Here is a 56,335-nt window from a genome sequence, read left to right on the forward strand (position 1 = left end):
TACCCATATGGACGACTATCTTTTCGTCGTCGTCAATGCTTCTTGCAAGGAAGCAGATCTCAAGCATCTTCAAGATCATATCGGCGATACCTGCGAAGTCACTTTACTGGATCGCGCCCTGATCGCGCTGCAAGGACCACGCGCCGTTGCCGTCCTTGCCGAGCTCTGGGCCGACCTCGCCTATATGAAATTCATGGATGTGCGCCATTGCCGCCTGCACGACGTTTCCTGTCTGGTCTCGCGCTCGGGCTATAGCGGCGAAGACGGTTTTGAAATCTCCGTACCGGCTGACAAGGCCGAGGACATTGCCAAGCGGTTGCTCGAACATCCAGACGTCCAGCCGATCGGTCTCGGCGCCCGTGACTCGCTCCGTCTCGAAGCCGGACTTTGCCTCTACGGCAACGACATCGATCAGACGACGACGCCGGTCGAGGCCGCCCTGGAATGGGGCATGCAGAAGGCCCGCAAGACCGGTGGCGTCCGCGCCGGGGGCTTCCCAGGCAGCACACGCATCCTTGCAGAACTCGACAATGGCGCATCACGCCGCCGCGTCGGCCTGAAGCCGGAAGGCAAGGCACCGGTTCGCGGCCATGCCAAGCTCTATGCGGATGCCGAAGGCAAGACCGAAATTGGCGAGGCCACCTCGGGCGGCTTCGGCCCGAGCGTCGAAAGCCCCGTTGCCATGGGCTACGTGCCCGTCAGCTTCGCCGCTCCGGGTACGCCGATCTTTGCTGAAGTGCGAGGCAAATACCTGCCCGTCACCGTAGCTGCCCTGCCTTTCATCACCCCGACCTACAAACGCTAAGACGTCATAGCCCAGAGAGGATTATCCATGCTTAAATTTACCGAAGAACATGAATGGCTGAACATCGAAGGCGACGTCGCGACCGTTGGGATCACAGCGCATGCCGCCGGACAACTCGGCGATCTCGTTTTCGTGGAACTGCCTGAGGTAGGCGCCAGCTTCTCCAAGGGCGACGATGCGGCGACCGTCGAATCCGTCAAGGCGGCTTCGGAAGTCTATTGTCCGCTTGACGGCGAGATCACCGAGATCAACGAAGCTATCACCGCCGACCCGGAGCTCGTCAATTCCGACCCGATGGGCGCCGGCTGGTTCTTCAAATTGAAACTGAAGAACGTCGCCGATGCCGATGGTTTGCTTGATGAATCCGGTTACAAGGAGCTAATCGGATAATGAATACACCGACCGAATTCACCTTCACCGACTACCAGCCCTACGATTTCGCCAATCGCCGCCACATCGGCCCGTCTCCCTCGGAAATGGCCGACATGCTAAAGGTGATCGGCTACAGCAGCCTCGACAAGCTGATCGATGCGACCTTGCCGCCCTCCATCCGCCAGAAGGCGCCGCTCGTTTGGGGCGCGCCGATGACGGAACGCGAGGCGCTCGACAAGCTGCGCGAGACCGCCAACAAGAACAAGGTTCTCGTCTCGCTGATCGGCCAGGGCTATTACGGGACGATCACGCCGCCGGTCATCCAACGCACTATCCTGGAAAACCCGGCCTGGTACACCGCCTATACGCCTTACCAGCCGGAAATCAGCCAAGGCCGTCTCGAGGCGCTGCTGAACTACCAGACGATGATCTGCGACCTTACCGGCCTCGACGTGGCCAACGCCTCACTGCTCGATGAAGCAACCGCCGCTGCCGAAGGCATGGCGATGGCCGAGCGCGTGGCGAAATCCAAGGCCAAAGTCTTCTTCGTCGATGCCGATTGCCATCCGCAGACGATCGCGTTGATCAAGACCCGCGCCGAACCGCTTGGCTGGTCGGTCATCGTCGGCAATCCTTTCGCCGATCTCGATCCGGTCGATGTCTTCGGCGCTATCTTCCAGTATCCGGGTACGCATGGTCATATCCATGACTTCACCGGGCTGATTGCCAGGCTGCACCAGACCGGCGCTATCGCCGTCGTCGCGGCCGATCCGTTGGCGCTGACCCTTTTGAAGTCGCCCGGCGAGATGGGCGCGGACATCGCCATCGGCTGCTCGCAGCGCTTCGGCGTGCCGGTCGGCTATGGTGGCCCACATGCGGCCTATATGGCCGTCAAGGACGCCTATAAGCGCTCCATGCCTGGCCGTCTGGTCGGCGTCTCGGTCGATGCACGCGGCAACCGCGCCTATCGCCTGTCGCTGCAGACCCGCGAACAGCATATCCGTCGCGAAAAGGCGACGTCGAACATCTGCACCGCGCAGGTCCTGCTTGCCGTCATGGCCTCGATGTACGCCGTCTTCCATGGGCCGCAGGGTTTGAAAGCGATTGCCCAGCAGGTGCACCAGAAGGCCGTGTTGATGGCCAAGGGGCTGGAAAAGCTCGGCTACACCATCGAGCAGGAGACCTTCTTCGACACCATCACCGTCGAGGTCGGTCATATGCAGGGCCTGATCCTGCGCGCCGCCGTCGCCGAGGGTGTCAACCTGCGCAAGGTCGGCGAAACGAAAATCGGCATGAGCCTTGACGAGCGCACACGCCCGGCAACGCTGGAAGCCGTCTGGCGCGCCTTTGGCGGTAATTTCCGCCTCGCCGATTTCGAACCCGGCTATCGCTTGCCGAAGACCCTGCTGCGCACCAGCGAATATCTGACGCATCCGATCTTCCACATGAACCGCGCCGAAAGCGAGATGACCCGCTATATCCGCCGGCTTTCCGACCGCGATCTGGCGCTCGACCGCTCGATGATCCCGCTCGGCTCCTGCACGATGAAGCTTAATGCAACAGCTGAGATGTTGCCGATAAGTTGGCCTGAATTCTCGGATATTCATCCTTTCGTGCCGACCGACCAAGCGCTCGGCTATCGCGAGATGATCGACGATCTCACGGAAAAACTCTGCGCCGTGACGGGCTATGACGCCTTCTCCATGCAGCCGAATTCCGGCGCGCAAGGCGAATATGCCGGCCTGCTCACCATCCGCAACTACCATATCGCCAACGGCGAGGGTCATCGCGACATCTGCCTGATCCCGACCTCGGCACATGGCACCAATCCGGCCTCTGCCCAGATGGCCGGCATGAAGGTGGTTGTCATCAAGGTCAGCGATGACGGCGACATCGACATGGCCGACTTCCGCGCCAAGGCAGAGCAATATGCCGCCAACCTCTCCTGCTGCATGATCACCTACCCTTCGACGCACGGCGTCTTCGAGGAGACGGTGAAGGAGATCTGCGATCTCGTGCATAAGCATGGCGGCCAGGTCTATCTCGACGGCGCCAACATGAATGCTATGGTCGGTCTTTCACGTCCCGGCGACATCGGCTCCGACGTCAGCCACCTAAACCTGCACAAGACCTTCTGCATCCCGCATGGCGGCGGCGGTCCCGGCATGGGGCCGATCGGTGTCAAGGCGCATCTGGCGGAACATCTGCCCGGCCACCCGGAAACGGACGGACGCCCCGGTGCGGTCTCGGCAGCTGCCTTCGGTTCGGCGTCGATCCTGCCGATCTCCTGGAGCTATTGCCTGATGATGGGTGGCGAAGGGCTGACGCAGGCGACCAAGGTCGCGATCCTCAACGCCAACTATATCGCAGCACGGCTGAAGGGCGCTTACGACGTGCTCTACAAGTCGAAGACCGGCCGTGTGGCGCACGAATGCATCATCGATACGCGCCCGCTGGTCGACAGTGCCGGCGTCACCGTCGATGACGTCGCCAAGCGCCTGATCGATTGCGGCTTCCATGCGCCGACAATGAGCTGGCCGGTTGCCGGCACGCTGATGATCGAGCCGACTGAATCGGAAACCAAGGCTGAACTCGACCGTTTCTGCGCGGCGATGCTGGCGATCCGCGAGGAAGCCCGCGCCATCGAAGAGGGCCGGATGGACAAGACCGACAATCCGCTGAAGAACGCGCCGCACACGGTCGAAGACCTCGTCGGCGAGTGGAACCGGCCCTATTCCCGCGAACAGGCCTGCTTCCCGCCGGGCGCCTTCCGAGTCGACAAATACTGGTCGCCCGTCAACCGCGTCGACAATGTCTACGGCGATCGGAACCTGGTGTGCTCCTGCCCGCCGGTTGAATCCTATGCCGAGGCTGCGGAGTAAAGTTCTTCCGAAAAAGTGAAGCGGTTCAGCCGCTTCACTCCTGCCCGACATAAATCTATCGTGAAAAATGTCTATGACTGCGCCGCGTGTCCGATCGGATGCGCGGCGCTTTTCACGGCGCGGCGAAGAACGGCGCTGGAAGCTAGATATCATGCCGGAACTGCCAGGATTTCATTTCGTTACCGGAAGGGAAGACTTTCCTTCACCGCCGCTTCTTCTGCTGCATGGCGGCGGCGGAAGCGAGATGGATCTCATTCCCCTTGCGGACGACATTGCGCCGCAGCGGCCCTACATGTCCTTGCGCGGCGGTGTGGAATGGGAAGACGGCTTCGCCTTCTTCCGCCGCAATCCCGATCGCAGTCTCGACTATGGTGATCTCGGCGAGCAGACGCACCTGCTCTGCCGTTTCATTACGGAAGCGAGCGAACAAGGCATATTGAAACAGCTGCCGATCCTCGTTGGCTTCTCCAACGGCGCCATCATGGCCGCCTCGATCCTGCGCGCCCGACCGGATATCGTATCGGGCGCAATTCTGATGCGCCCCTTGTCTCCGGCTCCTGAAGCACGATTTTCATCGATGACCAGCCTGCCAGTCCTGATGACGGCGGGAGAAAACGACCAACGCCGCGAACCGGGCGATGCGCTGCTGGTCAACCGACAATTCGAGAACTGCCACGCCGATGTCAGCATGCATGTGCTGCCCACGGGCCATGGTTTGCATCAAAGTGAAGCCGCGCTCATTCGCGACTGGCTTATACGGAAAGGCATATAAGATGGATCAACAAGCACCCGCCGGCATGAACGCGGTCGACGGCCAAATCGCAGCCGCCTTCGAAACCGACGATCCTTCCTCCATCGCCAAGGCGCTTGGTGAACTGGCGCGGACGCGCAACATGAGCAAGCTCGCCAAGGATGTCGGCATGAACCGCTCGGCGCTCTACCGCGCCCTCAGTGGCGAAGGAAATCCGGAATTCGCGACGATCTTGAAAGTCGTCAAGGCACTCGGGCTCAAGCTGACACCGGTGCCGGCTGCCCATTAAAAATCCGCAATACCAATGAATTAGGCTTCTTGGTCGATCCACGCATCGTTAGCCGATCGACTCTTCAAGCAAGAGAAGTATCAGAAAGCCCGCGAAGAACATCGCTGTCACCCAGGGACGATCGGGTGTTTCATGGGCTTCGACCAGCAGTTCCTCGGTGACGAGATAGAGGAGCGCAATCAGACCGAACGAAAAGAAGCCGGTCAGAATGGGACCGGGCAGCAACGCCACCGGCGTCCCGAGCAAGGCACCTATCGGCAACAAGAGTGTAAGCGCCGCCGTGACTGCGACGATCCTGGTGCGGGAGCGGACGCTCTCGCCAAGCTCCGTGGCTACGGTCAAGCCAAGGAATAACACCTCGAGCGTCAGAGCGATCGTCAGCAACAAGCCGACCTTCGGGCCAGCCGCAAACCCAATGCCGAGCACCAGGCCGTCGATCAGGATATCGATGCCGATAGCCGTCAGGAGGCCGACCGGACCTTTGGCCCAATTTTCCAATTGTTTGACCAGCAGCATGACGGCTACGCCGATCGCACCGCCGATCACCGTCGCCAAGGGATTGCCTCGATGCATGAGGTCCGGCAGGATTTCGCCGGCGGCGGCCGCAAACACGACCCCAGCGGCAAAATGTTGGATCGCGCTAACAAGATTAGGTCCTGGCCGCGTGTTCACCGCCACCACAGAGCCCACGATGGCGGCCGTTGCCGGGATCAACGTGTAAACCCATGCCGAAGCCGCCATAAACTTCCTCCGTTGCTCGCCCTGTCGACTTTATCCAGCTACGCCGGTTAGCCAACGAGGCGGCGATCGAAACCGGCAATTACCAGATCACCTTGGACAATTCGGAAAGGACCGTGTTGCCATAGTCCTCGTCCTTGATGCTGAACTCTGCTTCACCGGACACCAGATTGAAATTAAAGAAAACCTCGGCTTGGTCCTGATCGAGGAAAAGCTTGGTGGCGTACCAGTCTCCCGGCCCGCCACCAAAGCCACCACCGGGAAGACGGGCCGTCGCTGCGCCGAGAAATGCTATGCTGAACGGCAGCGTTTCCAGCTTCACGTTTGAGAGGCTGGGGGCCTGTGCCGTCAAGGCTTTGGCCAGTTGTTCGAAGAATCGTGTCGGGCGAGAGCCGGGAACGTGGCGGAATGCGCCGCGCGAGATGCTTATCGGACCACTGCCCTCTTTTTCATCCGGCGCCTGAATTTCGATAACGAATTTCGTTTCGTTTTCACTCTCGCCATAGGTAGCCATCAAAGCGAGGGTTTCCGTATCCGAGCCGCCCGTCAGAGGAGCGACCTTGAAGGCGAGAGGTGCTGGGAAATCGTCATCAGCAAGAACAAGATCCTGCGCAAGGCTGCCGCCGGACAGTATCGTACCAAGCGACATGATCAAAATAGAGCGCCGTGTAATCATTCTGCACTCGTAGACAAAAAACAACGTCTCCGGAACCACTATAAGATAGCAGTAATCCAGATTTCAAATCTGTTCTTCGAATTGGCTGTTCGCGGTGTGGCGTCGAGTAGACCCTCAGGCGGCCGGAGCCGCCTGACGCCGGGCTGCCAAGGCAGCAAGATCGGCTGGCTTCAGCTCGACGGATTCGCCGCAGCCGCAGGCCGATGTCTGGTTGGGATTGGTGAAGGTAAAGCCGGAACGCAGCGTCGTGGTCTCGAAGCCCATTTGGGTGCCGAGCAGATACAGCACGGCCGACGGCTCGACCCAGACCTTGGCGCCATTATGCTCGATAAGGTCGTCCTTGGCATTCGGCTCGGTCACCAGATCGATGGTATATTCCATCCCGGCGCAGCCGCCCTTCTTGATGCCGACGCGAACGCCCTTGGCATCGGGGCCGGAATTCTCGACGATTGCCTTGACGCGCGCTGCGGCGGTCTCGGTCATGGTCATTACAGCAAAGCCCATGGGCCCATTCTCCTTCCACAACCGGGGTCAAGATCCGGTGCTTCGAGTCTTAATGTAAAGCGAGCGGCTTAAAGCTTCAATACCAGCCGATCGCCACCTGCGCTTCTTCCGACATGCGATCTGCCGACCACGGTGGGTCGAAGGTCATGCTGACTTCGACGCCCGACACGCCTTCGACGGCGCCGACGGCGTTTTCGACCCAGCCTGGCATCTCGCCGGCGACGGGGCAGCCGGGCGCGGTCAGCGTCATGACGATCTTCACCATGCGGTCGTCTTCGATGTCGATCTTGTAGATCAGGCCGAGTTCGAAGATATCGGCGGGAATTTCAGGGTCATAGACTGTTTTCAGCGCGCTGATGACGTCATCGCTGAGACGAGCCAGCTCTTCCTCAGGGATGCTCGAATGCACGAGGCCTTCGCGCACGTCGATCTTCTGTTCGCTTTCGTCGAGTGACATCGCGTGCCTCCTTAGGCAAAGAATTTGCGCGCATATTCCAGCGCATCGGCCAGGGCGTCTACCTCGGCTCGGGTATTGTACATGCCGAACGATGCTCGGCATGTGGAGGTGACGCCGAAGCGTTTCAAGAGCGGCTGGGCGCAATGCGTTCCCGCCCGCACCGCAACACCCTGACGATCGATCACCATCGACACGTCATGAGCGTGAATGCCGGCGAGTTCAAAGGAGAATATACCACCTTTGCCGGGCGCCGTGCCAATAACACGCAGCGAATTGATATCCCGCAACCGTTCGGCCGCATAAGCCGAAAGATCGGCTTCGTGGCGGGCAATCGCCTCACGGCCGACGCTCTCCATGTAATCGAGCGCATAGCCAAGCCCGATCGCCTGGACGATCGGCGGCGTACCGGCCTCGAAACGATGCGGCGGATCATTGTAGGTGACATTTTCCTCGGTGACGTCGAAGATCATCTCGCCGCCGCCCTGGAAGGGCCGCATCTCGGCAAGCCTGTCCTTTTTACCGTAGAGCACGCCGATCCCCGAGGGACCATAAAGCTTGTGGCCGGTCATCACATACCAGTCGCAATCGATATCCTGCACGTCGACAGGCATATGTACCGCCCCTTGCGAACCGTCGATCAGCACCGGGATGCCGCGCTCATGTGCGATGCGGCAGATTTCCTTGACCGGAACGATGGTGCCGAGCGCATTCGACATGTGCGTGACGGCGACAAGCTTGGTGCGTTCCGTCAGGCTCTTTTCGAAGTCCTCGATATGGAACGCGCCCTCGTCATCGACCGGCACCCAGACCAGCTTGGCGCCCTGCCGCTCGCGGATGAAATGCCAGGGCACGATATTGGAGTGATGCTCCAGGATCGAGACGACGATCTCATCGCCCTCGCCGATCTTCGGCATGCCCCAGCCGTAGGCGACCGTATTGATCGCCTCGGTCGAGTTCTTGGTGAAGACGATATTGTCCACCGACGGTGCATTCAGGAAGCGGCGCACCTTTTCGCGCGCGGCTTCATAGGCCTCGGTGGCGGCATTGGAGAGGAAGTGCAGGCCGCGATGCACATTGGCATATTCGCTCGAATAGGCATGCGATATGGCGTCAATGACCATCTGCGGCTTCTGCGCCGATGCGCCGTTGTCGAGATAGACCAGCGGCTTGCCGTGAACGGTCGTCGACAGGATCGGAAAATCCCGGCGGATCGCTTCAACGTCATAGGCGGTGGCTGGTACGATCTTGTCCACGAGCATTGCTCCAATCAATCAGGCGTGCTTTTCGAGCCAGGCAAAGATAACGCCTTCCAGCGCCTCGACCAGTGCCTCGTCTTCCAGCTCTTCGACAATTTCGGCCACGAAGGCATTGACCAGCATGGCGCGGGCCTTGTTCTTCGGGATACCGCGCGCCATCAGGTAGTAGAGATGGTTGCTGTCGATATCAGCGACGGTAGCGCCATGACCGCACTGAACGTCGTCGGCGAAGATTTCCAGCTCCGGCTTGACGGAGAACTCGGCATCGTCGGACATCAGCAGCGTGTTGCAGGCCATTTTGGCGTCGGTCTTCTGCGCATCCGGAGCGACGCGGATCATGCCCTGGAAGACGCCGCGAGCGCGGTCGAACACCACGTTGCGGACGATCTCCGTCGAACTGGTATGCGGCACGTCATGGCCGAGCACCATCGTCACATCGGTATGCGTGTCGCCGCCGAGCAGGTTGACGCCGCGCAGCGAGAGCTCAGCGCCCTCGCCCGAAACCTTGATATGCAGTTCCTGACGCACCAGCTTGCCGCCGGCATTGATCACGAACAGCTTCAGCTTGGCGTCCTGACCGAGATCGACGCGGATCTGGCCGAGATGCGTGTCCTCGGAACCCTGCTCCTGCAGGATGATCCAGGTCACCTCAGCGCCCTTGCCGACCGTGATGTCACTGATCGAGGACACCAGTGCCGCAGCGCCCGGAACACCCTCATGACGCTCGATCACGGTTGCCTTGGCACTAGCACCGAACGTAACAGGCAGACGGCTGTGAATCTGTCCGCCAGCATGGATGAACTGGATCTCCAGCGGCGCGTCGAGCTCGGTGCCGTCGGGAAATTCGATGACGTAGCCATCACGCACGAAGCTGGCATTGATGCGACCGATAGCGTCGTCCTTGCCGAGCGCCTCCAGGCCGGCGGCGGCCGTGCCGTCCGTCAGGCTGTCGATATAACGGCTGACAATCAGGCCATCGACCGAGGCCTTGCCGACCGCGCGACCCTGCAGAACCGAAAGAACGGCCGAACCCTCAGCCGTCGGCGACAGCGGCTCGACGCTGCCGGTGCCGAGATCGGTCGGAACCGTACGCAGCAGGTTCTTGAAATCGGTATAGTGCCAAGCCTCGAAGCGCCGCGTTGGCAGGCCGGCGGTCTTCAGATCATCCAGCAGGCGGTCGCGGATGGCGAAAACTTCTCCGTCACCCGGCAGGTCGCCCAGCTGGTTGTTGTAAGCCTCGATCAGCGCGGTTTCCGCGGCAGTCAGGCGGGTCGTCGTCTGAACGTTCATCGACGTATCCTTTCCGCCCCGATCAGGCCGCAGCCCCAATGATGTCGGCATAGCCGTTGGCTTCGAGTTCATGCGCCAGCGTCTTGTCGCCGGACTTGATCACCTGGCCCTTGTAGAGGACGTGGACGGTGTCCGGCACGATGTAGTCGAGCAGGCGCTGATAGTGGGTGATGACGATCACGGCACGGTCGGGCGAGCGCAGGGCGTTGACGCCGTCGGCGACGATCTTCAGCGCGTCGATGTCGAGACCGGAGTCGGTCTCGTCGAGGACGCAAAGCTGCGGCTCCAGCAACGCCATCTGCAGGATCTCGGCGCGCTTCTTCTCGCCGCCGGAGAAACCGACGTTGAGCGGACGCTTCAGCATCTCGGTGTTGATCTGCAGCTTGGCGGCGGCTTCCTTGACGCGACGCATGAAGTCCGGCGTCGTCAGTTCAGCCTCGCCGCGCGCCTTGCGCTGTTCGTTCATCGCCACCTTCAGGAACTGCATGGTGGCAACGCCGGGAATTTCGACCGGATACTGGAAGGCGAGGAAAATGCCCTTGGCGGCGCGCTCGGCAGCGTCCAGCTCGAGAATGCTCTCGCCATTGTAAAGGATCTCGCCCTCGGTCACTTCGTAGTCGTCGCGGCCGGCAAGGATATAGGAGAGCGTTGACTTGCCGGAGCCATTCGGGCCCATGATAGCGGCAACTTCGCCAGCCTTTACCGTCAGGTTCAGACCACGGATGATCTCGGTGCCGTCTTCGGCGATGCGGGCATGCAGGTTCTTGATTTCAAGCATAGTAGAATCCAATCGAACGAATGTGGGTGCGGCGCGCCTGGCGCGCCAAAACTAATTCTTTATGCGGATGTCAGCCGACGCTGCCTTCCAGCGAGATGCCGATCAGCTTCTGCGCTTCGACGGCAAATTCCATCGGCAGCTCCTGCAGCACTTCCTTGACGAAGCCGTTGACGATCAATGCGATCGCCGCTTCGGTCGGGATGCCGCGCTGCAGGCAGTAGAACAGCTGATCTTCGGAGATCTTCGACGTCGTGGCTTCATGCTCGAACTGCGCCGTCGAGTTCTTCGCCTCGATGTAAGGCACCGTATGCGCGCCGCACTTGTCGCCGATCAGCAGCGAATCGCATTGCGTGAAGTTACGTGCGTTCGACGCCTTGCGGTGAGCCGAGACCTGGCCACGATAGGTGTTCTGCGACACGCCGGCAGCGATGCCCTTCGATACGATACGGCTCGACGTATTCTTGCCGAGATGGATCATCTTGGTGCCGCTGTCGACCTGCTGATGACCGTTGGAGACGGCGATCGAATAGAACTCGCCACGGCTGTCGTCGCCGCGCAGGATGCAGGACGGATATTTCCAAGTGATCGCCGAACCGGTCTCGACCTGCGTCCAGGAGATCTTGGAGCGATGGCCGCGGCAATCACCACGCTTGGTGACGAAGTTGTAGATGCCGCCCTTGCCGTTCTTGTCGCCCGGATACCAGTTCTGAACCGTCGAGTATTTGATCTCGGCGTCGTCCAGGGCAACCAGCTCGACCACAGCGGCATGCAGCTGGTTTTCGTCGCGCTGCGGCGCCGTGCAGCCTTCGAGATAGGAGACGTAGGCTCCCTCTTCGGCGATGATCAACGTGCGCTCGAACTGGCCGGTGTTCTTCTCGTTGATGCGGAAATAGGTCGACAATTCCATCGGGCACCGCACGCCCTTCGGCACGAAGACGAAGGAACCGTCCGTGAAGACGGCCGAGTTCAGCGTCGCATAATAATTGTCGCTCGTCGGAACGACCGTTCCGAGATATTTGCGTACGAGATCGGGATGCTCGCGGACGGCTTCCGAGATCGACATGAAGATCACGCCGGCCTTCTTCAGCTCTTCCTTGAAGGTGGTGACCACAGAGACCGAATCGAACACCGCATCGACGGCGATCTTCGGCCGCTCTACACCGGCGAGAATTTCCTGCTCGCGCAAGGGAATGCCGAGCTTCTCATAGACCTTCAAGAGTTCCGGATCGACTTCGTCGAGCGATGTCGGACCGGGCGTCGTCTTCGGCGCGGCGTAATAATAGATGTCGTTGAAGTCGATCTTCGGATAGTCGACTCGCGCCCAGGTGGGCTCTTCCAGCGTCAGCCAGCGGCGGTAAGCCTCCAGGCGCCATTCCAGCATCCACTCCGGTTCCTGCTTCTTGGCGGAAATAAAGCGAACAATATCCTCGGACAGGCCTTTCGGAGCCTTGTCCATTTCGATGATGGTCTCAAAACCATACTTGTACTGGTCCACGTCGATCAGACGAACCTGATCGATTGTTTCTTGGACGGCAGCCATGTCGTTCTCCAATCTCGCCGGATCCAAGGTCCGGCAGCTTGTCAACGTTTCAGTAGACTTTCGCCTACCCTCTATGTAGTCGGCCAAAAGGGACTTTTCAGCCCGCTTGGCAAGCGGAAATTTATGTTTCCGCAAAATTGTAAGCCGTCAGGCCGCAGCGCCCGCAGGTTTGCGTCGTCCGGCAATTCTGGCGAAGGCGGCAATCGCGCGTTCGACATCCTCGTCGGTCGTCGTAAATCCGAGCGAAATGCGCAGCGCCCCGAGCTTCGGATCGCAACCCATTGCCGACAGCACATGGCTTTCACCAACCTTGCCGGAGGAGCAAGCCGAGCCTGCCGAGATCGCCACCCCTTCGAGATCGAAAGCGATCTGCCCGGTTTCCGACTTCAGCCCCGGCAGGGTGAAGAAGCTGGTATTCGGCACGCGCGCGCCGCCTTCGCCATGAATGATGACATCGGGCGCGGCGAGCTTCATGCCCTGTTCCAGTCGGTCGCGGAGCTTTGCGACACCCATGTTCCGGCTATCGAGCTCGGCGATCGCCGCAGTGGCGGCAGCACCAAAGCCGATGACACCAAGCGCATTTTCCGTGCCAGAACGATGGCCTTTTTCTTGGCCCCCGCCATGGATCAACGGCTTCGGCATCAGCACTTCGCCGCGAGAGATCAATGCGCCCACCCCCTTCGGGCCGCCGATCTTATGCGACGAGACGATGAGGAAATCCGCACCAATCGCATTGATATCCAGCGGAACCCGGCCCGCTGCCTGTACGGCATCGACGATAAACACGCCTCCGGACGCCTGCACGATCTTTGCCGCTTCGGACACAGGCTGAAGAATGCCGGTCTCGTTATTGGCAAGCATGATCGCCACCATCGGCAGGCCGTCGGCCTTGTCATGCGCGACAAGCATCGTCTCCAGCGCGGCCAGATCGACGGTTCCTTCCGGCGTCACCGGAATCTCGCTGATATTCTCTTTCGCAAACCGTCCGCCTTCACGCACGGCCGGATGTTCGATCGCCGATATGTAGAGATGGCCGATCGCAAGCGGCGTGCGGCCCATGCGAAATTCCGGCGTCAGCACCATATTGGCGGCTTCGGTCGCGCCGCTGGTGAAAACGACGTGTGCCGGCTCGGCACCCGTCAAGCTTGCAACCTGCCGACGCGCGGCCTCGATCGCCGCCCGCGTTGCCCTGCCTTCGCCATGCACGGAATTAGGGTTTCCATAAAGATCCAAGGCATGCAACATTGCATCGCGCGCCGCCGGGTGGAGCGGTGCGGTGGCATTCCAGTCGAGATAAAGGCGCGTTGCAGCCATAATCTTCTTCCTGCCTGACGAAGCCTTGTTGCGCCGCCCGGTTCATTTTCCTTGAAATTTCGACCGGGCATGCCTTATGACACGTTCCACAAACCGTTGAACAAGCAACGCGTGGAAGACCGTACCAAGTTTCGAATTGTTCTAAACTGCGTTCTAGAAAAGATGAGCGCATTCGTCAAGTCAACTTGCTGCGTCCCACCTGGTTTGAACGCAGAAAAAGAAGAGCCGGAGTATCGATGCCCGAAGTTATTTTCAACGGCCCCGCAGGCCGCCTTGAAGGCCGCTATCAGCCCTCCAAGGAAAAGAGCGCCCCGATCGCGATCATCCTGCACCCCCATCCGCAGTTCGGCGGCACGATGAACAATCAGGTCGTCTACCAGCTTTTCTACATGTTCCAGAAGCGCGGCTTCACCACGCTTCGCTTCAACTTCCGCAGCATCGGCCGCAGCCAGGGTGAATTCGACCATGGCGCCGGTGAATTGTCGGATGCCGCCTCTGCGCTCGACTGGGTGCAGAGCCTGCATCCCGATTCGAAGAGCTGTTGGGTTGCCGGCTATTCCTTTGGCGCCTGGATCGGCATGCAGCTTCTGATGCGCCGCCCCGAGATCGAAGGTTTCATGTCGATCGCGCCGCAGCCGAACATCTACGACTTCTCGTTCCTGGCACCCTGCCCGTCCTCCGGCCTGATCATCAACGGCGATGCCGACAAGGTTGCCCCGGAAAAGGACGTCAACGGCCTCGTCGAAAAGCTGAAGACGCAAAAGGGCATTCTCATCACCCATAAGCTCGTCTCCGGCGCCAACCATTTCTTCAATGGCCAGGTCGATACGCTCATGGGCGAATGCGAGGACTACCTCGATCGTCGCCTAAATGGCGAACTGGTGCCGGAACCGGCAGCCAAGCGGATCAGGTAAGAGGCTCGCCCCTTACCGCGACATCCCAAAACTTGGGCACGAGAGCCCGTCGATCACAATTGACGGGCTTTCTTGCATCCCGATTTTGCGCAGAACCCGCTGCGAGGCTACGTTCTCCGGATGAGTGAAGGCGATGAACCGCTTGGCAATTCCGCGCGTGAAAAACCAGTCCGCCAAGGCGCCCGCAATTTCGGTCGCATAGCCATTGCCCCAGACCTCCCGGCTGAGCGAATAACCAAGCTCGAATTCACCGCGCCCGCGCTCTTCCTGAAACCGGGAGAAGCCTGCCCGGCCGACAAAGCGGCCGTCGTCGCGCCTGAGTATCTTGTATTTGGTCACGCCATCGCGCGCCTGCTCGCCGAACCAGCTCTTCAGCCGCTCCTCGGCCTTCTCCAGCGTCCACGGCGCGGCGCCCGAGAGATAGCGGGTCGTATCGATGGTCGAATGCAACTGCTGAATCAGCGCTGCATCGCCCTTGTGCCACATCGTCAGAACGAGACGAGGTGTTTCCAATATGATTGTGTCGCTCATCAGACGATGTTTTCCCGATCCCGCTGAAATGTCCGGCTCGTACCTGACAGGACGAGCCGCCAGATCAGTGTTAAACGCGCGGCGACGGCTCAACAATAGCGATCGCGGATATCATCGTCGCAGCGGAACGGAAGCCGCCAATGAGTAATCTCCCTGGCGGCCATCCGTCCCGATGTCACTTATGCGGTGACGTCCCTCAATGACATGCAGGCAGACCGGGCGCTCCACATTTCTTCACGGGAGGCTTCTGTGGCGGATGCGCCTGTGGTGGCCTTTTCGCCTGCTGTACGGCTCTCGACTGCGGTTGAGGTCTTGGCTGAGCCTGAGGTTTGGCAGCCTGTGCTCTGACGGGCGCGGCCACCTGACGTGCCATCTGGGGCGCAGGTTTGGCCTGGGGAGCGGGCCTGGGAGCCGCATGACGCGGCGGCGCGGCGGCAACGACCTTCGGCTTTGCGGGTGCTCCTGTAACAGCTGCAGGCGATGCCGCTTTTGCTGCCTGAGCATGGGCGGCTGGCTTTGCCGCCGACACCGGATTCTGCACGCTATTGGCAAGAGGCTGTGAAGGCAGAGGCTTCTTAGCCTGAACCTGTTTGGGCGTCACCTGCGTGTTGCCGACTGGTGGCAATGGCTGGCCCTTCGTGCCGGGGAGCGCATGTGCGTTGGCATTTTGGCCCTGAGCGGCTGGTGCCGCCGCTGCGACACCAGGCTTCTGCGCAGTATTGGGAACCGATTGCGGTGACTGGACTTTCTTCGCCTGCGATTGCCCCTGCGTCACCGGTGTATTGCCGACAGGCGGCAAGGGCTGACCCTTGGTGCCGGGAAGAGCATGCGTGTTCTGCGGCTGCCCTGCGGGTACCGGACTAATCGCCGGAACCTTCGTCGCGGCGGCCAGACTTTGCTTTTGAATGATTGCGGCGTGCTTCTGCACCGAGGGCGGCAGAGCGACATGCAGCGCTGCGGCACCCGCGCCGGCGACAACTGCGGCGCCGGTCAGTTTTTGCGCCGTCGTCAGGCTCGGCGCTGCGGGGGCAGCCGTGCTCTGATTGACGGTCGTGTTGTTGTTGATGACCGTGTTGTTGACCACCGTATTGTGGATATTATTGAAGATCACATTGTTTTCAGGCGGCGCTATATCACGCGGCGGGCGCACCCATTCGGGGACTGGAACGAAGACCGGCGCTGGCAGGACATAGAGATCGACCGACGGCTGCGGCGGCGCCAGCACGACGAAATCCGGAGGCGGCGGCGCTAGGAAGACGACCGGCGGCGGTGGGGCATAACCGAAATCCGTATCATCGAAATAGAGGATGGGCCGATCGACATAGACGATCTCCGGCGGCGGCGGCGGTGGCACGTCATATTCGATCACCGTAAATGACGGCGGTGGTTCGAGTGCCGCCTCGAAATGCTCCAGGCGACGACGAGCGTCCCACACATGCGGGCCGCGTGGATAGCGCCTCAGATAGGACCAATAGGCTTCCGGCGTATCCGCGACCCAGGTCTCGCGCCATGTGATCGCCTCACGACGGGCGGCAATGATGGCGCGCACGCGCCTTGCCATCGGATCATCCGGATAGGCGGCGAGGAAGTCTTCATAACCCACCAAGGTGTCGCGGTCGAGTGCGGCGAAATAAGCGTCTCTTTCGTCGAAATCGCGGATCGCCTTCGTACGCATCGTGGCGCTATTGTAGCTGGAAACCTGGACCGCGGGCGCATCGGGGCCACGGTCGAGGAACGTGAATGCTCCGCCAAACTTCGAGGCATCCCATGATATCTGCGCACCCTTGCTGAGGTCGCTGACACGCAGCCGCGTGCGGTCGAACACGTCGCTGAGCGGAAGACCGCCGACGCGCATCATCTCCGCCAAGGCATGCGCGTAAGCGCCATAGGGTCCCGCCTCCGGCGGCGCCACTGTGCCGGGCGCGGCATTGAACGCGATCAGCTGATTGGCATCGGCCTCGACAAGCGCCAGGCCGCCCGCAAGCGGCTGATTGGATTGGGCGAACGGATTGGCGCGCGCAGCATCAAGGACAACAATGCTGCCTCTGTTCCTGATCGCCGCCAGCGACCTGGTGAAATCGCTAACCCTGATGGCTTCGACCGGAACGTCGGTGGCGTTGGCGATCTGCGCGTCGACCGGCACGAAATAGTTGTCGCCTTGATATTGAAGCCCATAGCCAGCCAGGTAGACAAAGGCGATCGTGTCGGGGCCGGAAGCGTTTGCCTTGGCGAGAAAGTCGCGCAGCGCATCGCGCAGCCCGTCCTGGTTCAGGTCGCGCGCGCCGATCACATCAAAGCCTGCGGCCTGCAGCGTCTGCGCAATCAGACCCGCATCATTGGCCGGCGTCGGCAATGCGCCGGCTTTATAGGCCGAGTTGCCGATGACAAGCGCTATTCGCTTTTCCATGGCGTTTTGAGCTTCGGCCGGACCCGCAACAGCAAGACCAGTCAATACCAGGACCATGGCAAGCAATGCCCAGATCGTCCTTATGGACGACAGTCCCATTACCGAAAACAAAGGTGACATACCGGTTTCTTTCGTGAAACATGTGGTGCACGCAGGATCAATGGTATGCCCAGCATGGGATCGGATTTCGGCGAATGCTGGGCGCATTTTCGGCCCCTTCGCGGCGATCTGGCGACCTCTTTCAACCGAAATACTGCGGCAGGCAAAGCCGTTCGATCGTCTTTCCGGTTTTGCTGAAACTTCCGAGGCGCCGTTCAAGCAAAGTGGTGACGCCACGCGAAATCAGTGCTAAACGCGCCGCGATAGTTCAACAACAGCGACTTCGCCGCACGGCATAGAGATGCGGCGCCCGAGAGACCAAGATCATGGCTGAGTTCAAATCCGATTTCCTGCGCACCCTGCAAGAGCGCGGCTTCATCCACCAGATTTCCGATGAAGCCGGCCTCGACGACCTTTTCGCCAAGGAAACCGTGACCGCCTATATCGGCTTCGATCCCACGGCACCGAGCTTACATGTTGGCTCGCTGATGCAGATAATGATGCTGCACTGGCTGCAGGCGACCGGCCATCGCGCCGTCTCGCTGATGGGCGGCGGCACCGGCATGGTCGGCGACCCCTCCTTCAAGGATGAAGCTCGCCAGCTGATGACGGTGGACACGATCGAAAGCAACATCGCCTCGATCAAGCGCGTCTTCTCCAGCTACCTCACCTATGGCGATGGCCCGAAGGACGCGTTGATGATCAACAACGCCGAATGGCTGCGCTCACTCAACTACCTCGAATTCCTGCGCGACGTCGGCCGGCATTTCTCGGTCAACCGCATGCTGTCCTTCGACAGCGTCAAGACGCGCCTGGATCGCGAGCAGTCGCTGTCCTTCCTCGAATTCAACTACATGATCCTGCAGGCCTACGATTTCGTCGAGCTGGCCAAGCGTTACGATTGCCGTCTGCAGATCGGCGGTTCGGACCAGTGGGGTAACATCGTCAACGGCATAGACCTGGGTCACCGTATGGGGACAAAGCAGCTCTACGCGCTGACCTCGCCGCTGTTGACCACCTCCTCGGGTGCCAAGATGGGCAAGTCTGCCTCCGGCGCGGTCTGGCTGAATTCCGATCTGCTCTCGGCCTATGACTTCTGGCAGTACTGGCGTAACACCGAGGATGCGGACGTTTCCCGCTTCCTCAAGCTCTACACCACGCTGCCGATGGACGAGATCGCTCGCCTCTCCGCGCTTGCCGGCTCGGAACTTAACGAGGTCAAGAAGATCCTGGCGACGGAAGTCACCGCCATCCTGCGCGGCCGCGAGGCGGCAGAACTTGCCGCCGAAACCGCGCGCAAGACCTTCGAGGAAGGTGGCCTTTCCGAAAACCTGCCGTCGGTCGAGGTTCCCGCTTCCGAACTCGATGCCGGCATCGGCCTGCTGTCTCTGATCGTCCGCGCCGGCCTGGCCGCATCGAACGGCGAAGCCCGCCGTCATGTCCAAGGCGGCGCCGTGCGTATCAACGACCAAGCCGTCAGCGACGAACGCAAGCTGATCGGCAGCGGCGAAATCACCGCCGATGGCGTCATCAAGCTGTCGCTCGGCAAGAAAAAGCACATCCTGGTTCGCCCGGCGGCTTAAGTAGGCAAACATCAAACGCATGAAAAAGCCGGCGCATCGCGCCGGCTTTTCTCGTTCTATTTCCAAAGAAATCGGAGCTTACGACCGTCCATCGGTGAACTGCACCAGATCCCACAGATTGCCGTAAAGATCCTTGAAAACAGCGACAATCCCGTAGTCCGCCTGCTTCGGCTCGCGCGTGAATTCGATCCCTTTCTCGAGATAGACAGCATAGTCACGCCAGAAATCATCGGTCTGTAGAAACAGGAATACCCGTCCCCCGGCCTGGTCGCCGATATAATTCTCCTGATGGGATGAGGAGGCGCGCGCAAGCAGCAGCGAGGCCGCACCATCGCCCCTTGGCTTCACGACAACCCAACGCTTGTCCTGTGCCGGCTGATAGCTGTCCTCAACCAGGACGAACCCGAGCTTGTTCACATAGAAGTCGATCGCGTCGTCATAGTCTCGAACGACGATGGCAATATGGGCAATGTTCTGATTCATCCCACTCCGGCTCCCGGCTCGTCGCTTATTTCCTCAAAACTCAAATATCTGCCGGAAAACACCCGGCGCGATGATCGACAGCGGGTTGATCTGCATGCTCGACTTTTCGATCGTGCCGGTCACTCGAAAGGTAATGCCGATCAGGCCGCGGTCGCTGCCGTTGCCGAGGATGAAGCCAACGATCGGAACTTCCGCGAACAGCCGGTTGAGGCCATAGGCAGGCATGAAGGTGCCCGTCAGGTCCATGTTGCCCTTGGCGTCCTTGACCGTTCCCTGGAAGGTCGCGCCCACCTGCGAGCCGCGCACGACGCCGTTTTCCACCGAAAGCGCGCCGCTGCGAAACACCAGCCGCGCGAAACCGCGGTCAAAACTCTGCGACCGCGTGTCGATATTCTGTTTGACGGCGGAATTCAGGCTCTTGCCGTTCTTGCCGCTGGGGGTCGAAACAATGGTCGAGAGCTTCTTTTCGTCGATGATCGCGAAGTTGCGGATATCCAGCGAACCATCCCATGCATCCGGTCCCGTGGAACGCAAAGACAGATTGAGAAGGCCGCCCTTCAGGTGTTTATAGAGGTCGGCAAAGCGTGCCACAGCGCCGGCATCGCCACTGGTGATGCGAATGGTGCCGCTGCCGCCGCCCTTGCTCATCTGGCTGACCACGGCTTCGCCGCTATCGGTGAGCCCGGAAAAATCCGCCGCTACAATGTGCCCGCCGGAGACGGAATAGACACCCTTGAGATTGCGGATCGATTCGTCATTGAAGCCGATGACCTTGTCGATATTGGCGCGGACTGTCGCGCTGGATGAATCGTCTGCGCTGCCGCCATTTCCTCCGCTCGACGATGCTTTCAGCCGCGCGAGAACCGGCCGCAGGTCTGCCGAATTGCCGGAAACCGATATGTCATAGGCACCGCTCTTGCCGTGCTTGACCGACAGTGCGAAATCGTCGAGCGCTGACAGTTTGACGCTGCTGAAATTGGCTGATGTCAGGCCGCCCTTGCTGACGACGAGATCGCCGCTGACACCAAAGCCGTCGCCCTTGAGAACGAAATTCTTCAGCGCCGTCTGACTGTCCGGTCCGGAGGCCTCGAACTGGGCGGTGGCCGGAATGCCGCTGCCCTTCGACCAGCCGATCCACGGCACGGTCAGGGCCGCCTTGCCGAGGTCGATCTTGACGGCCTGGCGATCCTCATCGATACGCGTGAGCTCCAGCTTGACCGGGCCGTCTATGATGTCGTTGAGGCCCGGTATGACGGAGTTGCGTTGGGCATCCGTAAGCGTAGCGGTGATCACGCGGCTGCGTTTGGCTGGCGATTTGCTGTCCGTGGGCTCAACCATATCGATCTGTGCGGGAATGCCATCGATCTGGGCCTGAGCATTCAGATGCACGGCCTGAGGATCGGCGTCGATGCTCCCCGTAAGATTGGTGACCTTACGATTGTTCATCGGTTTCAGCACGTCGACACTGCTAAGCTGCAGGTTCGCCTTCCAGACGGGCGGAGGCGGCTTCTGGTCGCTGAGCAGGCCGATGGTCGCATCGACATTGGCAACGATCTTGCCGTTGAAGTTCTCCGGCTTGAATTCGGTTCTTTGCAGCACTTCCAGCGGCTTATAGCTCAGCAGTTCGCCGATCGCATCGCCGGTGCCGGATATTGCGAGATTGAGCTCCGCCATCAGCGGCTTGTCATAGGCTGACGGGATCGAGAAATTGCTATCGTTCAGCGTCACCGAGCGACCGCTGGAAAAATAGGAGGTTGCGCTCGCAATATCGACGCTCATCGTCGGACCCGTCAGGTCGAAATGCGCCTTGGTATCGCGCAGCGGCGGAATTTCACCGGGCACATCGAGACGGGTGTTGTCGATATCGAAGGCGATGTGCAGCTCATCCTTTCCGAGCTGCAACTTGCCGGTTTGTGCCGCTTCCCTCAGCCGTCCGGCGGGGATGAAGACCGAGATGACCGCATTGGTCACCGTACCGCCGAAGAGATTGCTCTCCACCCAGACGCGCGGCTTCGAGGCCATCCAGAAAGGCCAGAGCTGCTTGATCGCGGTGGTATCCAGCTTATCGGCGCGGCCGCCGAAGCTAATTTCCGGCGAGCTATCGCCGAGTTTCATATGCAGCGAGCCGAACAACGCGCCGAGCGGTGTCGAAATGCCGATATTCTCGAATTGAAACTCCTTGGTCGCCGCCAGGAAGCGCCCCGTCGCCTGCCCGTCGAAGCTGACCGGCTGTTCGCTCGAGATCGAGGAAGCCGCCGTACCGCCACGGATCAGGAAATCGATGCCGAAGCCCTTGCCGGCATTGGCATCGATGCGGTCGAGATCGATGAGAGCGCCGGAGAAGGGTACGATGGTTCCGACGAACTGGGCCTTCGACTGTACGATCTCAAGCTTCTGGCGCGGGAAGTCATAGGCAAGGTTGATATTGGCCTGCGTCAGGTCCTGCATGTCGCGGTCCATGTACAGCGTACCGGGCTGGACATCGATGGAAGCGTTGAGCTTTGGATCGACGCCCTCGCCGCCGCGCACTGCGGTGACCGTCATGCCTGCGAGGCTCATGATACCCTGGCGCGGCGTGCCGTTCTGGTCATAGACCATGGTCAACGGCTTCAGGTCGACATTGGCAAGTTTCGCCGTCAGCGAAGAGCTATGGCCGGTCTCCTGCTGATCGGCGATCACATCCAGCGTCGCCAGGGAGCCGTTGACGGCAACCTCTCCGTAGAGATGTAACGCCGTCGGCCCATTGCGTTCGAAGGTGAGATTATCCACCACGAGCGAGATCGGCTCGCCCTCGTGACGCGCAAGCTTGACGGCAAAGCCGGAAATACGCACCGAGTTCGTACCGCCGCGCTGAACGAAGCGCTCCAGGAAATCCAGATTATCGAAGGCTGAATTTAGCGCTTGTGGCAAAGCATCGACACGTAGAGTCGTCAGATCGACGGGATCGCCTTGCGGCAACAACGAGGTATCGAGCGCGATGCCTTCGGCCGAAACATTGGCGACCTCGACGCGGCCTTCGACAAGTGCCAGGGGATCCAGTTCCATGCTGACCGACGACATGGTCGACAGGTGCTTACCGCTTTCCTGGTCGACCACATTGACGTCGTGGGCTTCGAGCGCCAGCCGCAGGCTCGGCGTGAACCGGACGACAGTCGAGCCAACTTCCGCCTTATAGCGCGGCCCGATCGCCTCATCGAGTGCCGACTGCGCCTTCTGAGACAGAGGCTGGTCGAAGATGCCGCTCTCGATGGTGGCGACGAGCGCACCACCGATCAGGACAAGGAAGGTGATGAAGACAAGAGTGATTCGGCAGACGTGCCAGACATGCGACCGGCTACGGCGGGCAGGCTCCGGCACATGCACGATCATGGGATCGTCGACCTGGGCGGAAGGCAAGTGGTCGAGTGAGACGAGATCCTTCTTGCGGAATATAATCTTTTCGCCTCGGATCACTCCCGTGCGTCCCTTTCGTTTTTCGCAATTTTGTTGGTGACGCTGCGTCCGATGTGGACGGCATACCGGTACAGTATATATGGCTGATGCCCAGTGTCATCTAAAATACCGGCAAAAGAAAGGTTTTCCCGTGACCAAAATCCCAGCGGTTGAATTAGCAATCGGAGACAAAGCACCGGATTTCGATCTTCCGCGCGACGGCAGTGGCCGCATAAGCCTTGCAGACTTTGCCGGCAAGCCGCTGGTGATCTTCTTTTATCCCAAGGACAATACGTCCGCCTGCACCGCCGAATCGATCGCTTTCACCGCGCTTGCAGCGGACTTCAAAAAGGCCGGCGCATCGATCGCCGGCATGTCGCCGGATTCGGTCAAGAGCCATGACAAGTTCGTGAAAAAATACGACCTGTCCGTTCCCCTTGCCGCCGATGAAGAGAAAACGGCAGCCGAGGCCTATGGCGTCTGGCGGGAAAAGAGCATGTACGGCCGGACCTATATGGGTGTCGTCCGTTCGACCTTCCTGATCGCCGCGGACGGCCGAATCGCGCGCATCTGGGATAAAGTCAAAGTGGCCGGCCACGCTGAGGAAGTCCTGGCTGCCGTGAAGGAACTTTGATGACGATGTCGGAACCGGCGGACATCGAGACGATCACGTCACTGCGCGGTGGCGCCATCGCCGCTATCCGCTCAGCCGATCTCGACCGCAAGACCACCCTTGCCCAGGAGACGGCCACCCGCTGGTTCGCGCGCACCCTGTCGCTGCGCTCACCACTCGATCCGCCGCTGGCCGATCGCCCCGGCCGGCCGCAGAAGCCGGAATTGGTGCCGCCAAAGCACATGAAAAAGCGGTCGCTGCACACGCTGCAGGGCCGTATCGCGCTGCTGCACGCCATCGCCCATATCGAATTGAATGCGGTCGATCTGGCGCTCGATATCGTCGCGCGCTTTGCGACCGGACCGGTGCCCAACTCCTTTTTCGACGGCTGGATGCAGGTTGCCTTCGAGGAAGCCAAGCATTTCAAGATGGTGCGCGCCCGTCTGCGTGATCTCGGCGCCGACTACGGCGACCTGCCGGCCCATGACGGCCTGTGGCAGGCAGCGCACGCAACCCGTACCGATCTCACCGCCCGCCTGGCCGTCGTGCCGCTCATTCTTGAGGCGCGCGGCCTCGACGTGACGCCGGCGCTGCAGGCAAAGATGCGCGAAACCGGCGATATGGAAAGTGCCGCCGTGCTCGATGTCATCTACAATGATGAGAAAGGCCATGTGGCCGTCGGCGCCAAATGGTTTCGCTTCCTCTGTGCCCGCGAAAAGCGCGATCCCGCCCGTACATTTCAGGAGCTGGTACGCTCCAATTTCCGTGGTTCGCTGAAAGCGCCATTCAATGATATCGCCCGCGCCGAGGCCGGCTTGACGCCGTCATTCTATCGCTCACTTACTTCCACAAGCAATACATAACATACTAAAATACAAGAGCTTTTCAATTTTCTAGTAGCGCAGCGTAAAGCAATCATTAACCATAAATCCGTCTACTTCCACAATGGATGCGAGAATGCGTCGATTGGGAGATTCTCGGTGACAACCAAGCCTCAGAACCGGGTTTTCGGCAAGCAGAAGCGGTGTCACACCATCATCGTGGCAAGCGGCGATAGCGTGCGTCACATGACCGTCCGCCCGTGGATGGCAGCGTTCTGCGTCTGTCTCGTCGGCATCTTTTCGATCGGCTACCTCCTGGCGACCTCCTATCTCGTGCTGCGCGACGACCTGATCGGCGCCACCATGGCCCGGCAGGCGCGCATGCAATATGATTATGAAGACCGGATCGCCGCGCTGCGCGCCCAGGTCGACAGGGTCACCTCGCGTCAGCTTCTCGACCAGCAGGTCGTCGAGAAAAAAGTCGACAAGCTGATGGAGCAGCAGCAGGCGCTGTCCTCGCGCCACGGCAAGCTCGATGCACTGCTCGACCGAGCCGAGAATTCCGGCCTGATGGATAATAAGGGTGCCAATGCCGCGACCACCGGCAATCGCGCCGACAAGGGCGACCATGCGGAATTGACCGGCGGCCTGAAAGCAATCGAGACGCTTCTGTCGAGCGGCAAGCCCGCCGATGCCACACCCGACAACTCCACCCTCGCCTACGTTCCCGCTCCCGAGACAGTCGCCGACCGTGCCGACCGCGTCTTCTCCAGGGTGACGCTGTCGCTGAAGCATATCGAGCAGGATCAATTGACTCGCGTGCAGCGCCTGACAACCGGCGCCGCCGATACCGCCGACAGCATCCAGTCGATCATGCAGAATGTCGGCATCAAGGTTCCCACCGTGACGGCGAGCGTTGCGAGCAAGGACGCGGATCCCGCCAATGACGACGAAGGCGTCGGCGGCCCCTATGTCGCGCCTGAGAACGTCGATCAGTTCGAACAGTCCATGGCCGATCTCGATACGGCCCTGACGCGTCTGGAGACGATGCGTGGCGCCGCCGAGAGCCTGCCATTCCGCAATCCCGCACCGGGCAAACTGATCACCAGTCCTTTCGGCAATCGCAAGGATCCGTTCCTCGGCAAGCTGGCACTGCACACCGGTACCGACTTTCATTTCAGCCCGGGCGAGAGGGTCAGGGCGACGGCGCCAGGCAAGGTCGTTTCCGCCGGCTGGACGGGCGGCTACGGCAACATGGTCGAGATCGACCACGGCGATGGGATCTCCACGCGCTACGGCCACATGGAAGAGCTGCTGGTCAAGGCTGGCGATACGGTAAAGACGGGCGACGCTGTCGGCCTAGCCGGCAGCACGGGGCGCTCGACCGGCACGCATCTGCATTACGAAGTCCGCGAGAACGGCCATCCGATAGACCCGATGTATTTCATCAATGCCGGCATGAAGCTGGCAAGTTATATCAATGGGATCGGGGCAATTTCGGCGCGAGAATTGTGACAAACGAGCAACAAAGATGGCGCTAATCTAAAAATTGCGTTGTGAATGAGCCTCAGGCTTTCTGAAGCGCCCGCTTTCCTTGACTTCGCGGGTATTTGGTTCTATGTCGCGCAGCATTGCGGCACGCTAGAACGTGTCGACTCATGAGTGTTCGACCGAACCGGAACGGAAATAGTTTTCCCTTTGACAACATTTGCTGACCTTGGCTTGAGCCAAAAAGTCCTATCCGCTGTAACAGACGCGGGCTACACCACGCCGACTCCGATCCAGGCTGGCGCCATTCCCTTTGCGCTGCAGCGCCGCGACATCTGCGGCATCGCCCAGACGGGCACCGGCAAGACCGCTTCCTTCGTTCTGCCGATGCTGACCCTGCTTGAAAAGGGCCGCGCCCGCGCTCGTATGCCGCGCACGCTGATCCTCGAACCGACGCGCGAACTCGCTGCGCAGGTCGCCGAGAATTTCGAAAAGTACGGCAAGAATCACCGCCTGAACATCGCGCTGCTGATCGGCGGCGTGTCCTTCGAAGAACAAGACCGCAAGCTTGAGCGCGGCGCCGATGTGCTGATCTGCACGCCCGGCCGCCTGCTCGACCATTTCGAACGTGGCAAGCTGCTGATGAGTGCCGTCGAGATCTTTGTTATCGACGAAGCCGACCGTATGCTCGACATGGGCTTCATCCCGGATATTGAGCGCATCGCCAAGCTCATTCCCTTTACCCGCCAGACCCTGTTCTTCTCGGCCACCATGCCGGCGGAAATCCAGAAGCTGGCCGACCGCTTCCTGCAGAACCCGGAACGTGTCGAAGTCTCGGCGCCGGCATCGACGGCCAAGACCGTGACGCAGCGTTTCGTTGCTTCGCATGGCAAGGATTATGAGAAGCGCGCCGCTCTGCGCGATCTCATCCGCGCCCAGACCGACCTGAAGAACGCCATCATCTTCTGCAATCGCAAGGTAGATGTGGCCGACCTCTTCCGTTCGCTCCAGCGCCATGGTTTCTCTGTCGGCGCACTGCATGGCGACATGGACCAGCGCTCGCGCACGACGATGTTGCAGAACTTCCGTGACGGCCAGATCCAGCTTCTCGTGGCTTCCGACGTCGCGGCACGCGGTCTCGACCTTCCCGATGTCGGCCATGTGTTCAATTTCGATGTTCCGATCCATTCGGAAGATTATGTCCACCGCATCGGCCGCACCGGCCGTGCCGGTCGCTCGGGCGCAGCTTTTACTCTCGTGACCAAGCGCGACACCAAGCATATCGACGCGATCGAAAAGCTGATCGGCGAAGATGTCCAGTGGCTGAACGGCGACCTGTCGGCGCTGCCGCCGGCTGAAGAAGGCGGGGACGACAATCGTTCTTCTCGCCGCCGCGAGCCGAAAGGCAAAGGCCGCGAGCGTGATCGCAGCCCCAGAGGCCGGAGTGCCTCGAGTCATAAATCTGATATCGACGTCGAAGATACTGTCGTCGTTGAAGTGATCGAAGCAGCACCAGCAAAGGCCGAGAGCGTGAGAAACGAGCGCAAGTCTGAGAACAACAACAAATCCCACAATGGTTCTCGTAACAACAATCGGCCCTTCCCTGCTGCCAATGACGACAATCGCGAACGCCGCAATCGTTACCGCGACCACGATGACGGCCCGACCCCGGTCGGCTTCGGCGACGATATCCCCGCATTCATGCTGATCGTAGCCAACGCCAAGGGCTAACAGGGTCGCGCGGCATGGGGAAACCCGGCATCGATTTCCCAGGATTAGGGACCGGTCTCGCGATTTTGCGGGATCGGAAATTGCTGCTCTATAAGCGCCTCAAGGCGCCGGAAGCCGGCTTCTGGAGCATCGTCGGTGGCAAGGTCGATCATATGGAGCCGGCCGCCAAAGCCGCCATCCGTGAGGCCGAAGAGGAAAGCGGCCTCTCCATCGGCCAAATAGATTATCTCTGCGCCATTGAAGTCCTCGTGGAAGCCGACCGGCAGCACTGGATCTCGCTGATTTATGTCACCAAGGATTTTTCCGGCGAAGCAAGTCTGGTTGAGCCGGATAAACTCTCCGATTTCGGCTGGTTTGGCCGCAACGAGCTACCGCAGCCGCTTTCGGCTTTTGCAGAAGCGACGATCGCTCATCTGAGCAAAGACGATTTCTAGCTAGAACTATTTATCCGCCCGCACGGCTGCTTCGTAGGCGAGCCTCACCCAGCGCGCCATGATATCCGGATCGTCGAAAGCATCGTCCGGGATCGACCAGTAGGGCATGTTGACCGGCTTGCCCTTCTTGCCCTCATAGGCCCAGCGCCTGGCGCCTGCCTCCTCAAATTCCGGTGCGCTGATCTCGTCGGCCTTCAACAGCATCTCGCTATCCAGTTCGATGGCAAGGATGCGGCCCATATGATAGATGCCCTTGCCGCCGAACATGCGCTTGATCGTTACCGGGCCAAGCGCCTGGAACATCTCTTCAATCTCGATATCGTCCATTCCCTACCCCTTCAAAATACCGCCGGCGGCGAGCACGGCTTCGGGCGTATCGACATCGAGATGGGCGGCATCGCCGATATCCACATCGACGACGGCGAGCCCTGATGTCTCGATGATATGCCGGGCGCCAACATCACCCTCCAGACGCATCACGGCATCGTAGACTGCCCGCGGCAGAATGACCGGATTGCCGCGCTTGCCGTGCGACACGGCCCTCACTATTGCTTGACCGTTCGCCTGGCGGAAAGCCGCAATCAACACCTTCAGGTCGTCGCTCGTGATACCCGGCATGTCGGCCAGCATGACCAGCACGCCATCGCTCCGTTGCGCCGCCGGCGCGCCGATGCCTACGACCAGCGAGCTCGCCATGCCAGAGGCATAGTCGGGATTGTAGACTTGCTCAACCGCCAGCCCGGTAAGCGCCTCTTCGATCTCCTCGCGGCGATGACCGGTGACCGCCGCCACGGAGGCGGCTCCGCTTGAAAGGGCCGTCAAGGCAGAGCGTCGCACCAGCGGCATGCCATCGAACTCGGCCAGAAGCTTGTGTGGTCCACCCTCGCCCATGCGGCTCGCCTTGCCGGCAGCAAGCAGAACGACGGCAACGGAAATCGGTACTTCCGGCTTTACCGGGATATCGCGCGGCCGTGGCCGCGATTGTATTTCCATTAGAAGACCTCCGACACCCATGCCGCTGATTTCCTGCGGCGTCGGCTGCTCGCCAGCAAGAATGCGGTCCAGCACCCAGTCGAAACCATTTTCCTTCGGACTGCGGGCGCAGCCAGGGGCACCGATGACATAGACGTCACCGACCTTGCCAAGCACCAGCAAATTGCCGGGATCGACCGGCATGCCAACCTGGATGACCTCGCCACCCGCCAGCCGGATCGCTTCCGGAATGACATCGCCGGCGTCGATGACGGCGGATGCGCCGAAGACAATCATCAGCTTCGGCGATCGATCCGCGGTCCGCAGCGCGCCATCAATCGCTTCCGCCACCGCAGGCGCGCGATGCGCCACACGCTCTTCCCGCACCAGCGTACTGCCGGCAAGCTGCAGCCGTTGCGACAGGATGCGCGCCGTCTTGTCCATCACGGATATCTTCAGCGACGTCAGTTCGGTGGCGATCAGCGATATCGCATGCGGCAGGAACGGCTTGACCTCGAACGCCGTCATCCGCCGCAGGATATCGACACCGGCTGCAATCTTCGTACCGGAGACAGCAAGCGGTATGATCTTGAAGGTCGCCACCATATCACCACGGCGCACCGGGACGTGATCGGCAAGACAGGCAAGCGTGATCGCCGGATCGACGCTGTTCAGCCGGTCAACGGCGGCGCGGTTTGCAACGAACAGGCCGTCGACTGCGCTATGAACATTGACGCGCCCTGTGGCCGCCTCAGAAAAGGTCAGATGATCCGGCGTGATCGCCCGCGCCAGCCGCTCCGCAGCCTCGTCCTCCATCAGATCGCCCGGTTCGATCCGCGCGGCAATGACCCGATCGATTCCGGCCACAGCAAGGCGATCAATATCTGCCGGCTCAAGAACATGCCCCTTGGCAAAGCTGCCATCCGGCAAGCGAACGGAATGCGCCAGGATCGCGCCAACCGCCTCTCTCGTCGGAAAATCGCCGAAGATCATGTCTTGTCACCTTTTGGCGACAAGACATTGCGGCCGCGCAGCGCTCCGATAATCTCGGCCAAAATAGAAACAGCGATTTCCGCCGGGCTCGACGCGCCAATGGGAAGGCCGATGGGGGCGTGAATCCGCGCGAGATCGCCTTCCGTCAGCCCTTCCCGCGTCAATCGCTCCAGGCGGCTCGCATGCGTCTTGCGGCTGCCGAGCGCACCGACGTAGAAACAGCCCACCTTCAACGCTTCGGCGATCGGGAAATCGTCGATTTTCGGATCATGGGTGACCGCGACCAGCGCCGTATAGGCATCGAGCGGCCGCTCCTTCAGCGCATCCACGGGCCAGTCGGCAACGAGATCGACGCCCTCGAAGCGCTCCGACGTTGCAAAGGCCGTACGCGGGTCGATGATCCGAATATCGAAGCCGGCAAGCACGGCCATCTGCGCCAAGACCTGGCTGATATGCACGGCGCCGATGACCACGATATGCGGTGGCGGCAGGTGAACATTGAGAAAGAGGTTGCGTCCGTCGATGTCGACCGCCGATGACTTTCCCGAGCGGAAGGCGGAAGTCGTGGCGTCGGCAAGAAGCCCATCAACAGCATCCCCCTCGACAATCAGCCGGTCCGGACCTCCGGACAGATCGGTGACCAGGATCACCGCCTGCCGCGCGCGTCGCAGTGCATTCAGCTTCGTCAGTATCTGACGGTCCATCAATGAAGCCTTTCGACATAAACTCGAATGCGGCCGCCGCAGGACAGGCCAACGCGCCAGGCGGTTTCATCCGCCACGCCAAAATCCAGCATGCGAGCCTTGCCGCTTTCGATCACGTCCAGTGCCTCGGTGATGACAGCGCCTTCGACGCAGCCGCCGGAAACCGAGCCATGAAAATTGCCCTCACCGTCTATAACGAGATGGCTGCCGGTTGGGCGCGGTGCTGAACCCCAGGTGTCGACGACGGTCGCCAGCGCCACGCTGCGGCCGGCGGACGCCCATTCCTCCGCGATTACAAGCGGATCCAGGCTTTCGGATATGTTTGTCATGTTTGCCTCACAGCTTGGCGAGAAAACGGCGTGGATCATAGGCGCCGGCACGGCCGGCGCTGAGGGCCGAAACGAGATCGGCCAGAGATAATAGATTGTGAACCGGACGGAATTCGTCAACATGCGGCAGCATGGTTCGCACACCACGGGCACGAGGTTCGAATCCTTCGAAGCGCAATAGCGGATTGAGCCAGATCAGCCGCCGGCAGGAACGATGCAGCCGGTCCATCTCGGTTTCCAAAGGCTCGACGCCGTCCCGCTCCAACCCATCAGTGATGAGGAGCACGATGGCACCCTGCCCGAGCACGCGGCGCGCCCAGAGCCGATTGAACTCCTTCAGCGTTTCGCCGATGCGTGTGCCGCCCGACCAGTCACGGACAGCAGCGGCGCATTCGTCCAGCGCCTCATCCGGATCCTTGTGCCGCATCGCCCGCGTGACATTGGTAAGCCGCGTGCCGAAGAGGAAAGTATGTACACGCCGCCGCCTTTCGGTGAGCACATGCAGGAAATGCAGGAAGATGCGGGTATATTGGCTCATCGAGCCGGAGATGTCCGCGAGAACCACCAGCGGTGGCTGCATCTCTCTGTGCCTGCGATAACGCGGGAGGATCAGAGAGCCGCCGGTGCGCAGCGCCGAGCGCATCGTTGCGCGGGGATCGATCCGAACCGGCGCATGTGCCGACACGAAACGGCGGGTCCGTACCCTATCGAGCGGCAGTTCCAGCCTCGCCAGCTCCTTCTTCGCGACGGCAATCTCCGCGGCCGACATCTGTGCGAAATCCATGCGGCGCAACACTTCGCTGCCGGATGTGGTGAAGCGGGCATCGATCTCGATATCCGGCATCTCGCGCTGCGGCCGGCGGTCGTTGCGATCGCCGAGCAAGGCATCACCGGCGCGGGTCTCGCCCGGCTTCGGCTTTTCCTTCTCGCGATTGTCGAGCGCGATCGGCGACATCATCGCGATCATCTTCTGCACGAGATCGCGTGAGCGCCAGAACAGCCGGAAAGCCTCGTCGAAAACCGCGAGGTCCTCATGCCGCTTGACGAAGGTGGAACAGAGCGCTGCATGAAATTCTTCGCGCGAACCGATGCCGATCGCCTCCACGGCCTCGATGGCATCGGCAATGGCCGCCGGCCCGATCTTCAGTCCTGCCTTGCGAAGTGCCCGCGCGAAGAAGACGATATTATCGGCAAGGCGCCCGTCACCAGACGATGATAACGGAGCGGCGATGCTATCCTGTGCTTGCGGATTCATCGGCCTATCCCGTCGCGAGCAGTTCGGATTTCACCTCATCCAGCACCCGCTTGCCCTCGCCACCCTGAATACGGGCGATATCATCCTGGTATTTCAGCAGGGTGCCGAGCGTGTCGGAGATCGTCTCCGGATCGAGCGCCAGCCTGTCGAGTTCGGTGAGAGCCGTCGCCCAATCGATAGTTTCGGCGACACCGGGATTCTTGAAGAGGTCGAGCGCACGCAGCTTCTGCACATAGGCGACGATCTGGCCCGACAGCGCCTCGTTGCAGCCGGGCACTTTGCGGCGGATGATCTCCAGTTCCTGCGCGGCCTCCGGATAATCGACCCAATGATAGAGACAGCGCCGCTTCAGTGCGTCATGCACCTCGCGCGTGCGGTTAGTGGTGATGATAACGATCGGCGGCTCAGCGGCCTTGATTGTACCAAGCTCCGGCACGGTCACCTGGAAATCGGATAGCACTTCCAGCAGGAAGGCTTCGAACGCCTCGTCGGTACGATCAAGCTCATCGATCAGGAAGACCGGCGCACGACCGTCGACGCTCGACAGGGCCTGCAACACGGGCCGGCGGATCAGATATCGCTCGGAGAAGATATCAGCCTCGATACGGTCGCGATCGGTGAGGCCCGATGCTTCGGCAAGACGGATTTCCAGCATCTGCGCCGGGTAGTTCCATTCATAGACGGCGGAGGAAACGTCGAGACCTTCATAGCACTGCAAGCGGATCAGCGGCCGGTCGAGCGCCTTCGACAGAACCTTGGCGATCTCGGTCTTGCCGACGCCGGCCTCGCCTTCGAGAAACAGCGGCCGCTTCATCTTCAGCGCCAGAAACAGCACCGTGCCGAGCGCGCGCCCAGCGAGATAGTCGTGAGCGCCGAGCAAGGCGATCGTCTCGTCTATCGAGCCAGGCAATGAAAATGAAGGTGCAGCTTTATCGGACATGGTTTCTCCCTTCAGGGAGTTTATAGCGTGTGATAGTCGCGGTTCATATAGAGCAGCGCCGGCTTGATTTCACTGAAACGCACCGCCATGACCTCGCCGAAAATAATGTTGTGCGTCGACGCTTCCTTGATCTCGGTGACGCGGCAGTCGAAGGCCGCCAGCGCGTCGGCAAGCACCGGTGCGCCGGTCACCAGCGTCTCGAATGTGCCGGCGGCGAAACGCTCGTCGTTGGTCAAGCCAGTCTTGCCGGAAAACGCATCCGCAAGCCCCTGATGATGCGCGCCGAGCGCATTCAGCGCGAAGACGCCGCTCTTGAAGAAGATCTCGTTCTTCACATTGCTGTTGTTGAGGCAAATCAGGACCGTGGCCGGATTATCCGACACCGAGCAGGCAGCCGTGATCGTCACCCCGCGCCGCTCGCTGCCGAGTGCCGTGGTCACCAGTTGCACATGCCCCGCATAGCGGCTCATGGCATCGCGATAGAGCGCTGGCCCCATACTCTGCCTGTCTAGCACGATCGTTTCCCTCATTTCTGTCATTTCACACGTTCCGTTCAATATGGCGGGCGAATGCTAGCTTTTCTACAATAGGATTATTGAAAACCGAGTGATTTTGTTGCTTTTTCTTTGACGACCACTGTCATGTGGATAAAAGGGCAGAAGATTTGCCTGGGATAACCATTCGATGAATGTTCTGCGTCGCACACCGCTTCTGATGCTGCTGCTCCTGACAGCCGGCAGCAGCCATGCCGCGGGCATCAATATCGGTATCGTCGCACCGCAGGAAGGCAACTTCGCAACCCTCGGCGCCGAAATCACCGCCGGCGCCAATTTCCAAGTGCAGGCGCAGCAGAATTCCGCCACCGTCGTCGATGAACCCTGCACGGAGGATGGTGGCCAGGCCGTCGCCGAAGCGCTGATCACCGCCAAGGTACAGGTTGCCATCGGCTTCCTGTGCAGCGAAACCCTGGAAAGCGCGCTGCCACGGCTGAAGGATGCCGGCATTCCCGTCATCACCGTCTCGGCGCGCTCCCATATCCTGATGGAAGATGCGCTGAAGAACGGCTGGCCGCTGTTTCGCCTTGCACCGGTGGACACTGCCGAGGCAGCAATGGCTACAGACACCATCCTGAAAAACTGGGCGGCAGAGCCGTTAGCCCTGATCGACGATGGCACGATTCACGGTCGCGAACTGGTGGGCGCAATACGCACCGCACTTGAGGGAAAGGGCTTAAAGCCTGTCTTCACCGATACCTTTCGCCCTGGCCAGGACCAGCAGATCGCCCTTGTCCGCCGGCTGAAAAAAGCCGGCGCCACGCGGGTCTTCATCGGCGGCGACCGCAGCGACGTGGCAATCATCGCCCGCGATGCCCAAAGCGAGAACGTCCCACTGAAATTGATGGGTGGTGACGCGATGCGTGCCGCCAACCAGCCGGTGCCTTTGGCCGACGGCGTTCAGGCCATCGCCTTGCCCGATTATGCCAGCCTGCCCGCTGCTCAGGCGGCGATGCAGACGATGCGCGCCGGCGGCATTGAACCGGACGGCTATATCCTGCCGGCAGCCGCAGCAGCGTTGATTGCAAATCAGGCGGCCGAAAGTGCCAAGGCGGAAAACAAGCCGGTTGCTGACAAGCTCATCGGCACAGCCTTCCAGACCCCGATCGGTCCGATCACCTTCGGCAGCAACCACGAATTGACGGACAATCCTTACCGTTTGCTGGAATGGCGCAGCAACGCCTTTGTGCCTCTGACGGCGGCGTCGAACTGATAGGGTCCGTGCAAGTCTGGCGGACTAGGTTGTCCGCCAGCCGAACCGGTGATAAGCCAAGCGCGAAAAAATTAGACGGAGTTCAGCTATCCCATGACCCTGCCGATCCGCATTGCCCCCTCCATCCTCGCAGCCGATTTTGCCAAGCTCGGGCAGGAAGTCAAAGATGTGACCGAAGCCGGGGCGGACTGGATCCATCTCGATGTCATGGACGGGCATTTCGTGCCAAACATCTCCTTCGGCGCCGATGTCATCAAGTCGTTGCGCTCCTATACCACTGCCACATTCGACTGCCACCTGATGATCTCGCCGGCCGATCCCTATCTCGAAGCCTTCGCCAAGGCGGGCTGCGACCGGATTACGGTTCATGCCGAAGCGGGCGTGCATCTGCATCGCTCGCTGCAGACGATCCGTAATCTCGGCAAGAAGGTCGGCGTCACCCTCAATCCGGCAACGCCGCTGTCGATCCTGGAAAACGTGCTCGACGATATCGACCTGATCCTGATCATGTCGGTCAATCCGGGATTCGGCGGTCAGAAATTCATTCCGGCCATGGCCGATAAGATCCGCAACGCCAAGTCACTCATCGGTAACCGCCCGATCGAACTTGAAGTCGATGGCGGCGTCACCGTCGAGACCGCGCCGCTCATCACTGCTGCCGGCGCCAATGTTCTCGTCGCCGGCTCGGCCATCTTCAAGGGCGAATCCGTCGAGGCTTACAAGCAGACGGTCTCCGACCTCAGGGCTGCGGCAGAACGGGGCCGCGTTGGATCAAATTAATCCGGCCAGCGCTGTCGTTGCGAGCGGGCGGCTCAAGGCAGCCGTCCCTTCCTATCGACAGCTGCTGATCGGAGCGCCCTGTTGGGGCGCAGCAATGGCGGGTTCTGTGCTGGCGGCGCTTTATCTGCGCAATGGCCTTCTGACGAGCCATCTGCCCGCGCTGACAGCCGTCTATTTCCTCGGTGGCACACTAGCCTGGCCCTTCATGCTGCCGCTGGCGCGGCTTCTTGCCCGTGGTCGAACGCTTGAAGCGCGTTTCGCAGCCTTCTTCCTGATGCTGTCGCTCGGCACCGTCGCCATGACCGCCTTTCTCTTCGCCATGGATTACCGCTGGTTCTATGCTCGCTGGCACGCGCCGTTCGGCACGCTCGTCTGGGCATTTCAGTTCGCCTTCACCAGCGCCAGCGCCGTCTATCAGTTTGCCGTTCTCGGCCTTGGCCTGTTTCTGCCGTTCGGTCTCCTCTGTTTGCTGGCCGCGAGCCTCTATCTCGCCAGGCATATGCGTTGAACCGAACGAAAGATTGCGCCAAGAAACATTGAGATTGCCGCCCGTCTTTGTTATGGGGGCGCCAAGCATTCGTTTCCCGCACCCCAAGAAAGTTGTGAGCCCATGATCCCGCGCTACTCCCGACCGGAAATGGTCGCCATCTGGTCGCCCGAAACCAAGTTCCGTATCTGGTTCGAGATCGAGGCCCATGCTTGCGACGCTTTGGCCCAACTCGGCGTCATTCCGAAGTCTGCTGCTGAAACCATCTGGGAAAAAGGCGGCAAGGCGACCTTCGACGTCGCGCGCATCGATGAGATCGAAGCCGTCACCAAGCATGACGTCATCGCCTTCCTGACGCATCTGGCCGAAATCGTCGGTCCCGACGCCCGCTTCGTGCACCAGGGCATGACCTCCTCCGACGTGCTCGATACCTGCTTCAACATCCAGCTCGTGCGCGCCACCGACATCCTGCTCGCCGATATTGACAAGCTGCTGGAAGCGCTGAAGCGCCGTGCTTTCGAGCATAAGGACACCGTCACCATCGGCCGCTCGCACGGCATCCATGCCGAACCGATCACCTTCGGCGTCAAGATGGCGCTCGCCTATGCCGAATTCGAGCGCTGCAAGCAGCGCCTGATCGCCGCGCGTGAGGAAGTCGCCACCTGCGCCATTTCCGGCGCCGTCGGCACCTTCGCCAATATCGATCCGCGCGTCGAAGAGCATGTCGCCGCCGCCCTCGGCCTGAAGCCGGAGCCGGTATCGACGCAGGTTATCCCGCGTGATCGCCACGCGATGTATTTCGCGACACTCGGCGTCGTTGCCTCCTCGATCGAGCGCCTGTCCGTCGAAATCCGCCATCTGCAGCGCACTGAAGTGCTGGAAGCCGAGGAATATTTCTCACCCGGCCAGAAGGGCTCGTCGGCCATGCCGCACAAGCGCAATCCAGTGCTGACCGAAAACCTGACCGGCCTTGCCCGCATGGTTCGTTCCTATGCCCTCCCGGCAATGGAAAACGTCGCCCTGTGGCATGAGCGCGATATTTCGCACTCCTCCGTCGAGCGCATGATCGGCCCGGATGCGACCGTCACCCTCGATTTCGCACTGTCGCGGCTCACCACCGTCATCGACAAGCTTCTGGTCTATCCGGAAAATATGATGAACAATCTGAACAAGTTCCGCGGACTTGTTCATTCGCAGCGCGTGCTGCTGGCGCTGACCCAGGCCGGCGTTTCCCGCGAAGATTCCTATCGCCTCGTGCAGCGCAACGCCATGAAGGTCTGGGAACAGGGTAAGGACTTCCTCGAGGAGCTGCTCGCCGATCAGGAAGTGCGCGCGGCGCTCTCGGAAGAGGACATTCGCGAAAAGTTCGATCTCGGCTACCACACCAAGCACGTCGACACGATCTTCAAGCGCGTCTTCGGCTGAGGTCGAACCGACCTATTGATCCGATTTTGAAGGGGCGGCGCTGACGATGCGCCGCCTTTTCTGTTTCAGGCGCGTCTTCCCGCCAACGTCGTCCTTGCGCTGCCCGCTGGCCGGTCTGTCTCCATCAAGCTTGGCAGCTTTTTCCACCAGCCGGTCCAGATGCTTCAGATCCTCCTCGTCGAGGTTCTCGATCCCGACAAAGCGGTTTTCCGCGGCGCTGGTCAGAATGAGTTCATTGAGCTTGGCTTGAATAGCGCGCGTATCGCGCGTCTGGGCGTTCTGCAGCAGGAAGACCATCAGGAAGGTGATGATGGTCGTGCCCGTGTTGATGACGAGCTGCCACGTCTCGGAGAAATCGAAGATCGGTCCCGTCAGGCCCCAGACGATGACCGATAGCAGCGCCAGGATGAAAATAACCGGTTTCCCCGCCCATTCCGAAACCGTGGCGGCGAAATGCGCGAAAATATGCTTGAGCTCTGCCATGCATCGAGTCCCCGGCCTCTCCCTGCGTATCTCCCGAATTCGGGAGATACGCAGGGATGACGCGGATCAACGCCGCAAAGTCACTGTGGTTCCACTCGCCCCAGCTACCTAGTGCGTGTCGGCCGGCACGACCAGCTTGCGATAGAGATGCCAGGTGGCATGACCGAGGATAGGCATGACAACGGCAAGGCCCGCAAAGATCGGAATGGTGCCGATCACCAGAAGTGCGGCCACAATCAGGCCCCAGATCGCGATCGGCACCGGATTGAGCAATGTTGCGCGCAGGCTCGCATCGACCGCCGCCACCGCACCGACATCGCGGTCGAGCAGCAGCGGGAAGGTAACGATGGTGGTTGCCAATACCACGAGGGCGAAGACGAATCCGGTAAGATTGCCCCAGAACATCATCGCCATACCTTGCGGCGTCGACAGCACATTGGACAGGAACGACGATAGCGTCACCGGCACCGAGTCACCGAAAAAGGCCATGTAGATATTCTGCGCCACCACCAGCCAGACGATGAAGAAGGCGAACAGCATGAGGCCGACCACGATGATCGACGGCAAGGCTGGCGAAAAGCGCACGTCGAAAGCATGCCGCCAGGAGGTATCCATCCCTCTTTCCCGTCGCATGCTGATTTCGTAAAGGCCGATGGCCGCCAGCGGTCCGACCAGCGCGAAGCCGGACATCAACGGAAAGAGCAATGGCAACAGGTTGGCACCGGAACTCCATAGCGTCAGCGCAATGCCCGCGATCGGATACATCAGACACAGAAAGACATAGTGCGATGGTTTTTCCCTGAAGTCGTCCAGCCCCATTTTCAGAGCGTCGACGAGGTCGGCAATGCCGATCTTGCGGATGGCCGGGCGCGTAAAGGTGTGGTCTGCGCCAGCCATGACGTGAAATGCCGCCATAATATTCCTCCTCCTCATCAGCCTATGTGTTCAGCTGGCGGCACGAAAATATCGGGGCAAAAGAGACGCCGACATCATCAATCGCTACCGGCAAGCGTCATTCTAACAAATTTTGCCGCAATTGTCGCCTTTTCCCTTGACAGTCAGGTCTTCCTTTTCCACATCGGCGCATCATGAAAGTCTCCGACGTAGATATTCTCATCGTTCCCGGTTACACCAATTCCGGCCCGGACCACTGGCAGACACGCTGGGAGCAAAAGCTCTCGACGGCTCGGCGCGTGGAACAGGCGGAATGGTCAAAGCCCGTGCGCGACGACTGGGTTGCCCGTATCGCCGAAGAGGTGAATGCCGCGACCAAGCCGGTGGTGCTGGTGGCGCATTCGCTTGGCGTCCCCTCGGTGATCCACGCAATCCCCTATTTTCGCAACAAGGTGGCCGGCGCCTTCTTCGTCACGCCGCCCGATGTCGCCAATCCGAAGATCAAGCCGAAGCATCTGATGACCTTCGGTCCCTACCCGCGCGATCCCTTGCCTTTTCCCTCGCTCATCATCGCTAGCCGCAACGATCCCTTTAGCAGCTACGAACAGACCGAAGAGCTGGCTCATAGCTGGGGTTCCCTACTGATCGACGCCGGCGAGGCGGGCCATATCAATGCCGATTCCGGCCATGGGCCTTGGCCGGAAGGCACGATGGTCTTCGCCAAGTTTCTGAGCAACCTTAAGCCGTAATCGCGGCCAAGTGTGATACAATGGTTTGCTTGGGGTGGATCACTAGCCTGTGCAGTACTTGCGGGCTTCATTCCATCGTCAAATAAAAGCCTGTAGAACATGAGAAGACAGGATCCCGATTCTCGCATTGGTACCCACCAAAGCCGGAATTCCGAGGAAGGAGGCGCTGGCGGATTGTGAATTTGCTTCTTATCCGTTATGGGGACGCCAACAGACAGATCCAATTGCGCTTCCTCCAGAGCGCCAACGACAGAGAACAACACCAATGAACCGTCGCCGCCGTATTTACGAGGGCAAGGCCAAGATCCTTTACGAGGGACCTGAGCCGGGCACGCTGATCCAATTCTTCAAGGACGATGCCACCGCCTTCAACAAGAAAAAACACGAAGTCATCGATGGCAAGGGTGTTCTGAACAATCGCATCTGCGAATATATTTTCAGCCATCTGAACAAGATCGGTATTCCCACGCACTTCATCCGCCGCCTCAACATGCGCGAGCAGCTGATCAAGGAAGTGGAGATGATCCCGCTCGAGATCGTCGTGCGCAATGTCGCCGCCGGCTCGCTCGCCAAGCGCCTCGGCATCGAGGAAGGCGTGGTGCTGCCGCGCTCGATCATCGAGTTCTATTACAAGTCCGACGCGCTCGAAGACCCGATGGTCTCCGAAGAGCACATCACCGCTTTCGGCTGGGCGAACCCCGCCGAACTCGATGACATCATGGCGCTTGCCATTCGCGTCAACGACTTCATGACCGGCCTCTTCCTCGGCGTCGGCATCCAGCTCGTCGATTTCAAGATCGAATGCGGACGCCTGTTCGAGGGCGACATGATGCGTATCATCCTCGCCGACGAAATCTCGCCCGACTCCTGCCGTCTCTGGGACATCGAAACCCATGAGAAGATGGACAAGGACCGTTTCCGTCGCGACATGGGCGGCCTGGTGGAAGCCTATTCCGAAGTTGCCCGCCGTCTCGGCATCATTAATGAAAACGAACCCGTGCGCGGCACGGGGCCGGTTCTCGTCAAGTAAAGCGCAGGAAGGACAATCGTGATCAAGGCTCGTGTAACCGTCACGCTGAAGAACGGCGTTCTCGACCCACAGGGCAAGGCCATTGAAGGCGCACTCGGCGCGCTCGGCTTCGAAGGCGTCGGCCAGGTCCGCCAGGGCAAGGTCTTCGACCTGGAGCTCAACGGTGCCGACAAGGCAAAGGCAGAAGCTGAGCTGAAAGCCATGTGCGAAAAGCTCCTCGCCAACACGGTGATCGAGAACTTCAGCATTTCGATCGACTGATTGCCGTTTTCCGGGAGCCATTCTTTCTTTGTCACGGACAATAGAGTATGGCTCGCCGAACACCTCCAAGCCAATATCTTTCGCCTATCTCGGGAGCAGAATCATGAAATCAGCAGTCGTTCAACTTCCCGGTCTCAATCGCGACCGTGACATGATCGCGGCGCTGACCAAGATTTCCGGCCAGGCGCCCGTCACGATCTGGCAGACGGAAACCGAGATTCCGGATGTCGACCTGATCGTCATTCCCGGCGGCTTCTCCTATGGCGATTACCTGCGTTGCGGCGCGATTGCAGCCCGCATGCCGGTCATGCAGGCAATCAAGGACAAGGCAGACAAGGGCGTCAAGGTTCTCGGCGTCTGCAACGGCTTCCAGATTTTGGTCGAAGCCGGCATGCTGCCGGGCGCGCTGATGCGCAATGCCTCGCTGAAGTTCGTCTGCCGCGAGGTCAAGCTCGAGGTCACTAACGCCGAAACGGACTTTACCCGCGCCTATGCCAAGGGCCAGGTGATCCGCAGCCCGGTTGCCCATCATGACGGCAACTATTTTGCCGACAGCGAAACGCTGGCTGCTATCGAAGGCAATGGCCAGGTGGTCTTCCGCTATGCTGAAGGCACCAACCCGAACGGCTCGATCAACGACATCGCCGGCGTCATCAACGCCAAGGGCAATGTGCTTGGCATGATGCCGCATCCGGAAAACCTGATCGAGGCGGCCCATGGCGGCTCCGACGGTCGCGGCCTCTTCGCCTCCGCCCTCGACGTGATCGCCGCCTAAGGCGATCATCCACACCAAGAGTGAATCTTGTGGACCGACCGGCGCTTTGTCCCATAGGGGCGTCGGAACGTTCCTTTCACATCATCGGCTAGAGCAGCCCAAACCCATCCATTGGAAGAGAGATTGATGCGCCCTCGCCTCGCTACCGGATTTTATTCCGCCACCGCTCTTGTGGCTCTCGGCCTGCTCGTCACGTCCTGCGGCACGCGCGCACCGACCGCTATCACGGTTGATCGCACCGCCCTGACGACGATGGAACGCGTCATGCTGAGCGCCAATGCCTGCTGGTTCAAATCGGCCGATCCGGCCTTCGCCGGCTATCAGCTCGCGCCTGAACTCAACTCCTTCACCGGCCGCCCGCGCATTCTCGTGGTCGACAAGAAACACCCGACCGGCCGCCCGTCCCTCGTCGTCCAGGCGGAAGGCAATCCAGCGCAGCTGCAGGCTTTCGGCCCAATGATGGGTGGCGCCTCCGGCGGCCGCATCACCGGCGACGTCAACCGTTGGGCCGCGGGCTCGAAGGGCTGCCAGTAAGGGTTTCGCCGCCGCAGCTCCATCGCCGGCAAGTAGGCCATCTCGGGAAAGCATGACATGGCCTTGTTCTCGGAGCTCATTGCCATGGATCGTTTCGTCGTCATTTCAGGCTGCTCTGGCGGCGGCAAGTCGACCTTGCTCGAGGTGCTGAAGCATCGCGGATATCAGGTGGTCGAAGAGCCGGGGCGGCGTATCGTTGTCGAGGAACTGGGCCGCGGCGGCTCCACCCTGCCTTGGGTGGATGCTCCCGCCTTCGCCCGGCGGGCTATCGAAATGTCGATCGCTGATCGTTCCAATGCAGCGGCCGCCCAAGGTGTCGTCTTCTTTGACAGGGGCCTTATCGACGCCGCTTCCGCTCTCCAACATTTGACGGGCGAACCGGTTCTGGACGCGCTGCGGCAGTCACACCGCTACAACAGTCATGTCTTCCTGACGCCGCCCTGGCCGGAGATATATGTCGGGGATAGCGAGCGAAGGCATGACCTTTCCGCTGCTATCGCGGAATACGATAGGCTGAGCAGCGTCTATCCCTCACTCGGCTATCAGATCCACCTTCTGCCGAAGGTAAGCGTCGAAGAACGTGCGGATTTCGTACTGTCCGTATTGGATCATGGCTAGCACCTGCCACTGTTCGACTTAGCCTGACACGCGGCCCAACTCGCTCAATCCCAGAAAAACGACTTGTTGACCTCAGTCCTCGCTTCGCTGCGGGTCAGCCCGATATCGCGCAATTGATCATCCGTCAGATCTCGCAATGTCCACCGGCTTTCGCGCTTCTGTAGCCAAAGTGCAAAGGCCGCCCAAAAACGGTGTGTCAGCCGCGACATGAGCTGCGCCGGCTTGAAAGCATCAAGCGGCATCTTGACGGGTTCGGTAACCTTGGAAAGGCAGATTGTATCTATTGTATCCATTTTGTGCTCGCAGAATAGTGACAATGGGGAATGTATCGAGCCAAACGACACAATTGACTCATAGTATTGACTCTATTTCCGAGGCAATCTAAGAAATTGTCATCATGACAAATTGGCTACCTGACATTTCCAGCGGGAACGGACCTGTCTACATCCGCGTCGCCGACAGCATTGAAAACGCGATCACCCATGGCGTATTGCCGCCGGGGACGAAGCTGCCGCCGCAACGCAATCTCGCTTATGATATCGGCGTGACGATCGGCACCGTCAGCCGGGCCTATGCGCTCGTGCACGAACGTGGCCTTGTCGCCGGCGAGGTCGGCCGCGGCACCTATGTGCTCGACCGCATCAACAGCAAGCAGATCGAGCCGGTGGATCCGATCACGCAGGCGCTGGCCGGCACCCGTGGCCTGGAAACCCCTGACGGCAAGATCCGCTTCGATACAACGGCGGCACCCGATATCGGCCAGGGCGAGGTTATCGGCCGGCTTTTCGCCGACATCAGCCGCGATCATCAGGCGGAGATTTCCTCCTATTCGCGCAGCTTCCCAACGAACTGGTTCCGTGCCGGCCAGGTCTGGCTCGCCCGCAATGGCTGGCAGCCGGCAATCGAAACGGTGGTGCCGACGCTTGGCGCCCATGCCGCTGCCATCGCCGTCATTTCGGCCGTCACCTCCCCCGGCGACAAGATCGTCTTCGAGAACCTGACCTACACGCAGGTCAGCCGCGCCACCCGTCTTCTCGGCCGCCGTTCCATATTGGTGGATTCCGACGAGCACGGCATCATTCCCGACGATTTCGAGCGGCTTTGCCAGCAGCAGCATCCTCGCCTGGCGTTCCTGATGCCCACGGCCCACAATCCGACATTGACGACCATGCCGGAGGCGCGCCGCCGTGCGATCGCCGCCATCGCCCGGCGTCACAGCGTCTGGCTGATCGAGGACGATCTCTACGGCGGCATGACCGAGGATCCGAACCCGCTGATGGCAAGCATCGCGCCGGAGCGCACCTTTCTCGTCAGCGGCCTGTCGAAATCGGTCACCGCGGGCGTGCGTGGCGGCTGGGTCGCCTGCCCGCCGCATTTCGCCCAGCGCATCAAGGTCACCCACAAGATGACGACCGGCGGCCTGCCCTTCATCCTGGCGGAAACCTGCGCCCGGCTCGTCCTCGAAGGCCACGCGCTGGCACTGCGCCGCAAGGCGGTCGATGAAATCCGCGCCCGCGAACAATTGGCGCGCGAGGCGCTATCCGGCTTCGAATTCGCCTCACATCCGCATGTACCGTTTCTGTGGCTGAAATTGCCGGAGCCCTGGCTTTCCGGCACATTCAAGAACGCCGCTCTTGCCGAAGGCGTGCTTGTCGACGACGAGGACGAATTCAAGGCGGGCCGCTCGGATAAGGTCTATCACCGCGTTCGCGTCGCCTTTTCCTCTCCGCAACATCGCGACGATGTCGCCGCCGGGTTCATGACGTTACGCCGTCTTCTGGAAAACGGCTCGGCCGGCTACGACAGTCACATATGACGGCATTGTTGCGGTTTTGCTTCGGCCTCGCAAAATAAGCTCTACTTAGCAACATGCGCTTTACCTCGATTTCGAGGGTGCTACGATCCCCCGATACGACGCGATTCGCTCGCCATATTTGGGGGGAGTGCATGGTTACGGCTTCTATTTCCGGTCGCCTCTTCACCAAGAGCGGCCTCGCAGCAATTTTTATTATGAATGCCTCGATTTTCGCTGCTACTGAAACCGCGGCTGCCGCGGACAACAAGATATTTGATGAACTGCGCTTCGGAGCGAGCGGGTCTATTCAAAGCGGATACGACCATGAAAAGGGCGTCTTCCCGGATGTCCAGGTGCTGTTCAATCCGTTCGGGTACAATCCGACCGCGGATTGGAAGGATCAACTGACCCATCCGCGTATCCATCTCGGAACCTCCGTCGGCACAGCCGGTTCGGCGACGCAAGTTTATGGCGGTCTGTCCTGGACGCTCACGCATAGCAACGGCATCTTCACCGAAGTCGGTCTCGGCGGCACGATCCATACCGGCAACCTCGATGACTGGACCGAGCACGGCCCGATGCTCGGCTGCCGCCTGCTCTTTCATGAATATGCAGGCCTTGGATATAACTTCGACAGCCATTGGAACATGATGGCGCAAATTGCCCATTCCTCGCATGCCGATCTCTGCGATGGTCCGAATGGCGGGATGACGCGGGTGGGCGTCTTGGTCGGCTACAAGTTCTGATCGCCGCCAAGCGGCCACAAATGATCACGCCCGCGATTTACCTATTGTGAATCGCGGTCATTTTCCTGTCGCGCGACAGGTTCACATGCGCTAAAGAGACCCCGATCCCCTGACCGGCCTTCAAACCCTTTACAGGCAAGGACCTTCGAGCGCCCATGACCCTTTCGAATACGATCCAGATCACCCCGGAACTGATTGCCGCCCACGGCCTGAAGCCGGACGAATATCAGCGCATTCTGGATCTGATCGGCCGCGAGCCCTCCTTTACGGAGCTCGGCATCTTCTCGGCCATGTGGAACGAGCACTGCTCTTATAAATCCTCGAAGAAGTGGCTGCGCACTTTGCCGACCAAGGGACCGCGCGTCATTCAGGGACCGGGCGAAAATGCAGGCGTGGTCGACATCGATGACGGTGATTGCGTTGTCTTTAAGATGGAGAGCCACAACCATCCGTCTTATATCGAGCCCTATCAGGGTGCGGCGACCGGCGTCGGCGGCATCCTGCGCGACGTCTTCACCATGGGCGCCCGCCCGATCGCGGCGATGAACGCCCTGCGCTTCGGCGAGCCGGATCATCCTAAGACCCGCCACCTCGTTTCCGGCGTCGTCGCCGGCGTTGGCGGTTACGGCAATTCCTTCGGCGTACCGACAGTCGGTGGCGAAGTCGAGTTCGACGCGCGCTATAACGGCAATATCCTCGTCAACGCCTTTGCGGCCGGCCTTGCGAAATCAAACGCCATCTTCCTGTCGGAAGCCAAGGGCGTCGGCCTGCCGGTCGTCTATCTCGGTGCCAAGACCGGCCGTGACGGTGTCGGCGGCGCGACCATGGCATCGGCGGAATTCGACGAATCGATCGAAGAAAAGCGCCCTACCGTTCAGGTCGGCGACCCCTTCACCGAAAAGTGCCTGCTGGAAGCCTGCCTTGAGCTGATGCAGACCGGCGCCGTCATTGCCATCCAGGACATGGGTGCGGCCGGCCTCACCTGCTCTGCCGTCGAAATGGGCGCCAAGGGCGACCTCGGCATCGAGCTCGATCTCGACAAGGTGCCGGTGCGCGAAGAGCAGATGACGGCCTATGAAATGATGCTGTCGGAAAGCCAGGAGCGCATGCTCATGGTGCTGCAGCCGGAAAAGGAAGCCGTGGCCAAGGCGATCTTCGTCAAGTGGGGCCTGGATTTCGCCATCGTCGGCAAGACCACCGACGACCTGCGCTTCCGCGTCATCCATCAGGGCGAGGAAGTCGCCAATCTGCCGATCAAGGATCTTGGCGACCAGGCTCCGGAATATGACCGTCCCTGGCGCGAAGCCGACAAGCGCGCCGCCCTGTCCGCCAATCTCGTCGCAGCCCCCGAAGATTACGGCCAGACACTGCTGTCGCTGGTCGGCTCGGCCAACCAGTCCAGCCGTCGTTGGGTTTACGAACAATATGATACGCTGATCCAGGGCAACTCCCTGCAGCTTCCGGGCGGCGACGCCGGCGTTGTCCGCGTCGAAGGTCATCCGACCAAGGCGCTTGCCTTCTCCTCCGACGTCACGCCGCGCTATGTCGAGGCCGATCCGTTCGAAGGCGGCAAGCAGGCCGTCGCCGAATGCTGGCGCAACATCACCGCGACAGGTGCTGAGCCGCTGGCCGCGACTGACAATCTGAATTTCGGCAACCCGGAAAAGCCCGAGATCATGGGTCAACTCGTCGGCGCCATCAAAGGCATCGGCGAAGCCTGCCGCGCGCTCGACTTCCCGATCGTCTCGGGCAATGTCTCGCTCTATAACGAGACCAACGGCGTCGGGATCCTGCCAACCCCGACGATCGCCGGTGTTGGCCTCTTGCCGGATTGGCAGGCGATGGCACGTATTGGTTCTGCCTCCGAAGGCGATCGCATTATTATGATCGGCGTCGATGGCAGCCATCTCGGCTCTTCCATCTATTTGCGCGATATCCTCGGCTCGACGGACGGTCCGGCCCCGGAGGTCGATCTCTTCGCCGAACGCCGCAACGGCGATTTCGTCCGCTCCGCCATCCGCAATGGCCAGGTCACCGCCTGCCACGACATTTCGTCGGGCGGTCTCGGGCTGGCACTCGCCGAAATGGCCATGGCCTCGGGCAAGGGCCTGAACATCGATCTTGGAGAGTGCAAGGGCCTATCGCATGCCCTGCTTTTCGGTGAGGATCAGGCGCGCTATGTCATTGCCGTGCCCGCCGATGTCGCCGATTTCGTCTGCATCAACGCCGAAAGCGCCGGTGTGCCTTTCCGTCGTCTCGGCACAGTCGAGGGTGACGCGCTTGCCATTGACGGCCTGCTTTCCGTTTCCGTTCAGCAGTTGCGTCAGGCGCATGAATCGTGGTTTCCTGCCTTCATGGATGGCAGCGCGCTCGCTGCTGCCGAATAGAATGAGGTAAATCACTGATGCCAATGAATCCCGGCGATATCGAAGACATGATCAAGGCCGGCATTCCCGGTGCCAAGGTGACGATTCGCGACCTGGCCGGGGATGGCGATCATTATGCCGCCGAAGTCGTGGCCGAAGCCTTCCGTGGCAAGAGCCGCGTGCAGCAGCACCAGATGGTCTATGACGCATTGAAGGGCAATATGGGCGGCGTGCTGCACGCCCTCGCGCTGCAGACCTCAGCGCCCGACTGAGGAAATCCGGACGCTGTCACTGCCGGGGCCGAAAGCCAGCTCCGGCATATCTGTCTGCGTGAACGCAGCAAAACTGGATGCCGGCAACGGCCCGGCCGTCAGAAGCGTGAAATCGAAGGGAGCTCGGACATCCGGTCCGAGCACATATTGCCGGTGTACGCGCAGGAAATCGCGCTTGATCTTGGCATAGTGCTTCGACGACAGCATCTTCTTGAAGCGAATGAACTGGATCGTGGCCTGCGGCGCATCAGCATGTCCGCAGACCGCGGCGACTTTGGCTTTGTAGAAATGGATCGCATCCGTCAGACAGTGAACGTCGAGCCAGAAGATCTCCTGACAACGGGCCAATAGGCCTACTCGCGAACGCAGCGTCACGGCCGGCCGCATCAATGCACATTGCAGGATGGCGCTGCCAAGTGTCGTGAACACGATGCGTTTGCCCTGAAACAGCGCCGGCTCCCGTTCGAGCAACAGCCCGATCACATGCGCGGCAACACTCGATCCCATGCTGTGCGAGGAAATGACATACTCATCCACCGGCTCATCAAGCGCCTGACGCGCGCTGATAGCACAGGCTTCGATCCATTGCTCGGCGCCAATGCCATTCAGCCCCGCCATGGCGACAGCCATCTCCCAGTCGGCGAAGAGATGCAGCGTGTGCAGCCGCTCGGCCTGGGGCAGGAAGACGTAGATGAAGAAGGCCACCGCCAGCGCGATGCTGCCGATATGGCTCCAGGACGGAAGCCCGAGGAGAGAGGGCAGAACGGCGATGGACAGGCTGAAGAGCAGCCCGACCAGCATCAACAGGAACGGGAAGATAAAAAAGAGACCGAAGCGCCAAGCGTGCCGGAAATAGCCCGTCATGCCACCGGAGGCCACAACCCTCCCGGCTGCGAGATAGCCTTGCCGCAGTCGCGTGAAAAACGGCCTGCCATTGAGCTTTGCGACCAGATCATTGTGATCGAGGATATGGACGCGGCTATGGGTCTGCCAATCCGCGCCCTTGGAATTCACATCGAAATACGGCGCCCTGCCGAAGTTTTGCAACGAATCGACGGCCACCGAAAAATCCCATGCGGCGGCACTTTGCTTCGCCGAACGCTCATAACGCGCCCTATGCAAGGACGCATCCAAAGGCTCAAAGCCAGGGAAGTGAAGGACCACCCTCTTTTCAACGTTACGCATAATGTACTTGGTTCCCCGGCGCACGGACGGCATCGCATCGATATCAGAGACCGCCAACATCATGGCCAGCCGGCTTTTTCATGGCAGACCGCGATGAAAACTGGCGAAGAAGTTCTCACGGCATGATTAAGGAAGCCTCTACGTCAGCTACGTCAGCACTCCCGGCCTGAATAGGGCGAGTAATCGGCGCAGGGATCGGCCGGCGGCGCGGTCATGATCCTATGGATCGCCTGGGGCTGCGGCTGAACCTGCGGCGCCGCTGTCGTGGTCGTCGCACGGTAACCAAAGGCAATACTGAGCATAAGAACGATGGCGCTGACCGTGACAGCGCTATTCAGTATCGATGCCTTGGGGGTTCGGACATGCTCATAATATTCCCGCTCGCCGTCGCTCGTCTCGCTGGAACCGTAAAAATCGCGTTCCTCGCCGACCTGGCCGTCAGAATAGTGATGATGGCTCATGATACCCACTCCCTAAAATGCAATGCTCGCAAGGGGACAGGTACCCGTCATGCACGCCCCTACAGACGCGCCTCAAAAACTCTCTCGCCACCGAATCTAAAAAACCCAGCAGCGTAATATTAAGCGTCCCTTGCTTCTTTCTATATGTGTTGTTCGGTTTCCGAGTTGAAGAAGCGATTTCAAAACGCACTGTTCAAAAAAAGGTGATAATTCCAACGTGGCGCCATTATTCGGGACCAATGTTGCGCGAAAGCCCATTCATGCGATGAAAAACATTCGGGCACATTATTGCGGCTGGAAATCGAACCTTCTCCTTGCTATTTAAGGAAAAGATTTGGAGCTGCGGACCTTGACCCCGCATGTGAAAGGACTGGAATATGAGCGGCATCAACGAATTCATCGAAAATGAAGTGAAGACCAACGATGTCGTTCTCTTCATGAAGGGCACCCCACAGTTCCCGCAATGTGGTTTCTCGGGCCAGGTGGTCCAGATCCTCGACTACATCGGCGTGGACTATAAGAGTGTCAACGTTCTGGCTGACGCGGAAATTCGCCAGGGCATCAAGGACTATTCCAATTGGCCCACGATTCCTCAGCTCTACGTGAAGGGCGAGTTCATCGGCGGCTGTGACATCGTGCGCGAAATGTTCCAGGCGGGCGAGTTGCAGCAGCATCTTCAGGAACACGGCATCAGCGTTCGCGGCGCCGCCTGACCGGTCACCGGGCACTCTCGTCCGGTTTCCATAGTCCAATTCGATTGATAAGGCGCTGCCGCCGGGTAGCGCCTTGATATGTTTATGGGAATAAAACCGTGACGAACCCATCCCCAGCCATGTCCCATTGGCAATTGCCCATGGGCAAACGCGAGTTCATAGCGCTTGCGGCTTTTCTGATGGCGATCAACTCGCTGGCGATCGACATCATGCTTCCCGCCCTTCAGCAGATCGGCTCCTCCCTGGGCGTCGAAAACGAGAACCACCGTCAATATGTGGTGACCGCCTATCTGATCGGTTTCGGTTCGGCGCAGCTTTTCTATGGCCCCTTGTCGGACCGATTCGGCCGCCGCCTGCCGCTGCTGATCGGCCTTATCGTCTTCATCGTCTCCGCTTTCGGCATCGCACTCATCCCGTCCTTTGCGGGCCTGCTTGCCCTCCGCTTCATCCAGGGCCTAGGCTCGGCGGCAACGCGCGTCATCACCATTTCCATCGTCCGCGACATCTTCGGCGGCCGCCAGATGGCCGAGGTCATGTCGCTGATCATGATGGTCTTCATGATCGTTCCAGTCATTGCGCCGGGAAGCGGCCAGATCATCATGCTGGTGAGCACCTGGCACATGATCTTCGTCTTCATCGCCACCATGGCGACCCTCGTTGGCATCTGGATGTATTTCCGCCTGCCGGAAACACTGAAGCCAGAGAATGTCCGGCCCCTGACCGTAAAGTCCGTCGCTGCTGGCTTCCGCATGGTTCTCACGAACCGTGTCGCGCTGTGCTATACGCTCGCCAGCACCTTCCTGTTCGGCGCGCTGTTCGGCTTCATCAATTCGGCACAGCAGATCTATAGCGGCATTTATGGACTGGGCGTCTACACACCCGTCGCCTTTGGCGGCGTGGCGGTGTTCATGGCCCTGTCGTCCTTCATCAATTCGCAGCTCGTCGGCCGCTTCGGCATGCGGCGGCTGTCGCATGGGGCACTCTTCGGCTTCTGCCTCGTCACCTTCATCTGGTTGATAGTGCAGCTTTACGGCCCCGCGCCGATGCCCTTCCCGCTGTTCATGGTCTTTTTCGCGCTGGCGATGTTCCAATTCGGCCTGATCGGCTCGAATTTCAATTCGCTGGCGATGGAGCCGCTCGGCCATGTCGCAGGCACCGCCTCCTCCGTACTCGGTTTCATGAGCACGGTCGGCGGCGCATCGATTGGTGCCGGCATTGGCCAGTATTTCAACGGCACGGCAACGCCAATGGTCGTCGGCTACTTCACCGTCTCACTGATCGGCATCGTCTTCGTGCTGATTGCCGAGAAGGGACGCCTCTTCCAGCCACACAATGCGCCACCGCCGGCCGATCAATCCCTCGCCCTTCATTGACAGGCATTTTTACATGATCCCGCCCCAAGCAAAATCAGCGGAGCCCACCGGCTCCGCGCGTATCGGCCTCGGCATCGTCGAATTCGTCATCATCATCGCACTGATGACGGCGAGCATTTCACTCGGCATCGACAGCATGCTGCCGGCCTTGCCGAATATCGGCCATTCGCTGGCAGTCGCCAATCCCAACGACACGCAGATGGTCATTGCCGTCTACTTTCTCGGCTTCGGCATCTGCCAGCTATTTTTCGGCAGCCTGGCCGACGCCTATGGCCGGCGGAATATCCTGCTGGGCGGTCTTGCCTTCTATACGGTGGCGCTGTTTGCCGCCGCCTGGAGCGGTAGCCTGACCATGCTACTGGTGCTGCGCTTCACCCAGGGCGTTGGCGCCGCAGCCGTGCGGATCACCACGCTGGCAATCGTGCGCGATTGCTTCGGCGGCCGCGAAATGGCGCAGGTCATGTCCTACGTCACCATCGTTTTCATGATCATGCCGATGGTCGCGCCTGCCGTCGGTCAGCTGATCGTCGCCTATTCGAACTGGCAATGGATCTTTATCGCGCTCGGCATCACCAGCGCTATTCTCCTTCTTATCGCATTCTTTCGGATGAAGGAGACACTGCCGGACGATGAGCGACTGCCGCTCTCCGTCAGTTCGGTCATATCCGGCTTCAAGACGGTGCTGACCAACCGCATCACCTGCGGCTACATGATCGGCCTGACGCTCTATACCGCCGTTATCTGCGCCTACATCGTCTCGGTTCAGCAGGTGTTCGGCGAGGTCTATGGCCTCGGCGAGTGGTTTCCGATCGCCTTCGCCGCGACAGCGGCGGGCACAGCGGTTGCGCAGTTCGCCAACGGCTATTTCGTTCGCAGCTTCGGCATGCGGCGCATCTCCCATGCCGCCATGATCATCTTCACATTGCTTGGAGCCTTCGGCTATGTCGTCGGAATGGCCGGCATGCCGAGTTTCGTGTTCACCTATGTTCTGATCTCGGTGATGCTGATGATGTTTGCGGTCATCACCACCAATATCATGGCCATCAGCCTCGAGCCGATGGGACATCTGGCGGGAACTGCCGCCTCCATAACCAGCTCGGTTTCCACCACCGGCGGCGTGATTCTTGGCGGCATTGTCGGCCAGATGTTCAACGGTACGCCCCAGCCGTTAATCGCCGGCTTCACCATTTTCGGTGCGCTATCGATCCTTGCGACGCTTTGGGCGGAAAGAGGCAAGCTGTTCACCCATCCCGGCGACAGCCCGAAGCTGGAGCCCGGCATTGGTCACGTCTGATCAGGGATCTCCGGTGCGGCGGCTAATCAAATGTCGCCGCGCGGACGCCTGACCCAGCGCATAGCGGCAACGATGGCCAAGCCCAGCAGTGGCCATATTGCCCACGGCGTTCCACGCCAGGACAGAAGGTTGATGCCGATGAGACCGACACCGATCACGGCGAAAGTGGCAAGCTGAGAATCTATCTGCCTGTTCGTTCGTGCCCATCGTAGGCCTGCGGCGAAGGCAAGACCGAGCAAGGGCCATCTTGCCCAAAAATCGCCATGCCAGGTGAATGCGTTGACCGCCAGCACGGCAATCGCAGCCACCGCCAGCGTACCGTAAACCTGGGCGAATCCCGCAGCAGGTCCGGCGTTCGCCGCCGCTGGAGCTCGAACCTCTTCACGAATGCTGCGAGGCTCCGGCGAGGCACTGGCCGCCTGCGGCGCGCCGATCCGCACAGCATAGCTCGCCACGCCGCCGTCGATATTCTTGACCTCCAGCTGGCCAAGAAAATCGAAGCCGACAGCAACCTTGTTGCGAACCTGGTCATAAACCGTGTTGGAAATCACGATGCCGCCAGCCGCCGCGCAGGCCTGAAGGCGCGCGGCGATGTTGACGCCATCGCCATAAAGATCGTTGCCTTCGGCAATCACGTCGCCGAGATTGAGCCCGATGCGAAACAGCATCTGCGTATCCGGATCGCTTTTTGCATTGTAGCCAGCGAGTTCATTCTGGACATCAACCGCCGCGCGCAATGCCTCAACAACACTGGGGAATTCGGCGAATACCCCATCCCCCCAAGTGTTGACGACACGACCACCATGCGCTTCGATGAGGCGCGCCATGGCATCGCGATATCGTTTGAGCGTTGCGAGCGTGCCTTCCTCGTCGTTTCGCATCATGCGGGAATAATCCTGCACGTCGGCACAGAAGATAGTGGTCAGCTTGCGGCTCGTCTCGGACATCGGCCTCATCCCAGCGGCAAACTCCGCCAGAAGACGGTTGCCTGTCGCGGGTGAAGATAACGCTGCGCCCACGACTTTCCAAGAGGCACCATCTCAGACGGTGAAGACCTCTTGCCGCAGCAGGTCCCATGACGGCTTGTCCACAGCAACCAACAACCCGCCATCAAGATGATGCGGGAGATAGGACGAACCGTCGAAGCACCTGACATAGGCGCCGGCTTCCTCGGAGATCAGCGCGCCAGCGAGGTGATCCCAGGGCATGAGCTTATTGTACATGAGATAGTGGACATGCCCGCCGGCAAAGGTGCGGTATTCATGGGCCGCACAGCGATAGTTGGTGATAAACCGCACCTTGGCGAGGTTGCCCAGGATTTCGGCACGTTTGCCCGGCGGCAGATAACCGGTGGAGGCCATGCCGACCATCTCCTCCAGGGCAACTGGCTTTGCTACGGAGAGGCGCTGCGCCTCGCCATTCGGCCGGCGCAGCCACGCGCCACCGCCCTTTTCGGCCAGCACCCAATCATCGCCCATCGGGTCGAAGATGATGCCCGCCACGGTCTCGCCCTTAGAAACCACCGACGCCATGACGCCGAATGCTGGAATGCCGGCGGCGAAATTGAACGTGCCGTCGACAGGATCGACGATGATGGCCAGATCCGCGCCCTGCAGCTTGTGGAGCAGCGCCGGATCGGCGGCAACCGATTCCTCGCCGATAAACAGCGCCTCGGGCCACAACCGCGCCACCTCGGCCTTGATCATCCGCTCGGCCTGTTCATCCGCTTCCGTCACCAGATCGGTCGCCTCGCTCTTGGCGCGGACGTCATTGCTGCCAAGTCTACGGAAGCGCGGCAGGATCTCCGCCTTTGCCGCCTGGCGCAGCAGATCGGCAAGGGTCGTCACGTCAACATGTGATGTCATGGTGCAGTCCTTTCCTGTCAGGCGCCGACGATCTCGCGGCGGATGATCCGCCAGCTTTCCTCATCCGGAGCCGAAATAATGCCACCCGTCGTCTCGCCGGGCCGGTAGGGTGTGCCGTCAAATTTCGCCGTGAAGCCACCGGCTTCCTGGTGCGCGAGCACGCCGGCCAGATGATCCCAGGGCATCAGTTTCGAATGGCCGATGAAATGGATCCTGCCGGAGGCAACCATCCAATATTCATAGGCCGAGCAGTTCAACGCAAACCCCATGCGTATCTTCGCCATATTGGCGCTGATGCGGGACCGGTCCGGCTCGTCCATATGGCTCCAGGAGATCAGGCCGGTCATATCGCTCAATGGAACGACCGGGGCGACTGCAAGCCGGCTTGCCTGCCCGTTACGCCGCCGCAAATAGGTGCCGGCACCTTTCACAGTGGTAACGGTATCGCCGAGCACAGAATCATGGATGATCCCGGCGATCGTCTCGCCCTTGGCGACGACGGCGAGGATCGTTCCGAAGACCGGCAGGCCGGACGCGAAATTGAAGGTGCCGTCGACAGGATCGATGACAAAGGCAAGGTCCGCATGCGCCAGCGCCGGCACGACGGATCTATCCGCCTCGTAGGTTTCCTCGCCGACCACGAGCGCGCCGGGAAAGCGTGCTTTCAGCGCCGCCGTGATGCGCTTCTCCGTCAACAGATCGGCTTCCGTTACCAGATCGACGGCGGAGGTTTTTTCGGAAATATCGCCTGCTTCGAGATTGCGGAAGCGCGGCATGATTTCAAGCGCCGCAGCCTCGGCCACGGTCGCCATCAGATAGTCGAAGTCTGGATCGGAGAGGGTCATCGATGATCTCTGCAGAAAGAGGATGGCTCCCCTTATGCCCGATTCGATGACAGCCTTGTGGCAAAACCAATTAAATCGAGTGCAGGCGACGACTTAGGGCTTTTGCGCCATCAACGCCGCAAAATCGAAAAGCTTGGGATCGAGCAAATGCGACGGGTTCACATGCGCCAGAGCCCGCAGCATCGTATCCTTGCGGCCCGGCATGCGACGCTCGATATCACCAAGCATCTCTTTCA

At 60.2% G+C, this 56,335-nt stretch carries 58 protein-coding genes (2 of these 58 running past the window's edge); 29 read left to right on the plus strand and 29 right to left on the minus strand.

Annotation, left to right across the window (positions count from 1 at the left end; all coding sequences use genetic code 11):
• The 5 genes from gcvT to PMI03_RS18675 form a co-directional block, all read left to right on the plus strand.
• Positions 1-805: the 3' portion of a glycine cleavage system aminomethyltransferase GcvT gene (gcvT, locus tag PMI03_RS18655; RefSeq protein ID WP_007696226.1), read on the plus strand. It extends 332 nt beyond the left edge of the window; 805 of the gene's 1,137 nt are visible here — the last part of the coding sequence; its start codon lies beyond the left edge, outside the window; the stop codon is at positions 803-805.
• Positions 806-832: 27 nt separating this feature from the next.
• Positions 833-1,195, plus strand: a complete 363-nt coding sequence (gene gcvH / locus PMI03_RS18660) for a glycine cleavage system protein GcvH (protein WP_007696229.1) — start codon at positions 833-835, stop codon at positions 1,193-1,195.
• Positions 1,195-4,059 carry an aminomethyl-transferring glycine dehydrogenase gene (gene gcvP, locus PMI03_RS18665; RefSeq protein ID WP_007696231.1) on the plus strand — a complete coding sequence of 955 codons (2,865 nt, stop codon included), beginning with the start codon at positions 1,195-1,197 and terminating at the stop codon, positions 4,057-4,059. Before gcvH ends, gcvP begins: the two co-directional genes overlap by 1 nt.
• A gap of 151 nt (positions 4,060-4,210) precedes the next feature.
• Positions 4,211-4,831 (plus strand): alpha/beta hydrolase, encoded by a 621-nt coding sequence (locus PMI03_RS18670; RefSeq protein WP_039974392.1) that lies wholly within the window; start codon positions 4,211-4,213, stop codon positions 4,829-4,831.
• 1 nt (position 4,832) lies between these two features.
• Positions 4,833-5,099: an addiction module antidote protein gene (locus tag PMI03_RS18675; protein WP_007696234.1), complete on the plus strand. Its 267-nt coding sequence runs from the start codon at positions 4,833-4,835 to the stop codon at positions 5,097-5,099.
• Positions 5,100-5,147: 48 nt separating this feature from the next.
• Here PMI03_RS18675 and PMI03_RS18680 read toward each other — a convergent pair whose 3' ends face one another.
• The 9 genes from PMI03_RS18680 to PMI03_RS18720 all read right to left on the minus strand — a co-directional run bounded on the left by PMI03_RS18680 (position 5,148) and on the right by PMI03_RS18720 (position 13,652).
• Positions 5,148-5,840: a ZIP family metal transporter gene (locus PMI03_RS18680; protein WP_007696236.1), complete on the minus strand. Its 693-nt coding sequence runs from the start codon at positions 5,838-5,840 to the stop codon at positions 5,148-5,150.
• Between the two features lie 79 nt (positions 5,841-5,919).
• Positions 5,920-6,537, minus strand: a complete 618-nt coding sequence (locus PMI03_RS18685; protein ID WP_234711639.1) for a hypothetical protein — start codon at positions 6,535-6,537, stop codon at positions 5,920-5,922.
• 90 nt (positions 6,538-6,627) lie between these two features.
• Positions 6,628-7,017, minus strand: a complete 390-nt coding sequence (sufA, locus tag PMI03_RS18690) for a Fe-S cluster assembly scaffold SufA (protein WP_007696240.1) — start codon at positions 7,015-7,017, stop codon at positions 6,628-6,630.
• 76 nt (positions 7,018-7,093) lie between these two features.
• Positions 7,094-7,474 carry an SUF system Fe-S cluster assembly protein gene (locus PMI03_RS18695; protein ID WP_007696242.1) on the minus strand — a complete coding sequence of 127 codons (381 nt, stop codon included), beginning with the start codon at positions 7,472-7,474 and terminating at the stop codon, positions 7,094-7,096.
• Positions 7,475-7,485: 11 nt separating this feature from the next.
• The gene (locus PMI03_RS18700; RefSeq protein WP_007696245.1) at positions 7,486-8,727 is read right to left on the minus strand and encodes a cysteine desulfurase; all 1,242 of its coding nucleotides are present in this window, start codon (positions 8,725-8,727) and stop codon (positions 7,486-7,488) included.
• A gap of 18 nt (positions 8,728-8,745) precedes the next feature.
• The gene (gene sufD / locus PMI03_RS18705) at positions 8,746-10,020 is read right to left on the minus strand and encodes a Fe-S cluster assembly protein SufD (protein ID WP_007696248.1); all 1,275 of its coding nucleotides are present in this window, start codon (positions 10,018-10,020) and stop codon (positions 8,746-8,748) included.
• A gap of 22 nt (positions 10,021-10,042) precedes the next feature.
• Positions 10,043-10,798 carry a Fe-S cluster assembly ATPase SufC gene (gene sufC / locus PMI03_RS18710; protein ID WP_007696251.1) on the minus strand — a complete coding sequence of 252 codons (756 nt, stop codon included), beginning with the start codon at positions 10,796-10,798 and terminating at the stop codon, positions 10,043-10,045.
• 70 nt (positions 10,799-10,868) lie between these two features.
• Positions 10,869-12,338: a Fe-S cluster assembly protein SufB gene (gene sufB / locus PMI03_RS18715; protein WP_007696252.1), complete on the minus strand. Its 1,470-nt coding sequence runs from the start codon at positions 12,336-12,338 to the stop codon at positions 10,869-10,871.
• A 147-nt stretch (positions 12,339-12,485) separates the two neighbouring features.
• Positions 12,486-13,652, minus strand: coding sequence for a cysteine desulfurase family protein (locus tag PMI03_RS18720; protein WP_007696253.1), 1,167 nt, complete (start codon positions 13,650-13,652; stop codon positions 12,486-12,488).
• Between the two features lie 236 nt (positions 13,653-13,888).
• Between PMI03_RS18720 and PMI03_RS18725 the strand changes: the two genes are divergently transcribed.
• A complete protein-coding gene (locus tag PMI03_RS18725; protein WP_007696254.1) occupies positions 13,889-14,566 on the plus strand; it encodes an alpha/beta hydrolase in 678 nt (225 codons plus the stop codon).
• Between the two features lie 12 nt (positions 14,567-14,578).
• On the opposite strand, the gene PMI03_RS18730 is transcribed toward PMI03_RS18725, so the two are convergent.
• Entirely contained in the window at positions 14,579-15,097 is a 519-nt protein-coding gene (locus PMI03_RS18730) for a GNAT family N-acetyltransferase (protein WP_007696255.1), read from the minus strand.
• A 196-nt stretch (positions 15,098-15,293) separates the two neighbouring features.
• Positions 15,294-17,624 (minus strand): caspase family protein, encoded by a 2,331-nt coding sequence (locus tag PMI03_RS18735; RefSeq protein WP_309574416.1) that lies wholly within the window; start codon positions 17,622-17,624, stop codon positions 15,294-15,296.
• A gap of 305 nt (positions 17,625-17,929) precedes the next feature.
• Between PMI03_RS18735 and tyrS the strand changes: the two genes are divergently transcribed.
• Positions 17,930-19,186, plus strand: coding sequence for a tyrosine--tRNA ligase (gene tyrS / locus PMI03_RS18740; RefSeq protein WP_007696257.1), 1,257 nt, complete (start codon positions 17,930-17,932; stop codon positions 19,184-19,186).
• A gap of 78 nt (positions 19,187-19,264) precedes the next feature.
• Here the strand turns inward: tyrS and PMI03_RS18745 are convergent, their stop codons facing one another.
• Both PMI03_RS18745 and PMI03_RS18750 read right to left on the minus strand, forming a co-directional pair.
• Positions 19,265-19,669, minus strand: a complete 405-nt coding sequence (locus tag PMI03_RS18745; protein WP_007696258.1) for a VOC family protein — start codon at positions 19,667-19,669, stop codon at positions 19,265-19,267.
• Between the two features lie 33 nt (positions 19,670-19,702).
• Positions 19,703-23,122 carry a DUF3971 domain-containing protein gene (locus PMI03_RS18750; RefSeq protein ID WP_007696259.1) on the minus strand — a complete coding sequence of 1,140 codons (3,420 nt, stop codon included), beginning with the start codon at positions 23,120-23,122 and terminating at the stop codon, positions 19,703-19,705.
• Between the two features lie 130 nt (positions 23,123-23,252).
• On the opposite strand from PMI03_RS18750, the gene PMI03_RS18755 reads away from it, so the two are divergent.
• The 5 genes from PMI03_RS18755 to PMI03_RS18775 all read left to right on the plus strand — a co-directional run bounded on the left by PMI03_RS18755 (position 23,253) and on the right by PMI03_RS18775 (position 28,188).
• Positions 23,253-23,735, plus strand: a complete 483-nt coding sequence (locus tag PMI03_RS18755) for a peroxiredoxin (protein ID WP_007696260.1) — start codon at positions 23,253-23,255, stop codon at positions 23,733-23,735.
• Positions 23,735-24,577 (plus strand): ferritin-like domain-containing protein, encoded by an 843-nt coding sequence (locus PMI03_RS18760; RefSeq protein ID WP_007696262.1) that lies wholly within the window; start codon positions 23,735-23,737, stop codon positions 24,575-24,577. Before PMI03_RS18755 ends, PMI03_RS18760 begins: the two co-directional genes overlap by 1 nt.
• 117 nt (positions 24,578-24,694) lie before the next feature.
• Entirely contained in the window at positions 24,695-26,050 is a 1,356-nt protein-coding gene (locus tag PMI03_RS18765) for a M23 family metallopeptidase (protein WP_007696263.1), read from the plus strand.
• Positions 26,051-26,233: 183 nt separating this feature from the next.
• Entirely contained in the window at positions 26,234-27,754 is a 1,521-nt protein-coding gene (locus PMI03_RS18770) for a DEAD/DEAH box helicase (RefSeq protein ID WP_039974329.1), read from the plus strand.
• A 14-nt stretch (positions 27,755-27,768) separates the two neighbouring features.
• On the plus strand, positions 27,769-28,188 hold the full coding sequence (locus PMI03_RS18775; RefSeq protein ID WP_007696268.1) for an NUDIX domain-containing protein: 420 nt from the start codon (positions 27,769-27,771) through the stop codon (positions 28,186-28,188).
• Between the two features lie 6 nt (positions 28,189-28,194).
• On the opposite strand, the gene PMI03_RS18780 is transcribed toward PMI03_RS18775, so the two are convergent.
• Genes PMI03_RS18780 through PMI03_RS18810 form a run of 7 tightly spaced genes read right to left on the minus strand, consistent with a single transcriptional unit; the run spans position 28,195 to position 33,896 of the window.
• Positions 28,195-28,515 (minus strand): TfoX/Sxy family protein, encoded by a 321-nt coding sequence (locus tag PMI03_RS18780; protein WP_007696269.1) that lies wholly within the window; start codon positions 28,513-28,515, stop codon positions 28,195-28,197.
• A gap of 3 nt (positions 28,516-28,518) precedes the next feature.
• Entirely contained in the window at positions 28,519-30,153 is a 1,635-nt protein-coding gene (locus tag PMI03_RS18785; RefSeq protein ID WP_007696271.1) for an NTP transferase domain-containing protein, read from the minus strand.
• The gene (locus PMI03_RS18790) at positions 30,150-30,857 is read right to left on the minus strand and encodes an XdhC family protein (protein WP_007696273.1); all 708 of its coding nucleotides are present in this window, start codon (positions 30,855-30,857) and stop codon (positions 30,150-30,152) included. Before PMI03_RS18790 ends, PMI03_RS18785 begins: the two co-directional genes overlap by 4 nt.
• Positions 30,857-31,186 (minus strand): XdhC family protein, encoded by a 330-nt coding sequence (locus PMI03_RS18795; RefSeq protein WP_007696275.1) that lies wholly within the window; start codon positions 31,184-31,186, stop codon positions 30,857-30,859. Before PMI03_RS18795 ends, PMI03_RS18790 begins: the two co-directional genes overlap by 1 nt.
• Before the next feature lie 7 nt (positions 31,187-31,193).
• Entirely contained in the window at positions 31,194-32,441 is a 1,248-nt protein-coding gene (locus tag PMI03_RS18800; protein ID WP_007696277.1) for a VWA domain-containing protein, read from the minus strand.
• 4 nt (positions 32,442-32,445) lie between these two features.
• Positions 32,446-33,381 carry a MoxR family ATPase gene (locus PMI03_RS18805; RefSeq protein ID WP_007696279.1) on the minus strand — a complete coding sequence of 312 codons (936 nt, stop codon included), beginning with the start codon at positions 33,379-33,381 and terminating at the stop codon, positions 32,446-32,448.
• A 20-nt stretch (positions 33,382-33,401) separates the two neighbouring features.
• Positions 33,402-33,896 (minus strand): flavin reductase, encoded by a 495-nt coding sequence (locus PMI03_RS18810; RefSeq protein WP_034519348.1) that lies wholly within the window; start codon positions 33,894-33,896, stop codon positions 33,402-33,404.
• A 169-nt stretch (positions 33,897-34,065) separates the two neighbouring features.
• Between PMI03_RS18810 and PMI03_RS18815 the strand changes: the two genes are divergently transcribed.
• The 4 genes from PMI03_RS18815 to purB all read left to right on the plus strand — a co-directional run bounded on the left by PMI03_RS18815 (position 34,066) and on the right by purB (position 37,840).
• On the plus strand, positions 34,066-35,148 hold the full coding sequence (locus PMI03_RS18815) for a branched-chain amino acid ABC transporter substrate-binding protein (protein WP_007696284.1): 1,083 nt from the start codon (positions 34,066-34,068) through the stop codon (positions 35,146-35,148).
• Between the two features lie 93 nt (positions 35,149-35,241).
• Positions 35,242-35,928: a ribulose-phosphate 3-epimerase gene (gene rpe, locus PMI03_RS18820; RefSeq protein ID WP_007696286.1), complete on the plus strand. Its 687-nt coding sequence runs from the start codon at positions 35,242-35,244 to the stop codon at positions 35,926-35,928.
• Positions 35,929-36,022: 94 nt separating this feature from the next.
• On the plus strand, positions 36,023-36,436 hold the full coding sequence (locus PMI03_RS18825) for a hypothetical protein (RefSeq protein ID WP_007696289.1): 414 nt from the start codon (positions 36,023-36,025) through the stop codon (positions 36,434-36,436).
• A 102-nt stretch (positions 36,437-36,538) separates the two neighbouring features.
• Positions 36,539-37,840 (plus strand): adenylosuccinate lyase, encoded by a 1,302-nt coding sequence (gene purB, locus PMI03_RS18830; protein ID WP_007696291.1) that lies wholly within the window; start codon positions 36,539-36,541, stop codon positions 37,838-37,840.
• Positions 37,841-37,852: 12 nt separating this feature from the next.
• Here purB and PMI03_RS18835 read toward each other — a convergent pair whose 3' ends face one another.
• Both PMI03_RS18835 and PMI03_RS18840 read right to left on the minus strand, forming a co-directional pair.
• Positions 37,853-38,323: a low affinity iron permease family protein gene (locus PMI03_RS18835; RefSeq protein ID WP_007696294.1), complete on the minus strand. Its 471-nt coding sequence runs from the start codon at positions 38,321-38,323 to the stop codon at positions 37,853-37,855.
• A gap of 108 nt (positions 38,324-38,431) precedes the next feature.
• A complete protein-coding gene (locus tag PMI03_RS18840; protein ID WP_007696296.1) occupies positions 38,432-39,238 on the minus strand; it encodes a DUF2189 domain-containing protein in 807 nt (268 codons plus the stop codon).
• A gap of 173 nt (positions 39,239-39,411) precedes the next feature.
• Between PMI03_RS18840 and PMI03_RS18845 the strand changes: the two genes are divergently transcribed.
• The 6 genes from PMI03_RS18845 (at position 39,412) to PMI03_RS18870 (ending at position 43,184) form a co-directional block, all read left to right on the plus strand.
• Complete coding sequence (locus tag PMI03_RS18845; RefSeq protein WP_007696298.1) at positions 39,412-39,966, plus strand: alpha/beta hydrolase; 555 nt, start codon at positions 39,412-39,414, stop codon at positions 39,964-39,966.
• Between the two features lie 265 nt (positions 39,967-40,231).
• Positions 40,232-40,996 (plus strand): phosphoribosylaminoimidazolesuccinocarboxamide synthase, encoded by a 765-nt coding sequence (gene purC / locus PMI03_RS18850; protein WP_007696300.1) that lies wholly within the window; start codon positions 40,232-40,234, stop codon positions 40,994-40,996.
• An 18-nt stretch (positions 40,997-41,014) separates the two neighbouring features.
• A complete protein-coding gene (gene purS, locus PMI03_RS18855) occupies positions 41,015-41,257 on the plus strand; it encodes a phosphoribosylformylglycinamidine synthase subunit PurS (RefSeq protein WP_007696302.1) in 243 nt (80 codons plus the stop codon).
• A 103-nt stretch (positions 41,258-41,360) separates the two neighbouring features.
• Positions 41,361-42,032: a phosphoribosylformylglycinamidine synthase subunit PurQ gene (gene purQ, locus PMI03_RS18860; RefSeq protein WP_007696304.1), complete on the plus strand. Its 672-nt coding sequence runs from the start codon at positions 41,361-41,363 to the stop codon at positions 42,030-42,032.
• Positions 42,033-42,158: 126 nt separating this feature from the next.
• Positions 42,159-42,566 (plus strand): hypothetical protein, encoded by a 408-nt coding sequence (locus PMI03_RS18865; protein WP_007696306.1) that lies wholly within the window; start codon positions 42,159-42,161, stop codon positions 42,564-42,566.
• Positions 42,567-42,650: 84 nt separating this feature from the next.
• Positions 42,651-43,184 carry an AAA family ATPase gene (locus PMI03_RS18870; RefSeq protein ID WP_039974398.1) on the plus strand — a complete coding sequence of 178 codons (534 nt, stop codon included), beginning with the start codon at positions 42,651-42,653 and terminating at the stop codon, positions 43,182-43,184.
• Between the two features lie 44 nt (positions 43,185-43,228).
• On the opposite strand, the gene PMI03_RS18875 is transcribed toward PMI03_RS18870, so the two are convergent.
• Positions 43,229-43,477 carry a DUF1127 domain-containing protein gene (locus PMI03_RS18875; RefSeq protein WP_007696310.1) on the minus strand — a complete coding sequence of 83 codons (249 nt, stop codon included), beginning with the start codon at positions 43,475-43,477 and terminating at the stop codon, positions 43,229-43,231.
• 104 nt (positions 43,478-43,581) lie between these two features.
• Here PMI03_RS18875 and PMI03_RS18880 point away from each other — a divergent pair, with 104 nt between their 5' ends.
• From PMI03_RS18880 to PMI03_RS18895, 4 genes are all read left to right on the plus strand, one after another.
• Positions 43,582-45,000: a PLP-dependent aminotransferase family protein gene (locus PMI03_RS18880; RefSeq protein WP_007696312.1), complete on the plus strand. Its 1,419-nt coding sequence runs from the start codon at positions 43,582-43,584 to the stop codon at positions 44,998-45,000.
• 131 nt (positions 45,001-45,131) lie between these two features.
• A complete protein-coding gene (locus PMI03_RS18885; RefSeq protein WP_007696314.1) occupies positions 45,132-45,725 on the plus strand; it encodes an acyloxyacyl hydrolase in 594 nt (197 codons plus the stop codon).
• A 155-nt stretch (positions 45,726-45,880) separates the two neighbouring features.
• Positions 45,881-48,112: a phosphoribosylformylglycinamidine synthase subunit PurL gene (gene purL / locus PMI03_RS18890; protein WP_007696316.1), complete on the plus strand. Its 2,232-nt coding sequence runs from the start codon at positions 45,881-45,883 to the stop codon at positions 48,110-48,112.
• Positions 48,113-48,129: 17 nt separating this feature from the next.
• Complete coding sequence (locus PMI03_RS18895; protein WP_004108912.1) at positions 48,130-48,363, plus strand: BolA family protein; 234 nt, start codon at positions 48,130-48,132, stop codon at positions 48,361-48,363.
• On the opposite strand, the gene PMI03_RS18900 is transcribed toward PMI03_RS18895, so the two are convergent.
• Positions 48,349-49,548 (minus strand): membrane protein, encoded by a 1,200-nt coding sequence (locus PMI03_RS18900; RefSeq protein ID WP_039974400.1) that lies wholly within the window; start codon positions 49,546-49,548, stop codon positions 48,349-48,351. The two genes, PMI03_RS18895 and PMI03_RS18900, sit on opposite strands and share 15 nt — an antisense overlap.
• Before the next feature lie 152 nt (positions 49,549-49,700).
• Positions 49,701-50,009: a hypothetical protein gene (locus PMI03_RS18905; protein ID WP_007696326.1), complete on the minus strand. Its 309-nt coding sequence runs from the start codon at positions 50,007-50,009 to the stop codon at positions 49,701-49,703.
• A 377-nt stretch (positions 50,010-50,386) separates the two neighbouring features.
• Here PMI03_RS18905 and grxD point away from each other — a divergent pair, with 377 nt between their 5' ends.
• From grxD to PMI03_RS18920, 3 genes are all read left to right on the plus strand, one after another.
• Entirely contained in the window at positions 50,387-50,722 is a 336-nt protein-coding gene (gene grxD / locus PMI03_RS18910) for a Grx4 family monothiol glutaredoxin (RefSeq protein WP_007696329.1), read from the plus strand.
• 140 nt (positions 50,723-50,862) lie between these two features.
• Positions 50,863-52,095 (plus strand): multidrug effflux MFS transporter, encoded by a 1,233-nt coding sequence (locus PMI03_RS18915; protein WP_012651579.1) that lies wholly within the window; start codon positions 50,863-50,865, stop codon positions 52,093-52,095.
• A 13-nt stretch (positions 52,096-52,108) separates the two neighbouring features.
• Positions 52,109-53,389: a multidrug effflux MFS transporter gene (locus PMI03_RS18920; protein ID WP_007696333.1), complete on the plus strand. Its 1,281-nt coding sequence runs from the start codon at positions 52,109-52,111 to the stop codon at positions 53,387-53,389.
• 26 nt (positions 53,390-53,415) lie between these two features.
• On the opposite strand, the gene PMI03_RS18925 is transcribed toward PMI03_RS18920, so the two are convergent.
• From PMI03_RS18925 to ttcA, 4 genes are all read right to left on the minus strand, one after another.
• On the minus strand, positions 53,416-54,336 hold the full coding sequence (locus PMI03_RS18925; protein ID WP_007696335.1) for an adenylate/guanylate cyclase domain-containing protein: 921 nt from the start codon (positions 54,334-54,336) through the stop codon (positions 53,416-53,418).
• Between the two features lie 93 nt (positions 54,337-54,429).
• Entirely contained in the window at positions 54,430-55,254 is an 825-nt protein-coding gene (locus PMI03_RS18930; protein WP_007696337.1) for an inositol monophosphatase family protein, read from the minus strand.
• A gap of 17 nt (positions 55,255-55,271) precedes the next feature.
• Positions 55,272-56,099, minus strand: a complete 828-nt coding sequence (locus PMI03_RS18935) for an inositol monophosphatase family protein (protein ID WP_007696340.1) — start codon at positions 56,097-56,099, stop codon at positions 55,272-55,274.
• 93 nt (positions 56,100-56,192) lie between these two features.
• Positions 56,193-56,335, minus strand: partial view of a tRNA 2-thiocytidine(32) synthetase TtcA gene (gene ttcA, locus PMI03_RS18940; protein WP_007696342.1) — the 3' end only. 730 nt of this gene lie beyond the right edge of the window; 143 of the gene's 873 nt are visible here — the last part of the coding sequence; its start codon lies beyond the right edge, outside the window; the stop codon is at positions 56,193-56,195.

It is taken from the genome of Rhizobium sp. AP16, from assembly GCF_000281735.1.
GTDB classification, from domain to species: Bacteria; Pseudomonadota; Alphaproteobacteria; order Rhizobiales; family Rhizobiaceae; genus Rhizobium; species Rhizobium rhizogenes.

Excerpts from the sequence above, each read along its gene's own strand:
- purC (WP_007696300.1), top strand. The coding sequence starts at position 40,232 with ATGAACCGTCGCCGCCGTATTTACGAGGGCAAGGCCAAGATCCTTTAC.
- PMI03_RS18840 (WP_007696296.1), bottom strand. The coding sequence starts at position 39,238 with ATGGCGGCATTTCACGTCATGGCTGGCGCAGACCACACCTTTACGCGC.
- PMI03_RS18835 (WP_007696294.1), bottom strand. The coding sequence starts at position 38,323 with ATGGCAGAGCTCAAGCATATTTTCGCGCATTTCGCCGCCACGGTTTCG.
- PMI03_RS18930 (WP_007696337.1), bottom strand. The coding sequence starts at position 55,254 with ATGACATCACATGTTGACGTGACGACCCTTGCCGATCTGCTGCGCCAG.
- grxD (WP_007696329.1), top strand. The coding sequence starts at position 50,387 with ATGAGCGGCATCAACGAATTCATCGAAAATGAAGTGAAGACCAACGAT.
- PMI03_RS18725 (WP_007696254.1), top strand. The coding sequence starts at position 13,889 with ATGCCCGAAGTTATTTTCAACGGCCCCGCAGGCCGCCTTGAAGGCCGC.
- PMI03_RS18775 (WP_007696268.1), top strand. The coding sequence starts at position 27,769 with ATGGGGAAACCCGGCATCGATTTCCCAGGATTAGGGACCGGTCTCGCG.
- tyrS (WP_007696257.1), top strand. The coding sequence starts at position 17,930 with ATGGCTGAGTTCAAATCCGATTTCCTGCGCACCCTGCAAGAGCGCGGC.
- PMI03_RS18800 (WP_007696277.1), bottom strand. The coding sequence starts at position 32,441 with ATGAATCCGCAAGCACAGGATAGCATCGCCGCTCCGTTATCATCGTCT.
- PMI03_RS18915 (WP_012651579.1), top strand. The coding sequence starts at position 50,863 with ATGGGCAAACGCGAGTTCATAGCGCTTGCGGCTTTTCTGATGGCGATC.
- sufD (WP_007696248.1), bottom strand. The coding sequence starts at position 10,020 with ATGAACGTTCAGACGACGACCCGCCTGACTGCCGCGGAAACCGCGCTG.
- PMI03_RS18780 (WP_007696269.1), bottom strand. The coding sequence starts at position 28,515 with ATGGACGATATCGAGATTGAAGAGATGTTCCAGGCGCTTGGCCCGGTA.
- PMI03_RS18895 (WP_004108912.1), top strand. The coding sequence starts at position 48,130 with ATGCCAATGAATCCCGGCGATATCGAAGACATGATCAAGGCCGGCATT.
- PMI03_RS18745 (WP_007696258.1), bottom strand. The coding sequence starts at position 19,669 with ATGAATCAGAACATTGCCCATATTGCCATCGTCGTTCGAGACTATGAC.
- purQ (WP_007696304.1), top strand. The coding sequence starts at position 41,361 with ATGAAATCAGCAGTCGTTCAACTTCCCGGTCTCAATCGCGACCGTGAC.
- PMI03_RS18760 (WP_007696262.1), top strand. The coding sequence starts at position 23,735 with ATGACGATGTCGGAACCGGCGGACATCGAGACGATCACGTCACTGCGC.
- PMI03_RS18805 (WP_007696279.1), bottom strand. The coding sequence starts at position 33,381 with ATGTCCGATAAAGCTGCACCTTCATTTTCATTGCCTGGCTCGATAGAC.
- PMI03_RS18875 (WP_007696310.1), bottom strand. The coding sequence starts at position 43,477 with ATGGATACAATAGATACAATCTGCCTTTCCAAGGTTACCGAACCCGTC.
- PMI03_RS18790 (WP_007696273.1), bottom strand. The coding sequence starts at position 30,857 with ATGGACCGTCAGATACTGACGAAGCTGAATGCACTGCGACGCGCGCGG.
- PMI03_RS18845 (WP_007696298.1), top strand. The coding sequence starts at position 39,412 with ATGAAAGTCTCCGACGTAGATATTCTCATCGTTCCCGGTTACACCAAT.
- PMI03_RS18735 (WP_309574416.1), bottom strand. The coding sequence starts at position 17,624 with ATGTCACCTTTGTTTTCGGTAATGGGACTGTCGTCCATAAGGACGATC.
- PMI03_RS18675 (WP_007696234.1), top strand. The coding sequence starts at position 4,833 with ATGGATCAACAAGCACCCGCCGGCATGAACGCGGTCGACGGCCAAATC.
- gcvH (WP_007696229.1), top strand. The coding sequence starts at position 833 with ATGCTTAAATTTACCGAAGAACATGAATGGCTGAACATCGAAGGCGAC.
- PMI03_RS18825 (WP_007696289.1), top strand. The coding sequence starts at position 36,023 with ATGGCGGGTTCTGTGCTGGCGGCGCTTTATCTGCGCAATGGCCTTCTG.
- purL (WP_007696316.1), top strand. The coding sequence starts at position 45,881 with ATGACCCTTTCGAATACGATCCAGATCACCCCGGAACTGATTGCCGCC.
- PMI03_RS18920 (WP_007696333.1), top strand. The coding sequence starts at position 52,109 with ATGATCCCGCCCCAAGCAAAATCAGCGGAGCCCACCGGCTCCGCGCGT.
- rpe (WP_007696286.1), top strand. The coding sequence starts at position 35,242 with ATGACCCTGCCGATCCGCATTGCCCCCTCCATCCTCGCAGCCGATTTT.
- PMI03_RS18925 (WP_007696335.1), bottom strand. The coding sequence starts at position 54,336 with ATGTCCGAGACGAGCCGCAAGCTGACCACTATCTTCTGTGCCGACGTG.
- PMI03_RS18730 (WP_007696255.1), bottom strand. The coding sequence starts at position 15,097 with ATGAGCGACACAATCATATTGGAAACACCTCGTCTCGTTCTGACGATG.
- PMI03_RS18880 (WP_007696312.1), top strand. The coding sequence starts at position 43,582 with ATGACAAATTGGCTACCTGACATTTCCAGCGGGAACGGACCTGTCTAC.
- PMI03_RS18870 (WP_039974398.1), top strand. The coding sequence starts at position 42,651 with ATGGATCGTTTCGTCGTCATTTCAGGCTGCTCTGGCGGCGGCAAGTCG.
- PMI03_RS18815 (WP_007696284.1), top strand. The coding sequence starts at position 34,066 with ATGAATGTTCTGCGTCGCACACCGCTTCTGATGCTGCTGCTCCTGACA.
- PMI03_RS18795 (WP_007696275.1), bottom strand. The coding sequence starts at position 31,186 with ATGACAAACATATCCGAAAGCCTGGATCCGCTTGTAATCGCGGAGGAA.
- PMI03_RS18680 (WP_007696236.1), bottom strand. The coding sequence starts at position 5,840 with ATGGCGGCTTCGGCATGGGTTTACACGTTGATCCCGGCAACGGCCGCC.
- PMI03_RS18695 (WP_007696242.1), bottom strand. The coding sequence starts at position 7,474 with ATGTCACTCGACGAAAGCGAACAGAAGATCGACGTGCGCGAAGGCCTC.
- PMI03_RS18885 (WP_007696314.1), top strand. The coding sequence starts at position 45,132 with ATGGTTACGGCTTCTATTTCCGGTCGCCTCTTCACCAAGAGCGGCCTC.
- gcvP (WP_007696231.1), top strand. The coding sequence starts at position 1,195 with ATGAATACACCGACCGAATTCACCTTCACCGACTACCAGCCCTACGAT.
- sufC (WP_007696251.1), bottom strand. The coding sequence starts at position 10,798 with ATGCTTGAAATCAAGAACCTGCATGCCCGCATCGCCGAAGACGGCACC.
- PMI03_RS18720 (WP_007696253.1), bottom strand. The coding sequence starts at position 13,652 with ATGGCTGCAACGCGCCTTTATCTCGACTGGAATGCCACCGCACCGCTC.
- sufB (WP_007696252.1), bottom strand. The coding sequence starts at position 12,338 with ATGGCTGCCGTCCAAGAAACAATCGATCAGGTTCGTCTGATCGACGTG.
- PMI03_RS18905 (WP_007696326.1), bottom strand. The coding sequence starts at position 50,009 with ATGAGCCATCATCACTATTCTGACGGCCAGGTCGGCGAGGAACGCGAT.
- sufA (WP_007696240.1), bottom strand. The coding sequence starts at position 7,017 with ATGGGCTTTGCTGTAATGACCATGACCGAGACCGCCGCAGCGCGCGTC.
- PMI03_RS18785 (WP_007696271.1), bottom strand. The coding sequence starts at position 30,153 with ATGATCTTCGGCGATTTTCCGACGAGAGAGGCGGTTGGCGCGATCCTG.
- PMI03_RS18935 (WP_007696340.1), bottom strand. The coding sequence starts at position 56,099 with ATGACCCTCTCCGATCCAGACTTCGACTATCTGATGGCGACCGTGGCC.
- PMI03_RS18670 (WP_039974392.1), top strand. The coding sequence starts at position 4,211 with ATGCCGGAACTGCCAGGATTTCATTTCGTTACCGGAAGGGAAGACTTT.
- PMI03_RS18900 (WP_039974400.1), bottom strand. The coding sequence starts at position 49,548 with ATGCGTAACGTTGAAAAGAGGGTGGTCCTTCACTTCCCTGGCTTTGAG.
- PMI03_RS18865 (WP_007696306.1), top strand. The coding sequence starts at position 42,159 with ATGCGCCCTCGCCTCGCTACCGGATTTTATTCCGCCACCGCTCTTGTG.
- purB (WP_007696291.1), top strand. The coding sequence starts at position 36,539 with ATGATCCCGCGCTACTCCCGACCGGAAATGGTCGCCATCTGGTCGCCC.